At 44.5% G+C, this 42449-nt stretch carries 40 protein-coding genes; 24 read left to right on the top strand and 16 right to left on the bottom strand.

The window, feature by feature from the left end; genetic code table 11:
* Nucleotides 1-205 (top strand): IS3 family transposase (locus AC1DSE_RS05555; RefSeq protein ID WP_477527478.1); only part of this gene is annotated, 205 nt, incomplete at its 5' end.
* A gap of 79 nt (nucleotides 206-284) precedes the next feature.
* Here AC1DSE_RS05555 and hflX read toward each other — a convergent pair.
* The 3 genes from hflX to AC1DSE_RS05540 all read right to left on the bottom strand — a co-directional run bounded on the left by hflX (nucleotide 285) and on the right by AC1DSE_RS05540 (nucleotide 6147).
* Nucleotides 285-1550 carry a GTPase HflX gene (hflX, locus tag AC1DSE_RS05550; RefSeq protein ID WP_441881125.1) on the bottom strand — a complete coding sequence of 422 codons (1266 nt, stop codon included), beginning with the start codon at nucleotides 1548-1550 and terminating at the stop codon, nucleotides 285-287.
* A gap of 431 nt (nucleotides 1551-1981) precedes the next feature.
* Nucleotides 1982-4939, bottom strand: a complete 2958-nt coding sequence (locus AC1DSE_RS05545) for a DEAD/DEAH box helicase (protein ID WP_477510713.1) — start codon at nucleotides 4937-4939, stop codon at nucleotides 1982-1984.
* Complete coding sequence (locus AC1DSE_RS05540) at nucleotides 4936-6147, bottom strand: SWIM zinc finger family protein (protein WP_477510714.1); 1212 nt, start codon at nucleotides 6145-6147, stop codon at nucleotides 4936-4938. The genes AC1DSE_RS05545 and AC1DSE_RS05540 overlap by 4 nt, the downstream gene beginning before the upstream one ends.
* A 193-nt stretch (nucleotides 6148-6340) precedes the next feature.
* On the opposite strand from AC1DSE_RS05540, the gene AC1DSE_RS05535 reads away from it, so the two are divergent.
* The 9 genes from AC1DSE_RS05535 (at nucleotide 6341) to AC1DSE_RS05495 (ending at nucleotide 12571) form a co-directional block, all read left to right on the top strand.
* Nucleotides 6341-6658, top strand: a complete 318-nt coding sequence (locus tag AC1DSE_RS05535; protein WP_083682069.1) for a thioredoxin family protein — start codon at nucleotides 6341-6343, stop codon at nucleotides 6656-6658.
* Between the two features lie 145 nt (nucleotides 6659-6803).
* Nucleotides 6804-7034, top strand: coding sequence for a hypothetical protein (locus AC1DSE_RS05530; protein ID WP_053373130.1), 231 nt, complete (start codon nucleotides 6804-6806; stop codon nucleotides 7032-7034).
* 250 nt (nucleotides 7035-7284) lie between these two features.
* On the top strand, nucleotides 7285-7464 hold the full coding sequence (locus AC1DSE_RS05525; RefSeq protein WP_076268579.1) for a hypothetical protein: 180 nt from the start codon (nucleotides 7285-7287) through the stop codon (nucleotides 7462-7464).
* 200 nt (nucleotides 7465-7664) lie between these two features.
* Nucleotides 7665-8318 carry a polysaccharide deacetylase family protein gene (locus tag AC1DSE_RS05520; protein ID WP_477510715.1) on the top strand — a complete coding sequence of 218 codons (654 nt, stop codon included), beginning with the start codon at nucleotides 7665-7667 and terminating at the stop codon, nucleotides 8316-8318.
* Nucleotides 8319-8511: 193 nt separating this feature from the next.
* Nucleotides 8512-8901 (top strand): hypothetical protein, encoded by a 390-nt coding sequence (locus AC1DSE_RS05515; protein WP_441881121.1) that lies wholly within the window; start codon nucleotides 8512-8514, stop codon nucleotides 8899-8901.
* A 136-nt stretch (nucleotides 8902-9037) separates the two neighbouring features.
* A complete protein-coding gene (locus AC1DSE_RS05510; protein WP_477510716.1) occupies nucleotides 9038-10078 on the top strand; it encodes a serine hydrolase domain-containing protein in 1041 nt (346 codons plus the stop codon).
* A gap of 54 nt (nucleotides 10079-10132) precedes the next feature.
* Nucleotides 10133-10861 (top strand): metal-dependent hydrolase, encoded by a 729-nt coding sequence (locus AC1DSE_RS05505; protein WP_477527477.1) that lies wholly within the window; start codon nucleotides 10133-10135, stop codon nucleotides 10859-10861.
* Complete coding sequence (locus AC1DSE_RS05500; RefSeq protein WP_477510718.1) at nucleotides 10845-11405, top strand: nucleotidyltransferase family protein; 561 nt, start codon at nucleotides 10845-10847, stop codon at nucleotides 11403-11405. The genes AC1DSE_RS05505 and AC1DSE_RS05500 overlap by 17 nt, the downstream gene beginning before the upstream one ends.
* A 179-nt stretch (nucleotides 11406-11584) precedes the next feature.
* The gene (locus tag AC1DSE_RS05495) at nucleotides 11585-12571 is read left to right on the top strand and encodes a cation diffusion facilitator family transporter (protein ID WP_477510719.1); all 987 of its coding nucleotides are present in this window, start codon (nucleotides 11585-11587) and stop codon (nucleotides 12569-12571) included.
* A 135-nt stretch (nucleotides 12572-12706) separates the two neighbouring features.
* Here the strand turns inward: AC1DSE_RS05495 and AC1DSE_RS05490 are convergent, their stop codons facing one another.
* The 6 genes from AC1DSE_RS05490 to AC1DSE_RS05465 all read right to left on the bottom strand — a co-directional run bounded on the left by AC1DSE_RS05490 (nucleotide 12707) and on the right by AC1DSE_RS05465 (nucleotide 19040).
* Nucleotides 12707-13540 carry a PIG-L deacetylase family protein gene (locus AC1DSE_RS05490; protein WP_477510720.1) on the bottom strand — a complete coding sequence of 278 codons (834 nt, stop codon included), beginning with the start codon at nucleotides 13538-13540 and terminating at the stop codon, nucleotides 12707-12709.
* Nucleotides 13541-13576: 36 nt separating this feature from the next.
* Nucleotides 13577-14422, bottom strand: a complete 846-nt coding sequence (locus tag AC1DSE_RS05485; RefSeq protein ID WP_477527476.1) for a carbohydrate ABC transporter permease — start codon at nucleotides 14420-14422, stop codon at nucleotides 13577-13579.
* A gap of 42 nt (nucleotides 14423-14464) precedes the next feature.
* Nucleotides 14465-15334, bottom strand: coding sequence for a carbohydrate ABC transporter permease (locus AC1DSE_RS05480; protein WP_256710918.1), 870 nt, complete (start codon nucleotides 15332-15334; stop codon nucleotides 14465-14467).
* A 96-nt stretch (nucleotides 15335-15430) separates the two neighbouring features.
* Nucleotides 15431-16705 (bottom strand): ABC transporter substrate-binding protein, encoded by a 1275-nt coding sequence (locus AC1DSE_RS05475; RefSeq protein ID WP_441881113.1) that lies wholly within the window; start codon nucleotides 16703-16705, stop codon nucleotides 15431-15433.
* Nucleotides 16706-16834: 129 nt separating this feature from the next.
* Nucleotides 16835-18061 carry an ROK family protein gene (locus AC1DSE_RS05470; protein ID WP_441881112.1) on the bottom strand — a complete coding sequence of 409 codons (1227 nt, stop codon included), beginning with the start codon at nucleotides 18059-18061 and terminating at the stop codon, nucleotides 16835-16837.
* 85 nt (nucleotides 18062-18146) lie between these two features.
* On the bottom strand, nucleotides 18147-19040 hold the full coding sequence (locus tag AC1DSE_RS05465; protein WP_441881111.1) for a hypothetical protein: 894 nt from the start codon (nucleotides 19038-19040) through the stop codon (nucleotides 18147-18149).
* 536 nt (nucleotides 19041-19576) lie between these two features.
* Here AC1DSE_RS05465 and AC1DSE_RS05460 point away from each other — a divergent pair.
* The 3 genes from AC1DSE_RS05460 (at nucleotide 19577) to AC1DSE_RS05450 (ending at nucleotide 22547) form a co-directional block, all read left to right on the top strand.
* Nucleotides 19577-20521 carry an acetamidase/formamidase family protein gene (locus tag AC1DSE_RS05460; protein ID WP_477527475.1) on the top strand — a complete coding sequence of 315 codons (945 nt, stop codon included), beginning with the start codon at nucleotides 19577-19579 and terminating at the stop codon, nucleotides 20519-20521.
* 177 nt (nucleotides 20522-20698) lie between these two features.
* Nucleotides 20699-21124, top strand: coding sequence for a MerR family transcriptional regulator (locus tag AC1DSE_RS05455; RefSeq protein ID WP_339206240.1), 426 nt, complete (start codon nucleotides 20699-20701; stop codon nucleotides 21122-21124).
* A gap of 10 nt (nucleotides 21125-21134) precedes the next feature.
* Nucleotides 21135-22547, top strand: a complete 1413-nt coding sequence (locus tag AC1DSE_RS05450) for an MDR family MFS transporter (protein WP_477510723.1) — start codon at nucleotides 21135-21137, stop codon at nucleotides 22545-22547.
* Nucleotides 22548-22589: 42 nt separating this feature from the next.
* On the opposite strand, the gene AC1DSE_RS05445 is transcribed toward AC1DSE_RS05450, so the two are convergent.
* From AC1DSE_RS05445 to pyk, 3 genes are all read right to left on the bottom strand, one after another.
* Nucleotides 22590-22964: a hypothetical protein gene (locus AC1DSE_RS05445; RefSeq protein ID WP_477510724.1), complete on the bottom strand. Its 375-nt coding sequence runs from the start codon at nucleotides 22962-22964 to the stop codon at nucleotides 22590-22592.
* 242 nt (nucleotides 22965-23206) lie between these two features.
* On the bottom strand, nucleotides 23207-23503 hold the full coding sequence (locus AC1DSE_RS05440; RefSeq protein ID WP_477527474.1) for a hypothetical protein: 297 nt from the start codon (nucleotides 23501-23503) through the stop codon (nucleotides 23207-23209).
* A 205-nt stretch (nucleotides 23504-23708) separates the two neighbouring features.
* Nucleotides 23709-25124 carry a pyruvate kinase gene (gene pyk / locus AC1DSE_RS05435; RefSeq protein WP_477510725.1) on the bottom strand — a complete coding sequence of 472 codons (1416 nt, stop codon included), beginning with the start codon at nucleotides 25122-25124 and terminating at the stop codon, nucleotides 23709-23711.
* A gap of 105 nt (nucleotides 25125-25229) precedes the next feature.
* Between pyk and AC1DSE_RS05430 the strand changes: the two genes are divergently transcribed.
* Together AC1DSE_RS05430 and AC1DSE_RS05425 are read left to right on the top strand one after the other, a co-directional pair.
* Nucleotides 25230-26012 (top strand): AraC family transcriptional regulator, encoded by a 783-nt coding sequence (locus tag AC1DSE_RS05430; RefSeq protein ID WP_477527473.1) that lies wholly within the window; start codon nucleotides 25230-25232, stop codon nucleotides 26010-26012.
* 98 nt (nucleotides 26013-26110) lie between these two features.
* Nucleotides 26111-26743 (top strand): type 1 glutamine amidotransferase family protein, encoded by a 633-nt coding sequence (locus AC1DSE_RS05425; RefSeq protein WP_477510727.1) that lies wholly within the window; start codon nucleotides 26111-26113, stop codon nucleotides 26741-26743.
* Here the strand turns inward: AC1DSE_RS05425 and AC1DSE_RS05420 are convergent.
* Nucleotides 26720-28105 (bottom strand): MFS transporter, encoded by a 1386-nt coding sequence (locus AC1DSE_RS05420; RefSeq protein ID WP_477510728.1) that lies wholly within the window; start codon nucleotides 28103-28105, stop codon nucleotides 26720-26722. The two genes, AC1DSE_RS05425 and AC1DSE_RS05420, sit on opposite strands and share 24 nt — an antisense overlap.
* Nucleotides 28106-28218: 113 nt before the next feature.
* Here AC1DSE_RS05420 and AC1DSE_RS05415 point away from each other — a divergent pair, with 113 nt between their 5' ends.
* On the top strand, nucleotides 28219-29106 hold the full coding sequence (locus AC1DSE_RS05415) for a LysR family transcriptional regulator (protein WP_441881105.1): 888 nt from the start codon (nucleotides 28219-28221) through the stop codon (nucleotides 29104-29106).
* Between the two features lie 78 nt (nucleotides 29107-29184).
* Here the strand turns inward: AC1DSE_RS05415 and AC1DSE_RS05410 are convergent, their stop codons facing one another.
* On the bottom strand, nucleotides 29185-29589 hold the full coding sequence (locus tag AC1DSE_RS05410) for a CBS domain-containing protein (RefSeq protein ID WP_441881104.1): 405 nt from the start codon (nucleotides 29587-29589) through the stop codon (nucleotides 29185-29187).
* A 504-nt stretch (nucleotides 29590-30093) separates the two neighbouring features.
* Here AC1DSE_RS05410 and thrS point away from each other — a divergent pair.
* The 5 genes from thrS to AC1DSE_RS05385 all read left to right on the top strand — a co-directional run bounded on the left by thrS (nucleotide 30094) and on the right by AC1DSE_RS05385 (nucleotide 36105).
* On the top strand, nucleotides 30094-32007 hold the full coding sequence (thrS, locus tag AC1DSE_RS05405; protein ID WP_477510786.1) for a threonine--tRNA ligase: 1914 nt from the start codon (nucleotides 30094-30096) through the stop codon (nucleotides 32005-32007).
* 293 nt (nucleotides 32008-32300) lie between these two features.
* Entirely contained in the window at nucleotides 32301-33125 is an 825-nt protein-coding gene (locus AC1DSE_RS05400; protein WP_477510729.1) for a MetQ/NlpA family ABC transporter substrate-binding protein, read from the top strand.
* A gap of 73 nt (nucleotides 33126-33198) precedes the next feature.
* The gene (locus AC1DSE_RS05395) at nucleotides 33199-34227 is read left to right on the top strand and encodes a methionine ABC transporter ATP-binding protein (protein WP_477510730.1); all 1029 of its coding nucleotides are present in this window, start codon (nucleotides 33199-33201) and stop codon (nucleotides 34225-34227) included.
* Nucleotides 34217-34891, top strand: coding sequence for a methionine ABC transporter permease (locus AC1DSE_RS05390; RefSeq protein ID WP_477510731.1), 675 nt, complete (start codon nucleotides 34217-34219; stop codon nucleotides 34889-34891). The genes AC1DSE_RS05395 and AC1DSE_RS05390 overlap by 11 nt, the downstream gene beginning before the upstream one ends.
* A gap of 224 nt (nucleotides 34892-35115) precedes the next feature.
* Nucleotides 35116-36105: a cache domain-containing protein gene (locus tag AC1DSE_RS05385; protein ID WP_477510732.1), complete on the top strand. Its 990-nt coding sequence runs from the start codon at nucleotides 35116-35118 to the stop codon at nucleotides 36103-36105.
* On the opposite strand, the gene AC1DSE_RS05380 is transcribed toward AC1DSE_RS05385, so the two are convergent.
* Nucleotides 36093-37880 (bottom strand): sensor histidine kinase, encoded by a 1788-nt coding sequence (locus AC1DSE_RS05380; RefSeq protein WP_477510733.1) that lies wholly within the window; start codon nucleotides 37878-37880, stop codon nucleotides 36093-36095. The two genes, AC1DSE_RS05385 and AC1DSE_RS05380, sit on opposite strands and share 13 nt — an antisense overlap.
* Nucleotides 37861-39117, bottom strand: coding sequence for a response regulator transcription factor (locus AC1DSE_RS05375; protein WP_477510734.1), 1257 nt, complete (start codon nucleotides 39115-39117; stop codon nucleotides 37861-37863). Before AC1DSE_RS05375 ends, AC1DSE_RS05380 begins: the two co-directional genes overlap by 20 nt.
* A gap of 317 nt (nucleotides 39118-39434) precedes the next feature.
* Between AC1DSE_RS05375 and AC1DSE_RS05370 the strand changes: the two genes are divergently transcribed.
* From AC1DSE_RS05370 to AC1DSE_RS05360, 3 genes are all read left to right on the top strand, one after another.
* Complete coding sequence (locus AC1DSE_RS05370; protein ID WP_477510735.1) at nucleotides 39435-40364, top strand: carbohydrate ABC transporter permease; 930 nt, start codon at nucleotides 39435-39437, stop codon at nucleotides 40362-40364.
* A gap of 11 nt (nucleotides 40365-40375) precedes the next feature.
* Nucleotides 40376-41260 (top strand): carbohydrate ABC transporter permease, encoded by an 885-nt coding sequence (locus tag AC1DSE_RS05365; RefSeq protein ID WP_477510736.1) that lies wholly within the window; start codon nucleotides 40376-40378, stop codon nucleotides 41258-41260.
* Nucleotides 41261-41409: 149 nt separating this feature from the next.
* Nucleotides 41410-42449: ABC transporter substrate-binding protein (locus AC1DSE_RS05360; RefSeq protein WP_477527472.1), on the top strand; the 1040-nt coding region annotated here is incomplete at its 3' end.

Raw genomic sequence — 42449 nt, 5'->3', positions numbered from 1 at the left:
TCGCGTAGGGAGATGCATTGATAACAGTCCCATAGAATCCTTCTGGGGAACCCTGAAGTGCGAAAAATATTATTTGCATACATACCGAACTTTTGATGAGCTTGAACGGGACATTGAAGCCTACATTCACTTTTACAATTACGAACGATTACAGGCGAAACTAAACGGCCTCAGTCCAATGGAGTTTAGGACTAAGGCCGTTTAACAGGTTTTATTATTTGTAATGTCWACTTGACGGGGTGCAGTTCAAAGGTTATTATCCTTTTGGACAGCCTCCTTTTTTCTTAAAGCACTGTTACTTCATTACGGTACCTTTCAAAATCGGATACCCGGCATTCCAGCTTCATCCGAGTGCCTTCTGCTTCGTAGTCCGTTGCATGCACATGCGCATGCTCGTTAAAGTAAGCAACCAAGCGCCCTTGGTTGAACGGAATCAACAGCTCGCATTCCATATAGTCGTCGAAGACATGATCGCGAATAAGCTGAATTAGCTCATTTAGTCCAATATTCTTTTTGGCGGATAGGTAGACGTTGTTATCACGTACTTCCGGATATGGATGCTCCGTCAGATCACATTTATTGTATGCATAAATCGTTGGGAGATTGTAAGCCCCCAGCTCCTTTAACGTCTCATTCGTAACCGCAACAAGCTGCTCATAATCGTCATGGGCGTAGTCGACGACATGTACGAGCAAATCAGCTTCAGTTACTTCCTCTAAAGTTGAGCGGAAGGCCTTCACCAGGTGATGGGGAAGCTGGCTTACGAAGCCGACCGTATCTGTGAGCAAGAATGATTTGTTGTCAGGCAAATCAATACTGCGAACTGAGGTCTCCAGCGTTGCAAAAAGCATATCCTTGGCAAATACCTGTTTGGTTGTCTCTGGATTGTATTTCTCAAGCAAAGCATTCATCAAGCTGGATTTCCCCGTATTCGTATAACCGACGAGACAGACGACAGGCACTTCGTTCTTCTGCCGCTGCTTCCGCTGAATTTGACGGCGGGCTACCAGCTTCTCAAGCTCGGCTTGCAAAGCAGTGATCCGCTCTTCGATACGTCTGCGATCCAGCTCCAGCTTCGTTTCACCGGCGCCTCTGTTCTTGAGACCAGCTCCGCCGCCTTGCCGCCCCAAGGATGCGCGAAGTCCGACAAGCCTAGGAAGCATATATTGAAGCCGAGCGACTTCGACTTGCAGCTGGGCTTCTCTTGTTTTGGCGCGCTCCGCAAAAATATCCAGAATGAGAATCGTTCGGTCAATGACCGTCCGCTCCAAAGCGGCTTCCAAATTACGAATTTGAGAGTGGGAGAGCTCATCATTAAAAATAACGACATGCGCGTCATGCGCTTCGAGCAGGGCAAGCAGCTCTTGGATCTTTCCAGTCCCAATGTAGTGAGACGGGTTAATGCGTGCTGCCTTTTGGCTTAGCTCATCAACGACCTCGATATAACAAGCGGAAGCTAGATTGCGAAGCTCCTCCATGGAGTATTCAAAGTCGGTTTGATTTTGAAGCTGAACTCCGACGATAATCGCCTTTTGTTTTGGTTGTTCCATTATTCATCATCCTTTTAACGGTTATTTAAAAAATAAAAAACACAGGCAGCTCTGCCTGTGTTCACCGTTATAGGTAAGCGGGTATCAGTAAAAATATCCATAAGGAATCCAATATTCCTTATCAATATGGATTGATGGCCTTCCATATACGCTGAAATAAACGTATGGAAATTCCGCTCTAAAGGCGAATACGCGAGTCGGGATGCTCCCTATAATAGTCGACGTATTCTGTTTATATGGGTTACCTTCAAAATGGACAGACCTATCCTGAGTCCCCTGCACACAGGCAGAGCTTTGGCGCTATTCAATTAGCAGCTGCGCAAAGACCTAACTCGGATATAGTCTATCACACGTAACCCTCCGTTCATTTAAATTAGCATCAGTGTAGCACAAAGGGCTATTTCACGGCAAGTCAAAAGGAAAAGAGTCCCTTATGAATCGCTCCAATCCTGACGCAAAGTGAAGAGCTCCTTCAGCTCATCAGTTGATAGCTCCGTGATCCAGCCCTCTGAACTGGAGATGACATTTTCACTGAGCTGCTGCTTATTTTCGAGCATCTCATCGATGCGTTCCTCCAGCGTGCCAAGCGAGATGAATTTATGAACCTGAACGTCGCGAGTTTGGCCCATGCGGTACGCGCGGTCGGTTGCTTGGTTCTCCACAGCAGGATTCCACCAACGGTCGAAATGGAATACATGGTTAGCAGCGGTCAGGTTTAGCCCAACTCCGCCAGCCTTAATCGACAGAATGAACACATTAGGCTGCTCTTCCGGCGGCAATTGTTGCGACTGGAACCGCTCAATCATGCGGTCACGCGCCAGCTTGGAGGTGCTGCCATTCAAATATAATATCGGCTCCTGCAGCTCCTGCTGCAGCACGCTTTGAAGCATTTCCCCCATACCGAGGTATTGCGTGAAAATAAGGCAGCGTTCGCCTTCGTCTCGCAGTTCTCTCACCATGGCGAGCAGCCGCTCAAGCTTAGCCGATCGGCTTATGATCCGCTCTGTATCCATTTGCTCGCCAGCGGGCGCAGAGCTGTCCACCAAAGGTTCTTTCGTTAGCAGCATCGGATGGTCGCATAGCTGCTTCAGCTGCATAATGGACGATAAAATGGTGCCTTTACGTTCGATGCCTTCAAGCTTTTGCATGCGATCCATAAGCTGATTAACGGTTTGATTATAAAGCGCGCCTTGCTCGGCTGTGAGATGAATATACGTTTTCATTTCATTTTTGTCCGGCAAATCAAGCTGGATCGCGGGGTCCTTCTTCTTGCGCCGCAGCATGAATGGCTTAACGAGCTTTTGCAAATCTGCGGTGCGCTGAACATTGCGTTCCTTTTCAATAGGATTGCTGAAGCGCTGCTGAAAACCGTGTGCGCTCCCCAGAAACCCCGGATTCATGAAATCATAGATGGACCACAGCTCCGATAAACGATTCTCGATCGGCGTGCCCGTCAAAGCGATACGATGCTTCGCAGTAAAGCTGCGAACGGCTGCGGATTGTTTCGTTTGAGCGTTCTTTATATTTTGTGCCTCATCCAAGCAAATCGCTGCAAAAGTAATATCCTTCAGCATGTCCTGATCAAGAGTAGCGGTTGCGAATGAAGTTAGTATGACATCGGCGTTTCGCATTTCCTCAAGGAAATGTTCTCCTACGAGGCGTTTGCTTCCGTAATGAAGCATAACGCGCAGCGAGGGTGCAAAGCGGCTAATCTCCTTCTGCCAGTTGCCCAGAACAGAGGTTGGGCAGATGATGAGCGATGGCATTTGTTGCTCCGACTCTGCTGTGCTCTCTTTGAGATTGAGCAAATAGGCGATAAGCTGAACCGTTTTGCCAAGACCCATGTCATCGGCCAAGCATGCGCCAAGTCCGAATCGACGTAAGAAGGACAACCAAGCGTAGCCTTCCTGCTGATAAGGTCGAAGCTCGGCACGCAGCCCGGCAGGAACAGCAAGCATAGGCCACTCGGTTCGTTGGTTTAGCTGGCTGACCAGCGTCAGCAAATGCTCGTTCAGCTCAACTTCCAGCTGAATACGATGCTCTTGCTCTGCTTCGTTTTCCTGCTCAGGCTGATCATCCCCTTGCTCGTTGCCGCTTCCCAGAAGATGCAGCTGAAGAACATCTTGAAACGATAAACCTTCGGCGCGGTCAATGCCCGACATCGCTTTGCGAATTTGCGCGAGCAAGGCGGGATCAAGCGATACCCACTGTCCTCGGAAGCGAACAAGCCGCTCATTCCGGGCAACAAGCTCATTAAACTCGGATTCAGTCAGGTCGGTGTCTCCAATGGCAATGCGCCAATCGAATTCGATTAGTGTATCCAGTCCAAATAAAGATTCACCAGAGCCCTCTTCTCGTTTGCTTGTGCTGACCTTAGCGCGAAGGCGTGGTTTCTTACGGCTGGCGGTTTCCCACCAAGCGGGAAGCAGTACCTGCCAGCCCGCGTCTAATAAACGGGGGCTATCTACGGCAAGGAACCGCCAAGCGGCATCATTTTTCAAGGGGACGTTTAAAATATCGTCGTGCTTGCCCGCAAGCAGGTTTGTTGGCAGGCAAGCACGCAGACGCTCCAGCCAGCCTGAGGAACGCTCACGAATAGAAGGAGACCAAGAAGCAGGCCACGAGCCGTAAGCTTCGCCTGTATCAGACAATTTAACGGGTACAATAACCGCCTGATCGAGCTTGTCCTGCAAAATAAGCTTGAGCTGCCACGGGTCATACACATCAACGGGCTCGATAAGCTGAAGCATTGGCCGAAATGGAGCTTGATCGGCTTTCCAGCCAATGGCGATCAGCCATGCCTGTGCATCCAGTCCGGCGGTTATGCCATCCTTGGCAAAGAGGAGCGGGTATTCCCTGCGCAAATCAGCAGCAGTCGTTTCTGTGCCATAATAAGCGTCAAATACAGCAGCAGAAAAAGCTGCAAGCAATCCCGTCTTAAAGCTATCGTCTGTTTGAGTTTTTCTGATCATGCTCTGAATTTGTTCGTTTATTGCAGCATTATCCCAGCTCCATTGGAGCTTTCCTGAACGGAAGGCCGAGAAGCTTGGTATAAAACGATGTGCAGTTATTTCAGCTGCTAACAAGGGGGCGAGCGTAACAAGCATTCCGGCTTTCTCTTCCCATATCCATTCCACATGCTCAAGCACCGTGTTTTCCGCAAAAAAAGGAATAACCTGCTCGGCTGGAAGCAAAACAAGCTCTAGTCCTTCAACCTGCTGTACTTCGAGTTCTGTGCCATAAAAGGAAGGCGTATGCCAGGCGAACAAGCTATGCTTCAAGCTGACGCCGGGCAGGAAGTCGCTCATGCCGCTCATTCCGTATAGGAGAGCATCACCATGTGTCGTTAAACTAGCGTATACCGTAATTGTTTTTGTAAACTTGCTCATGGTATAAGTTTTCCTTTCCGAAGCTCTTCCTGAAGCGCACGAAGGCGGCTATGGCTAGAAGCGAACGCTGCAATAAACGTTTCCCAGCGCTCCTCGTCTTTCCTTTTCTTGTACAGCTTAGCCAGCCGTTTGAGCAGCTTCACAGCAGTTTTGTAGCCAGGCCTATTTTTGAGCAGCACATATCTTTCCACAGCCTGATGATAAAAGGGCAGCAGCAGCTCCGGCGCATGTTTCTCAATAGGGGCGAACACTCCAACGCGATAGTCAAGCGGCTCGGTTCCCGTGCTGAGCTGATAATCGATCCATTGCTGCCATTTGGCATGATGGAGCAGTTTTCCTTCGTAAATAGAACTAGCGTAGGGAAGCGATTGAATGAGAGGCGCCCACATCAGCTGCTCCGCATCTGGAATATGTTCAATTACCCCGTCCCAGTAGCTATAAAAGATTTCTAAGGCGTTAATTCGACTTTTCTCTACATACGGCTTCGTTTCCACTAACCAATTCGATAACCGCTGCCATTGCTCTTTTTCAGACATCATGGTTAAGACATGGAATAAGTCACTTGGACGAAGCTCGTTACCGCTGCTTATTTCATTTAGTTTGCTCCACGACTCTTCGTCGCGTTGTAAGAAGAAGTACATCCACACCTCGGCAAGCAGCAAAGGGTAGCGGGAGAGCGCTGAGCCGGGCTTTGAAGGTGCGGCATTCAATTGCTGCAGCTCTTCTAGATACAGGCTCATATCGTTCTGGTTAGGGATAATCCAGTATTGCAATAACCAAAAATAAGGATCGGAGAAATACGTCTTTGATCCTGATTCCGCCAGCATGAGCCTGCGTAAAAAGGATAATGTTTCTTCTAGGCACTGCCAATAGTCGGGTCCTTCGGCAGGATCGGATTTTTTTTGCATGAGCTCAGCAATAGCAAGCTGTACATCTGAAATAGCAGCATGTGTATGGAAGCCGATAAAGGAGCCGGAATGTCCCTTTTGATCGGGAATAAGATTAAGCAGCAGCATCAGAATATGAAGATGAGCATGCAGCTCGAATAGATTATTTTGTGCAGAAGAAAGCTTGGGCTTTATCTGATTAATAGCTGTAATTGCACTGTGTACATATGCGGCATTTCGAGTAAGGTCAGACAGAGACTCGGTACGAGATTTAAACAGTGCGTGCCACTCTGCGACGTTCATTTGTTCAATTGGTTTCATGACGAAGTGGTCTCCCTAACGAATAAAATCATTTTACGAATCAGCTAATTATACCATTTATTTCGCTTATGGCTTGGAGTATAAAGTGCATGCACGCTTCAGTTGGTCTTTCCTAAAGCACCAAAACATTTTACAATATAAATACGGCAACAAATGAACGACTGTCTTTATCGGCAGAAAGGAAAGATGACAGATGGCAATTCAAGAAATTCAAGAAGAAGACTGGCTAAAGCTTAATCGGATAGGGAATGGTAAGGATGCGCTGCTTTTTTCATCACCGTTTTGCGGAACCTGTAAGGTCGCCGAGCGAATGCTGGAAATTGTGGAAGCGGCTGAGGTTCCAACGACCTTGTATAAAATAAATATAAATTACGCCCCCCAGCTGCGAAATGCTTGGAAAATTACGAGTGTGCCTTGCCTTGTTTTATTGAAGAACGGAGAGCCTTATCAGTTTGAATATGCGATGCGTTCAGTTGATTATTTGTATAAACTTATGAAGAACATGGATTAACGGGGATGATTTCTCCGTAGAACGGCCGAAATATATTTTTATTTACTATAAAATTTTTATCAGGCGAAGATTATAGTGCTGTTCGTGTTATAATTGAGAGGTGCAGTCAATAAAGACCATTGACTATGATAAAGGAGTCGGAAATATGCAGGTAGTATTTGAAGACTGGGATCAAAAAGTAAAAAAAACATTTAACGCAACGAGCAAGCAGGTTGTATTAACCGTTACCGAGGCCGGTGACCTGTTAGGCCTGACTAAGGACCAGATGAAGGTTTATGTGCTTAAGCATAACCTCACTAAGGTTGCGATTAATCGCAGCGTACACAGATATCTATTACTGAAAAGCGAAATAGATGAGATCCTAGGTAAAGCCTAATAATTGCGATAAACCACAGCCAAATATGGGCTGTGGTTTTTTGTTGTGTTTACATCCCATCTGAGGAGGTGTGGACGTTATATGGAGGATATGGCAGGATGTTTTCGAATGACTGCTGCTCGTTTCCGCTCAGTCCGCCTTAGTCAGCATTATTAGAAATAACGCCACTGGTTGCTGTTTTTCAATAGGAGTCGTATTCGTTATACTTAAAACGACCGATTGGAAAACATTATCTGGAGGGTGATTTTACTTGACTTATATGGACATGTTAGGACGTCGGAGCATCATTTTGAAGCGGAATATCGGCAATTTAATTATTAAAGACAACAAGCAGGGACTCAGCACGCAGGAAAGTCATTTTTACCAAAGCATGCTCAAGGAATGGCATCAAAATGCCAATGAATTGAATTCAGCTAGAAAACATTCGTAGTTGATAGGTAATTATTGAAATTACATTACTCACAAAAAGAGCCGGGTGTCATTCTGACATTCGGTTTGCTGTGTGTAATTTTTGTATATAGCTACAAATGAAGTTCTTTTAGGAATGAAGAGTAAAGGAAAAGGAATGCTTATGGTATACTACATAGATGATAAAGGTTGGCAGCAATAATTAAACGGGGGTTTCTTGCTATGTTGGCGGTTGAAAAAGCAGTGTACCTCACGATAGATGAAGGTCCTGCTGAAGATTTTATGCAAAAGGTCAATTTTCTGAACGCAAAAGAGATTCGGGCGATTTGGTTTTGTATGGGCGAAGCATTGGAAAGCTGTTCTGAGGAAGCGATAGCTGCGATTAAAGCAGGCCATATCATTGGGAATCGCGGTTATGATCATGCAGATTTCTCTGTTATCGGCTTACAAGACGTAAGAGGGCAGATCGAGCGAACCGACCGTATTATAGATGAGCTGTACAATAAAGCAGAAACGATCAGGCCTTCCAAGCTGTTTCGTTTTCCATTTATGCAGCATTTGTTAGACGAAATGAAGGATGATCATTTCGAAGGTATTCAGCGTGTACTGGATGAGCTGGGCTATCAGCAGCCGTCCTTCGAGAATGGCAGCCCAAAAAACGGACTGCATGTGGATTGTACTTGGGATACGTTCGATTTTGAGCCGGCAGACGTTATGGACCAACATCATGATTTACAAGCAACAAGCGGACAAATTATTATGATACACGACTGGATCTCGGTTGCTCCTTTTCAAGCATTAATGGATAAGCTGCTTGCAAAAAATGTAGTTTTTCAGCTTCCTAAGGAAACGACTCTTCAAACCGCAGCCATTTAGCAAGCAAATCGCATGATCAAAAAGGAGTACAGCTCGTCTCTATGAATTCATAGCAGCGGCGAACGGTACTCCTTTTTTGCTGCGAGCAGTTATTGCTGAATTCATGCTGGGCAAACCAGAATGAACGAAACAAAGTAAGCGCTTCATGCGTTTAAGTAAAAAAGAACATTTATTCAAGAGGGGGCAATGGTTGATGCACTGGATTCCCGCTGACAGAAGCGGCAGGTGGTGGCTACTAGCTGGAGCATCCACCTTGCTTGTTAGCCTGTTATTATGGTTGATTCGTTTTGTTATATTAGGCCAGCCTTTCACAGGCATGCACGCTTTCCGATTTATGCTGCTCGCAGCCATATTATCTTTTTTATTCGGTTTTATCGGCTGGCTTGGAGCGAGAAAGCTATGGCTGTTCTCCAATCTTGGGATGCTAATTGGTCTTATACTGATGGCTATGTATTCCAAAGGTTTGACTGGATGGGAGGACCTAATTAGTTTCCTCGTATTTTTAGAAGCAGTAGCAGGAGGTTTTATGGCAGGGCTGATTGTTGAGGGTGTTTATTTCTTTAGACGGATATCGAAGAAATAATAGGCTGCCATAAAAATGTTGCAACTGGCTGTTGCTTTTTCCCGTCATACAGAGTGAAATGGAATAATGAGGTAAAAATTATTCTAATTTGTTTGGTGACGGAGCTGATCTTATGTGCCAAGAGGCAATGATAAGTTTGGAAATAGAAGAAAAAATGAAGTTGAATGGTATACCGGGATTAGGAATTGCCGTTCTTCAGCATGGACAAATGGTGTGGCAAGGAAGCTATGGCGTACTTGAAGCGAGCATGCAGCAGAAGGTGACAGAGGAAACTTTGTTTCCTGCCTGCTCCATTAGCAAGATGGTAACAGCTATTGGTGTACTTCGTTTAGTCCAAGAGGGCGTGCTTAGCTTGGAGGAGGATGTTAATCGTTACTTAGTTTCCTGGCAGGTGCCTGAAAACCAGTTCACTCAGCAGAGGAAAGTAACGCTGCGCAGTTTGCTGGCACATCAATCGGGAATTGTGGATGCACGGGGGAGCTATGAACCTTATCAGAAGCAAGACCCTTCCCCTACGCCAAAAGAGCTTCTCTTAGGAGCAACGAAATATCATTCCAAACCAGTCGAGGTTGCTCACCTGCCAGAGAGTCGATTCTCTTACTCGGATGCAGGTTATTCTGTGTTGGAGCAAATCCTTGAGGATGTGTCAGGAGAAGCCTTTTCTGCTGCTATGGTGCGGCTTGTTATGAAGCCGCTTGGCTTAAAACGTACTATTTTCTGGGATGGTATTGCAAACGATCCACTGAACACATCCATGGGTCATGATAAATGGGGACAGGTAGTTGAAGGGAAGAGAGCGTACTATCCCAATTTATCGGGAGCAGGCTTATGGACAACGCCTTCTGAATTGATAGTAATGGCAAGCGAGGTCGTGAAGGCTTGGAATGGCGATCCTAATGGTATTTTGCGGCCAGCGATGGCTAGAATAATGCTTACGGGTTATGCGAGCGACAAAGGTGCAGGCTTAGGCGTATTTCTTCCTGATGCTGGAGAGCAGCTCTGCTTCGTTTCTCAAGGCTGGGGAGTTGGTTCTCAAAGCAAGCTGGTTGGATACCCGCGCCAAGAAAGCGGTATTGCAGTAATGATGAATGCAGAGCCAGGTAAACCTCAAAACGAGTCGTTGGTCGGTGAGGTCATTCGGGAGTTGTGCAAGCATTATGAACTGCCGATAGTGTAGGCTGCTTCTTCGAGAATCATATATCAAATTTTATAATTTGATTGAAAGGTGAATATGGAGAATATTTCAGGTCATATCATACACGTCTTTTTACATTTTGTTGTAGGCGCCAGCTTGGCCTATTTATTTTGCGGGAAAGCGGCTGCATCCACTGCGAATCGCAAGGTTCTCTTGATTTTCGGCGGTGCAGCTGCTATTTCTCCTGATATTTCGAAGCTTTACGGAGACCTGCTTGGCCACTCCATTTGGCTCGTACCTGTGATTGGTTTGTTTTTTGCTGCATGTTATCATGCATTCCAGAAGAAAATTTCGTTTAAGAAGGCTTGGCTGATATTATCTATCTGTGTTTTTAGCCATTTATTTATAKATTTCATCGGCAATGGCGTAGCTCCCTTTTATCCCTTTATTAAAACGGAGTCTGATTTCTTTATTGTAAATAGAAACGACGCTGTTCTTTTAATTACGCTGACCACTGCTCTCATTATCGGGGCATCTACTCGGAGAAGAAGGCGTATTTTTTTATCAGGACTAATCCTTGTTGCTTTGTACCTTGGAGGGTTGTCGTTCTCGAAGCTGCAGTTGCAGCATGCATTAGAAAAAAAGTATAAGAACGAAAACGTCTATGTCATGCTCACCTTTCCGAGAGAGGGCTTTAAGTGGTCATTCATGGTGAGGACGGATGAAACAAGTGTCGACGGCTATTCGCCTATAGCAGGCTTGGACATACATATTGAACAAGAAATGAACAAATCAGGAGAGTGGATCAATGTTGATAAACAGTGAAGAGGATATTATACAGCTTGTATATAGAGATGAGTGGATGATGAACATCTTACGAGAGGTTAGCACGCTCCAGCTTCCAGATTGGTGGGTATGTGCAGGTTTCGTTCGCAGCAAAATTTGGGATACCCTTCACGGATTTACGGAACGAACGCCGCTGGCCGATGTTGATGTCGTTTATTTCGATCCTTCCAACATAGATGAGCAGATAGAGAAACAACTGGAAAACACATTAAATCAGATGAACCCTCATGTACCTTGGTCCGTTAAGAACCAAGCCCGAATGCATGTAATCAATAACAATCCTCCGTATTCCAGCTCCACAGATGCCATTTCCAAATTTCCAGAGACCGTAACCGCTCTAGGTTTGAAAATAGATCAGCATGACAAACTCGTGTTAACTTCTCCTTGTGGGATAGAAGATGTTCTAGAAATGATTGTTAGACCATCACCTTTTCACTTGGAATACGAGGATCGAATCGCCATTTATGAGAAGCGGCTTGAGCAAAAAAGATTTCAAGAGCGCTGGCCTAAAGTACGCCAATGAAAGCACGGTATTATTTTAAGGACATCGATAACGCAAGAAGAAAGTTGTCTCTGACATAATAAAAAGCTTTTTTCCGTTTATCCTATTGCCTGTGTGGGTAAGCATAAAATAGCAGTGCTGGGATTGAAAGCAGGCAATAGTGGAATGGTAATGGTAAATAAAATGTTGCGGGGGAGAAAATGGAGCCTAAAGCAGAACGTCAGAGTTTTATGCAGCTTATAAAGAAAGGGAATAAATCTTCCGCTGTAGCGATGATCGGCAATGCGTTTATCGCCGCCATAAAAGGGTTCGCAGCGGCCTTCAGCGGCAGCGGCGCGATGTTTGCTTCCGCCATGCATTCATTGGCAGATGCGATAAACCAAGGGTTTGTTTTCGCCGGAAGCATTCTTGCCGAGAAAAAGCCGACGCCAAGATTTCCAACTGGCTTTGGGCGTGTCATCAATATTTTTTGTATGATTGCCGTTATCGTCGTTACCATTATGGCTTATGAAACGATTCGTGAAGGCTGGCATCTCATTTTGCATCCAGTTGCAAGTGAAGGTTTTTGGTTAAACATTGGGGTTCTGGTTGTTAATTTAGTTATTGACGGGCTTATATTAGTCAAAGCCATGAAGGAAATCTTACACGAAGCGGGAGCAGAAGGGAAAGGACTCGGTATTTTCTCAGCTGCCTTCAAAAATGTAGGGCGTTCTGCTCCTGCTACACGATTAGTTTTCTATGAGGATCTTGTTGCCGTTTCGGGAGCTGCCTTGGCGATGATCGCGGTCATCATTGCTGCATTTACCTCGTTTAAAACGGTTGATGGCGTTGCAACCTTGTTGATTGGTCTGTTAATGGTTGGTGTTGCTTATCGTGTCGGCTACGACAATATGATCGGACTCATTGGTGTTTCTGCCCCTAAGGAAGTAGCAGACAAGGTGTCCCGTATTATTTTTTCCGAACAGAGCGTAACTGATATTTATCAAATGCGCATTCTACAAGAAGGCCGCTATTACCACGTTGAGGCGTACTTGGAGCTGCAGCCTGGTTTAACGCTTGCGGTTGCTGATGATATTAAGTTCCTCGTTCGCGCCAAGCTGCTTGAAGACAAGGATATTGCAGATGTGACGTTAGGGATTTTAGAGGATGACGGCAAAAGAAGCTGGAATCCAATTGAATCCAAATAGAAAAAATGCACCTCCAATGTTAGATGGTGTCTAACATTGGAGGTGCAGTTCATAGGATCTGGCTTTTGCTAATACGTGCATTGCAGCTGCCCTGCAACAACGATCCGTTCACGGAGTATATCAAGGTATTTCCTCTTATTGACTCAGCATGGGAAACAACTGCTTCAGCTCCGTATCACTCGGTCTTCTGCCATAATCTGCAATCTCGAATGGCTCTGCATACTTTGTTTTTTCTGACTTCCCATCTTCGTATAGTCGATCCAGCGTCGGAAGCATCTCCGATGAAACCTCAATAAAGCTGCTCCAATATTGCAAAATATAATCCTTCCTTGCATCCCACGTCTGTGGAACCTGATCTAGCAGATTACGCTGCCATGGCGCAAACTCATAGAATTGGGAAGCGTGCGCATCACAGCCAAGCAGCTTCTTCTCAATAACAGAACCAATATCGACGACCAGATCGGGTGAGTAAGCACCCCTCTTTCCGTAGTCCGGCATAAGCAAGAAAAGAGGGGATTGCTCTAAATATGGGGCATCTGGCACAGAATTAGGTACCTTCGCTATAAAATCCGCAGCATCTCTCACAATTCTTCCTGCATTGCGATTATCTACATGACCTGCACCTTCAGGATGGAAGGTAATGACGACATCGGCCTTCCAATTGCGAATTTGGCGAATAACTTCTTCTCTCACTTCAAAGCTATTCGTCAGATGGCCATCAGATATATTCAATATGCTATAGTCAAGAACACCCAATCGTCTAGCAGCCTCATAGGCCTCCTGCGTTCTTCTATCCACGAGCTCTTGTCCGCTAATTGAGTAGTGTCCGCAATCTCCATTGGTTAAGGAAACGAATTTAACTCGGTGTCCCATTTCTGCGAATAAAGCAGAGGTTCCTCCCGCATAAATTTCCGGTTCATCCGGATGTGCAGCAATGACAATTATATTTTTTTGTTGTTGTGTAGACATCTTTTTTCTCTCCTCCTGTATGGTAACCCAAAACCATTATCCCTTTACTGCACCTGCTGTCAGCCCTTTAATAACCGTTTCTTGTGAGAACATGTACAAAACAAGTAGTGGTACAATTGAAATCGTGATGGCTGCCATCATAGCGCCATAATCTGTACCATACGCATTCGATACGAGCGACAAGAGGACAGATATAGGCTGCATCTCTCTTATTGGCAGGTAGACGAGTGGTAACAAAAGCTCGTTGTATGACCAAAGAAAGACCATAATAGACACCGTTGCAAAAATAGGGAAGCAAAGCGGCAGCGTTATTTTATAATATATTTTCCAAATGGTTGCCCCATCCATGACCGCCGCTTCCTCTAGTTCTCCAGGCAAAGAAGCCATGAAGCCTGTTATCATTAGAATAGCAAAGCTCAAATTGCCAGCTACTTGTGGGAGAATAACGGATAAATAGGTTCCATTCAAACCCAGCTTCTCGATGATAACGAAATTCGGAATAATAACAGCGAACTGCGGCAGCAGCATACAAATAACAAATATAGACGTGAAATACCCTTTAAATGAAAATTGAAATCTCGCTAGTACAAAAGAAGCCAACCCGCCAAAAAGGGAAACACCTAATACAACGGATCCCGAAATGATCATACTGTTCATAAAGCCTTTAACGACGTTAATGTTGCCATATTCGTTCAACTTAAAAAAGTTAAATAAAGAGTAGCTTTGTGGGAGAGCGAATGATTGCGTTAAAATTTCTTCGGACGTTTTGAAGCTATTGAGCAGCACCCATAATAGCGGGATGATCGTTGTGCATGCCCATAAAATCAGGAGCGCATATACGCCGAACTTGACCGCACCAGGCTTTACTAGTCTATTAACCATCTAAAATATCACCTTCTCAATTGGGCTGTTTGTTGTCTATCATCAGTAGCTGACAGCCTCTTTTTTAACTAATTTATTTAACACAACGGTTATGACAATACCGAGTATCATCATCGCAATGACGATTGTGCTGGCATAACCTGCGTTTTGCCCATTGAATGCCTTCGTGTACATGTAAGTACTGAGCAGCTCACTGGAATTCAATGGACCACCCTTGGTCACGATATATACGACATCAAATACCTTCAATGCTCCAGCCGTGGCGAGCGTAAGACAAGAAGCAATGACATCTCGTAATAATGGAAGTGTAATATAGATGGATTTTCTTATTCCTGTAATACCGTCCAGCATAGCTGATTCATAAATATCCTCTGGAATCTTCGACATTCCGGTCAGGAATATAACAAAATAAAATCCAACATACTGCCATAGAATCGGTATGAGTACCAAATAGATCGCGCTTTTCTCCGTTAGCCATATTTGCTCAGACAGACCGAGCCCTCTCATAATGGCATTTAAGAGTCCATAGTCGTAGTTGTAAATGAGCGAGAACATGAGGCCAATCGCCGTACCTGAGATAACAATCGGAAAGAAAAAGACCGTTCTAAAAAATTTAAATCCTCGTTTGATGCTGTCGGTTAGCAGCGCAAGGACCAAACCTCCTCCAGCCTGCAGGAATACGGCACCGATCACCAATATAAACGTGTTTTTTAGCGCTATCCAAACAACGGGGTCATGAATGAGCTGGTTGTAATTGCCGAATCCTATGAACTTCTTCGTATTTGAGAAGTTATACCATTCGGTGAAGCTATAATAAACGGATTGTACGAGTGGATATAAAAGAAAGGTGAATAATAATAGCATCGTTGGCGCCAGGAAAAGCACAATGTATCTCTTGTCCCTGAATATCACAACTGAACGCCTCCTCTTCATAAGCAATAGCTTGGATTACATACTGCCATTTGCCCGGGAGCCGGCAATCCGATATCCCGGGGCTTGTTGAAACAACTACTTGTTTCTGTTGTTTAGTTTTGTGGCTTCATCTAGAATTTCCTCGGCTGTTTTTCTTCCTGCTGACACATAAGCAATACCTTTTAAGAACTCGGTATACGATTCCCTAGAAACGTAAGAATCGATTGGCATAACGAAATCCTTTGCCTCACTCACCATCTTGTTGCCGTCAATCAGAAGCTGTGCGGTGCTGCTGGATTGTTGTGTATCGACTGCATAAGTTCCGCCTATTGCTGCAAATTTGCCAGCCGTTTCAGGAGATGTCATGAATTTCACAAAAGCTAGAGCTGCATCATATTTAGCTTGATCGGTATTTTTCTTCATATACCAACCAGAACCAAATCCAGATACAATCATATTCTCGCCTTTACCACCCGGTACGAGTGGGAATGGTGTAATTTGAAAAGCAGGATTTGTACTCAGACCAGCAGCTGTCCATGAACCGTTGAACATCATTCCCGCTTTCCCGCCTGCAAATAAAGATTGCGCTTTTTCATCATCCAGCGTGAGTGCATCTTTAGGAAATGCTTTCTTATCATTCAACTCTTTGAAGATCGTAAGAGCTGGTGCCCATGATGGATCATAAGCCTTTTGTTGTCCCTCTGGCCCAACCTGTGAAAGAACCAAAGCCTCTTGCAGATATGGAGTTGTGAGCGATGTAGCGAATGGTACAATATTATTAGCTGCAAACGTATCTATCGCTTTTATAAAAGCATCATAGGTTGTTGGAGCTTCGAGTTGATACTGGTCGAATAACTCTTTATTCCAGAACAAGCCTTCATAGAAGCCGATATAGGGAAGAGAATAGAGTTTGCCTTCATACTTGACCTTCTCGATGATCCCGCTATTGAATTGCTTCGCCCAATCTGGATCTTTAGCAAATTCATCTTCCCAGGAAACAATTTCTTTCGATTCGGTTAGAATAGCTGTCTCGCTGCCATTGAAATAAAACATGACATCGGCTAGATTGCCAGTTGCTGCATCCGCTTTCACTTTCGTACGCAATGCTTCTTGATTGACCGGCGTTGACTCATCCGTAATTTTGATGCCCTTGTTTTCCTCTTGGAACTGTTTAATAGCTTCCGTCCAAGCTGGAACCCATGGATCAGATCCAGCGAATGATGTCGCTACCCGAAGCGTTATCTCTTTTGTTTTACTCTCGGATGCTCCATTCTCTTCTTGTTTGGATCCCCCGCATGCTGCCATCAATGCTGCAAATACTACGAAGATAAGTACTAGTGCTGTTGTCTTGCTTGCCACCTGTTTCCTCATTACTCAACTCTCCTTTTAAAATGAAATCATATATTGAAACTTGAACGCGTTCATTTAAAACGCCCAAGGAACAATCTAATTTATTATTGATTAATAAACTTAATTAACTAATTGAAGGGATAGGAGGCTTTAAGCCTCCTGCTCCTCCAGCAGTTCACTGAACATAGTCTCCAATCCAATGGCAATCCCGCCAATCAAAACAGCTTTCGTCTTGAGCGCCGTATCCACGATAGCCGTATTTCCTAGCCCTAAACGCCTAACTTCATCCCGTATTGTATCGGTGTAAGCCGAACCGAGGGTGACGAACCCACCACCCAATATAACGGTATCCAAATCAAGTAAAAATAGCATGTTTGCTACGAAGGCAGCCATAATCTTTGCACAGCGCTTCACATGTTTAACGCTAAGGGCATCTCCTTCTAATGTCGCCATTATAATGTGATTAAAATCGATCTTAGCAATGTCGCCATTCACAGCTTTAAGCAGTCTGCTTTCGCCCCCAGCCTCCAGCTCTGCTCTAACCGATCTGACCAAAGCTTCTATTGTAACCAGATCGCGCAACCGAGAGCTCTCAAATAACCCATCCTGTCGTTCCGTATTCTCTGCCTCTACGTTCACGATGTAATTTTCTATTTCACCTGCAAGATGAAATTTCCCCGGATACAACGATCCTCCAAGCACAATACCAAGACCCACACCCACGTCAACGCTTACAAACACAGCATTTGCGTGACCCTGTGCAGCTCCAAATTTTATTTCACCTAGAACAGCAGAATTGATATCCTTTTGTACCAGTACTCTAACACCGAATTTATTTAGAAGCGGTTCTCTGAAATTCACAGTGCCGAGTCGCTCCAGATACGATCCGCACTTTACGATACCTAAATCATTATCCACTTGACCTGGTATAGAGATAGATATAGCAAGCAATTGATTTACTAATACACTGCTCTTAACAAGAAGTTCATCAATCTTGCTTATTATTAGCTCCATTAACTGGTTGATGTCATATTGTTCAATATCGAATTTCACTTCTTGAATAATAATTGGATTTAGATTTGAAATGCCCACCGTAATACAAGGATTGCTTAGATCAACGGAGATGATATAGCCAAAGTTATCATTCAACCGCAAACGGCTTGCTTTTCTTCCCACACCTGTGAAGCCATCCTCTGTTTCCCTTAGAATGCCTAACTTAACCAATTGATCTGCGTTCGTGCAAACGCTAGGTACACTCAGCTTCAACAGCTTTGACAGCTCACTTCTTGTAGCGCTTTCATCTCTTCTAATCGCATCTATGATTAAATTTTGATTCATGATTCTTACATGTTTCTGCTTTGCTGATACTTTGGACAAACGACAACCTCTCTTCTAAAATTGATTAATAAATAAACTTAATTAAATAATAAGATTTGCCATTATGATTGTCAATAACTATTATTTACATATTCACAAACACGATGGCGAGCAAGCCAATGCCTATTCCGATGATGCCGCCACGAGACATTTTCTCTTTAAATAAAACAGCGGAGAGGATCGTTAGAAGCACAATCATACTTCCATTGACGAGCGGAAACAAATGAAGACCTGACATTCGTCCTGACAAATACGTTATTATCGCATTTCCAGTACCGGTTGATCCTGCTATGGCTACAATGTACAGTGTCAAAATACGAAGCTGTCGTACAGTAGGAATTGGCTTGCTTTGTCTTTGGAATCCCCCAGTGAAAAGAATACCGCAAAGTGAAAATAAGAACGCCGATCCAAATCCTACACACATAAAGGGAATCAGCTCATGCCCCTCAAGTAACGTCTGCTGCCATTTCATGATGATTGGCAAGGTACCATTTAAAATAAAGGCAAGAAGACAATAAACTAACCATTTCATTCCTGCTGCTTCGTGCCCTTTGCTTCCAAACACATTGATGAAATAGAAGGATAGGATAAAAAGAGCAATACCCATAAATTTCATGCCGGTCATCGGTTCATTCCAAAGTACAACACTTGCAACAACAGGCAGAAGAAGGCTTGCTGAGAAATAAAAAGCAGAGTAAGATAACGGTCCCGTATTCATAGCGCAGGAATAGAACAAAACAGTAAGTACAAAAACAAGCCCATAAAACACTCCAAGCACAAGCGTAGCGGTATGGATGCCATTCAAATCTGACATGAGCCATGATACAAAAAAGCCAATAGCAATTATCGCCGTATAAGCCGAACTCCGTTTGAAAAAGGAGGATAATCCCTCATTGTTATTYGTGCTTCTCATTTGTTTCAAAGCTAACGTCTGAATAATGAACATCAGAACAGCGCAAAAGGCCAACAATATATTCAATAGATTCCATCCTTTTTATTYATCTACCATAAACAATATCCAGTCTATGGCGGCCTTCTTCACTATCAACTAGTCACAGCCCACGAATGGGCATTTCATCATATTTATTAATAAAAATCTCAATAATCTAAGGAATGTATGAGGAACCGCCTCCAATAACCGCTATTTTTAAACTTTTTTTCTGCTCCGTCATGCTTTGGACTTCCTAAATGGTTGTAACACTAAAACATACACATCATTAATCTATATCTGTATTTTGGTTCACACTCCTATTCAAATCAAAAAGATATTGGCAAGCGCATGATCTTCATCCCGCTTAGCCTTACTTCTATTGTAAAATAAAAAAAATCGTTCTTCTTATGATAAAGAACGATTTTATAATACTATCTTACTGTATGTAGTCCATGGGGGAGGTTCCAACCGTTAGGACAAACAATGAGCTAAATTGAGATGGACTCACTTCATATAACTATTAATTTTCCAATTATGGTAATATAAATTTGAAAGGCAATTTAGCTTTTTTGGAGGGATCATTCATGACCGTTCACGAAATTGAATTGGCGCAAGGCTCCCTAATTGGCTCGTTTACAACAGAAGTGACTCCGCTGCTTACGATCGAATCAGGTGATTCCATTCGTTTTCAAACGCTGGATGCAGGTTGGGGTACGGGTACAAGCAATCAAGATAGATATAAACCTTTTTCAAGAAGACAGGATATCGATAGTGGGCATGCTTTAATTGGTCCCTTCTTTATCAAAGAAGCAAAAAAAGGAATGACCCTTGAGATTAGATTTAATGATATCATTCCAGGATCATACGGCTTTACAGCAGCAGGCCAATATCCAAATTGGCAAAATCAAAAGCTAAAGCTAACCGAATATAAAGAGATTTCCCTCGATTGGAAACTAGACAAGGAATGGATGAGGGGAACCTGTCTCATTAATGACAAATCGTTTACGGTAGAGCTACAACCCTTTATGGGCGTGATTGGGATGCCCCCGGATAGTCCAGGTATTCATTCCACTTTTCCTCCTCGCGCCTGCGGCGGCAATATCGATTGCAAGGAGCTTGTCAAAGGAAGCACATTATATTTGCCGATCTCTGTAGACGGAGGTTATTTATCCATAGGAGATGGCCACGCTCGTCAAGGCGATGGGGAGATTAGCTGTCAGGCGATTGAGTCTCCAATGGATATAGTTGACGTAACGATAACGGTGAAGGAAGACATCGATTTGACGAATCCTAGAGCGAATACGCCTTCAGGGTGGATTACGTTTGGTTTTCATGAAGACTTAAATGAAGCCACCGTCGAGGCGCTGGATGGGATGCTTGATCTTATGGGTGAATTATATGGTTTAAACCGAGTGGAAGCGATCGCACTTGGAAGCTCGGTTGTTGACTTAAAGATTACTCAAATTGTGAATGGCATTAAAGGCGTTCACGCTTGCTTGCCGCATGGCGTTTTCAAGTCATCGATATAACTGAGATCAAAAAACAGTCTGGAACATGTAGTTATGTTTCAGATTGTTTTTTTGCTTATGAACGGCAAGTTATTTGCAAAGCTTCTGCTCCATCACTATTGCTCTCTCAAAAGTTAACGTTGACGTTAACTGTCACTAGGAGTATGCTTATTGTAGAAAATTCGGAGGTGCTCGACATTGGATTTGCTAAAAATTGAAGAAGTAGCCAAGCGTACTGGATTAACGAAACGCGCCATTCGGTATTATGAGGATTTTGGCTTAATCTCTGCACCGGAGCGGACGCAAGGCGGTATTCGGTTATATTCAGAGGAAAATATAGAGAAAATCAACAAAATACTGCTCGTAAAAGAGGTGCTCGGCTTCTCGCTTGCAGAGCTTCAGCAGTATATGGAGTTTCAATCGCTCATTGAGCAGCAGAAAAGTGAATATCGTACGAGTGAGGATCGCGAAGCGCGAAAATTGAAGCTTTTCGAAATATCACAGGTGCTCCATAAGGAAAAAACGATGATCGACATGAAAATTAAACGTATGGAGCAGTTTAAAGAAGAACTTACCGAAACAGAGAAGCGGGTACAGAAAGCTTTAGATCAATTACAGGAATAGGAGCATGAATGTGGATACCTCGCAAAAAGCAGCTTCGTCATTTTGGACCATTATGATTGCCGTTTTTTTCGGCAACTTCATGGCCTCTTTGAGTACAACTACGATAAATGTGGCGTTGCCTATCTTTATGGATGATTTTCATGCCAGTTTAAACACGGTGCAATGGATGTTATCCGGTTTTATGATGGCAACAGGTATTATTGCTCCGATTATCGGTTTTATGGGTGATAAATGGAGCTACAAAAAATTATATGTGATCGCACTAGCCGGTTTTACTATAACGTCTGCGCTTTGTACCTTCGCCTGGAGTATTGAATCTCTTATTGCGTTTCGGATTTTGCAAGGATTCTTCAGCGGAATTATTATGCCCACAACGATGACAATCATTTACCAGACCATTGAGAAATCAAAACAGGCTGTTGCCGTCAGCTTCTGGAGCGTATCAGCGATGCTTGCTCCTGCGCTTGGGCCGACGATAGGCGGATGGCTTGCTGAAATTTACGGCTGGAAATCATTATTTCTAATGAACATTCCGATTGGCATTATTGCTGTGCTTATTGCCGCGAAGTACATTCCTAATTATCGATTAAGCACCGGGATTAAGCTGGATTGGATCGGGTTTGGCGCAGTTCTCATCGGAACAAGCGCATTGCTGGTCGCATTTAGCGAGGCGCATAATTGGGGCTGGGCGGGCTGGCAAACACTCGGAATGATCGCTGCTGGTTTAGTCGTGCTTGCTTATTTTGTGGTAAGGACTCTGCGAGTAAGCAATCCTTTATTAAATCTGCGAGTACTGAAGATACCGAGGTTTACTTACGGAGTCATTCTAAACTGCTGTATAACGATTTCCTTATATGCAGGCACGTTACTCGTTCCGATCTTCATGCAAAATATTAAAGGGGAGTCGAGCTTTACTACCGGGATGGTTATGCTTCCAGGTACACTTGCGATGGTATTAATCTCGCTTGCAGTAGGCAGGCTTTATGGCAAAATAGGACCATCGAGGCTAATCTTCATCGGTTTGCTGCTAATGGGATTAGCCACATGGGAGCTTAGCCATGCGAATGTGGCGACAAGCGCGGCATTTATTACGGTATGGGTGGCTATTCGTTATATGGGGATTGGCTTCAGCAACATGCCCGTGACGAACGCTGCGATGTCTGCCGTACCAAGCGTCAATTCAGGTCATGCCTCTGCGGTGATGAACTGGATCAGGCAGGGGACATCAGCGTTATCGATTAGTTTGTTCAGCACGATCCTCTCTGCGCAGACGATTGCTCATTTGGAGGACGGAGTATCGTCCAAAACCATTGCGCTGTCGCTTAGCGTTCAGGATGTTTTCCATCTGGGGACGATTATTATTATCTGCTCTATCCCACTTACGCTATTGCTGCGGAAACGAAAGGCAGCTGCAGTACAATAAGAAAGAGCGCCGATTGCGGCGCTCTTTCTTATTTCATGGAAGTTAAAATACATGTGCGCCTTCCAAGGCGACCTTAATTTTGCCGTTAGTCTCCAGCACCTTCACCTTTACTTTACGGCCAGGCTGATACTGAGGAATATTAACCATATAAATGGCGGTTTTAATGATGGCGCGATAAGGATCTGCATGCTCTCTTGGAATCGTTAATCCGATAAAAACCTCAGGATGACCGTTAATCTCCGTATTGGTTTTTTGTATGGAGCTCACAGTCGCGTCAAAGGATTCGCCATATTTCAAAATAAATTTAGTTTCCCGAGTATCCTTAAACGATTGCCGAATGACGATGAAGGCAAGCAGGAAAAGCGGCACGGAAATGAGGGTAATGACAACTAAGGTGATACTTTCATTTGTACTCACGAATCACCAACTTTCATGGATCATGAACGGTATAGCTTCATGCTGACTCTAAGCTTTTATAATCCTAGAAGAAGCATAACACAACCAATTCAACATGAAAATATTTCCAAAGCCTTATTAAGGAATAGGTACTTTAGCAGCTGTCAAAGTCGTAAACAGTTTATTTTGTACGATAAAAAAAGGCTGTTTCATGAGGTCATTTGACCCGAAACAGCCTTTCTGCTCCTATTCTAGTAATATTTCTATAGGAATGGCGTCTTTTTTACAAAGCTTTGTGCGAGATGGTCAGCATGTAGATCTTTGTCGTTTTTCTTATAGTTTTCAAGAACGTCGATCAAATAATCGTCTGCTGGGTTGTTGGAGCGGAAAATWAACTGCTCTTCATTCTCGATATGTACATCATGTCCGCATTGTTTCAGGACTTCTTGATAATCTTGAACAGTTGGTTTTGTGTTTTCTTCTAGGTACATGAGTCCGGTTAGCGTCTTGGTTGCCGAGCCATGCATAATTTTGAAATGAACGGTATGTTCTTTTTTCATACCCATTCCCTCCTAAGTGTAGAAACGATGTGTTGTTATTATTATAATATGCTCCAAAAGGCATAGGAAAGCATGTCATTTGTGAAAGCTTCATGAAAGATCATTATGTTGAGTCATTCGGGCTGCATTTATATGAGTAAAAAGCTGCATCGTCCTCGGACGGCGCAGCTTTTTGATATCATGCCATTTTTGGCGAAATACTTACTTATACTTGTGCTACTTTGATAAGATTGGTCGCCCCGGCTTGGCCGATTGGCACGCCAGCGGAAAGCACGATAATATCGCCTGTATCAATAAGTCCAGTCAGCTTGGCATTGCGGATAGCGGACTCGAACATTTCGTCTGTTGTTGTTACTGCATCGCCTTTAACCGGAATAACGCCGGAGAGCAAGCAAATTTTTGGAAGCACATGATCATGCTGCGTAATTGCGATAATTGGTGACATCGGACGGTACTTGGATACCATGCGAGCAGTAAAGCCGCTTTCCGTTGAAGTAAGGATTGCTTTGGCGCTCAGCTCAAGCGAGGAGCTAACGACACCTTGGCTAATTACCTCCGTAATGTTCGTGCTTTGCTGCGATCTCTTTTTATCGAATTGCTCTTTATAATCGATCATGGATTCCGCTTTTCTTGCGATGGAAGCCATTGTCCGTACGGATGGGATAGGGTATTTTCCAGCAGCTGTCTCGCCGGAGAGCATCACGACGTCAGCGCCTTGAATAACCGCATTGGCTACGTCGCTTACTTCAGCCCGAGTTGGACGCGGGTTAACCTGCATCGATTCGAGCATATGTGTAGCAACAATAACCGGCTTGCCTACAAGATTACATTTGTTGATCATCTCACGCTGCATCATCGGCACGTCTTCGATCGGTACCTCAACGCCTAGATCACCACGCGCGACCATAATGCCATCGGATGCTTCGATAATTGCATCAAGGTTTTGCATGCCCTCAGCGTTCTCAATTTTGGAAATGATTTGTACATGGCTTGCATTTGCTTCTTCAAGAATGTTGCGGATTTCCAAGATGTCCTCTGCTTTTCTTACAAAGGAAGCAGCAATGATCTCAACATTATGTTTGATGCCAAAATGAATATGCACGACATCGCGCTCCGTTACGCCTGGCAGCGTCGTTTTGATGCCTGGCAGGTTAACGCCTTTGCGAGGTTTCAATATGCCGCCGCTCACGATTTTGCAACGAATATCGTTACCTTCAACCGACAATACCGTCAGATCAACAAGTCCATCATCAATGAGAATCCGGTCGCCTGTTTTTACGACAAGCGGAAGCTCGGAATAGTTTACAGGAAGACGAGTTGCATCGCCGAGTACATCCTCCGTCGTGAGAATCAAATCTTCACCGATAACCAGCTCGCAGGACGCTTCCTTCAGCTTGCCGATCCGCACCTCAGGACCTTTAATATCCATCATAATGGGAACAAAAGTGTTCAGCTCGCGTGCAGCCTGCCGTATATTGTTCATTCGCATAACGTGATCTTCTAATTCGCCGTGAGCCATATTCAGTCTACCAACAGTCATCCCTGCTTGGATCATTTCTTTAATCGTCGAAACGGAGTCGCAAGCGGGCCCCATTGTACAAATAATTTTTGTTTTTAGCATGTTGTAGGCCTCCTTATTTTTTTCATTGTAACGTGAAAAGTCGAAAGGAGATAAGAACTATAGTACAATGAATGTACAATAGTACGGTTCTAAGGAGCGTTCATTATGCTGGCAATTATGGATGTGCATCAGGACAACGGGGCGGATTGGTACGAGGAAGGTGAGGGGCGCATGTTATCCTTTCATCTCTCGTTAGTGACTTATGGGAAATGTGTATATTGGGTGAACGAGGAGAAGGTGATTTTGGAAAAAGGAGATTTGCTCCTTATACCGGGGCATATTCCATACTATGGGAAAAGCATTCCAACGGTCGTCCACACGAAGTATGTGGTCAATTTTTGCAAAATCGTTTCCGAGTGCAGCCTCCCTCTGCTTCAGCTGGAGGAGCCGTTAAAGCAACGGCTCGGGCGCTTTGAAGTGATACAAGAGAGGCTGCGGGGAGTTTGGACACAATACAAGGAGAAACCGCCTTATTATGAACTCATGGCAGAKGCGCTGCTTACGGAAGCGCTGGTCTATCTCAATCAAGAGAAGGATCGCGGAATGATTTCCTCGGACAAGCATCGGCGTGTTGACAGCATGAAGCAATATATTTCGACGCATTATCGCGAGAGGGTGACGAAGGAGGAGCTGGGGGATGTCATTAATACGACACCGAATTATGCGGCTACTTTATTTAAGGCGGTTACGAACCAGACGATCAGCGAATATGTACACAATCAGCGAATGAAGACGGCGATCTACATGCTGACCGAATCGCAGCTGATGATTAGTGAAATCGCCGACTATTTAGGATATAACGATGTTTCGTATTTTTACCGTATATTCAAGCGCATTGTTGGCAGCTCTCCATCTGATTTCCTGCATGAGCGCTCTTCAACCGTTTAATTGATTTCTATCAAATTTAAAAAACTTCACTGACGGAGGATGTCAGTGAAGTTTTTTTATAATAGGGGTATTCAGATATTACAAAAGGAGTGTTTATTATGCAGACAAAAAAAGTATATCTTTATGTTTTTGATACGATGGCAGATTGGGAAGTAGGTTATTTAACTGCTGAGCTTAACTCAGGGAGATATTTTAAAAAGGAGTTAGCGTCTTTAGAGGTCATTGCAGTAGGTGCTGATAAAAATCCTATTACTACAATGGGAGGATTGAAAATACTGCCTGCTATTTCTATTGAAGAGTGTAGTTTGGAAAGTATGGATGTACTCGTTCTTCCAGGCGGAGATACTTGGATGGAACCCATTCACGAGCCTATATTGAAAAAAGCTTCAAAAGCATTAGAAGAAGGAACAGTAGTTGCAGCGATTTGTGGCGCTACAATGGGACTTGCAAAGATGGGAGCGCTCGACTCAAGAAGACATACAAGCAACGATCTCGAATATTTGAAAATGGTTTGTCCTAATTATACGGGAGAAAAATATTATGAAACGGAGCCTGCAGTAACAGATGGAAACTTAGTTACTGCATCAGGTATAGCCCCGCTGGAATTTACGATGCATGTACTGCAGTTGTTGGATGTTTTTGCGCCAAATACATTACAGGCTTGGTTTAAGCTTTATCAGACTCATGAATCAAAATATTTCTTCGAATTAATGGATTCCGTATCGAATTGAGTCCCGGCGCCGCCGGTTCAGGAATACCAAAGACAACGCAATGACCGTGAGGATAATTCCAAGCACATGAAATCCCTCGAAGCTGAACGTATCGCCCATAACGATACCTATCAACAATGAGGAGAGGATGGTTCCAAAGTATCTGGATGTATTAAATAATCCGGATGCTACACCGATTATTTCTTTTGGAGAGCTTTGGAACAAGGATGCTTGCATCCCTACATTGTTCAGCCCGTTGCTAATACCGAATGCAGCCAAAGCTAGACATACGCTAATAACCGGTGAATTTTGATTCAATGTGACGAGCCACACTGACCCAAGTGTCATGAGTATGGCAGATACCAGCAATGCTGGTCTTGGTCCTGATTTATCGATCCATCGTCCTGCGATTGGAGAAGTAACTAGCGAGCATAAGCCTAAGCTTAGCATGAGAATCCCGGTTTGGAACTCACTGACATGGCGTACCATTTGCAAGTAGGATGGTAGCCCGAAAAAGAGCGAGTAATATAATACGTTAACGAGCATGAATTCTACATTAACCCAAGTCATCGCAGGATATTTGGCGAATGTGCGCAGTGGAATAAAAGGTGACGCCGCTTTTAACTCATGTCGAACGAATGCCCCAAGTGCAGCAAGTCCGACCAGCAAGGCAACGACATTTCTGAATGAGACATGTCCAGATGATTTGGCTGAGAGCAATGAAGCGAGCAGGGCAACCAGACCTACTGTAAAGAGCAGGATTCCTGACGCATCTATCAAATCAAACCACATACGAAAAGACATGTCCTTTGCAGCGTGCATTTGCGGTTCATCGATAGGAATAGTTCTCCATGCTAATAGAAAGCTAGCTATCGCAAATGGAATATTGACGAAAAAGATAGCCGTCCAATCCCACGAATGAATCAAGATCCCGCCAATAAAGGGTCCTATGGCTGCCGCTCCCGATAGAAAGATGGACAAAACAGACAGCGCAGTCGCTTGTTTCTCTGTAATATGAATGCGTACAATAGCCATTCCAACGGCAACCATCATGCTTGTTCCAATGGCTTGCACAATGCGGAACACTATGAGCCATCCGAAGTTTGGTGACAGCGGAGCTAGTAATGACGCAACGAAGGCTACAACAAGGCCGGCAAGAAAGATCTTCCTGCGCCCGAATAAATCGCTGGCCTTTCCCATAATAGGCTGAGCGATGCTGCTTGCAATGTAAAAGGAAAAAATAATCCAAGAAACACTTGTAAAATCAAGTTGGAATACATGCTGCAGACGTGGAATAGCAACTGAAACCATCGAAGAATTTAATGGGTTCAATAGTATTCCTAGACCAACGGAGATCATTAACCACCTGCTGCGAACACTCATTTTTGAATCGCCCCCAAATCGTATTAATGTCATCGTACTTGAAATCATTTATTCATTCCAACGCATTTGATGCTATAATCTCATTGACTTGAGGGAATGAATGGGGGCGCAAAATGGAACTTCTTCAACTGCAATATTTTCTTACGGTAGCTCGTTTGGAGCATATGACCGAAGCTGCACGCAATCTGCACGTTACTCAGTCTTCACTAAGCAAAACGATTGGGCGCTTGGAGGAGGATTTAGGGGTTCCCTTATTCGATCGAATAGGGAGGAATTTGCGATTGAATGAGTATGGCAGCCTATTCCTCCGCCGTGCAGAAAGGGCATTGTTTGAATTGGAGCAGGGGAAGCAGGAGCTTAGCGATTTATCCAGCCCGGAACATAGCACGCTCAAATTAGCAGTGACCACTGCAAGCAAATTGCCCAATATCCTTCGTGAGTTTCGGAAAAAACGTCCTGATATTCAATTTCATGTGCAAATGCTCACCACACAGGAAATGGTTACGCTTCTGGATAGAGGAGAAGTGGATTTTTGCTTGTCCTCGCCTCCTATAGAAGGGGATGATATCGAATGTCAAATCGTGTTTATCGACCCGATCCTTGTAGCTGTTCCAAAGGGGCATCGGCTGGCAGATCGAAGCAGCGTATCTTTGGCAGAGCTAAGGGATGAATGGTTTGTCGGAGTGAAAAAAGGTTACGGTACGCGCGATTTAGTGGACTCTTTATGCGAATCGATTGGATTTGTACCAAAATATGTGTATGAGGGGGATGAACCTGCAAGGCTTAGCATGCTTGTAGAGGCCGAAATAGGTATAGCCTTCATACCCAGCACGGCAAGGAATTCGCGGGAACAAATCCATTATCTCCAAATAGAGAATCACGAATTAGTACGGGAGATAGCGCTATTATGGCATAGGAATCGGTATATTTCGCGAGCTGCTCTGGAATTTCGTGAGGTCGTTGCAGCGTATTTTGAAGCGTTATCCAAACAAAGCATTTAAGCGTGTTCACCACTAATTCATCATAAAAGGCTGCCGGCGACGGCAGCCTTCTTGATTTGCATGATCTGGCTTTTCCAATTAATCAGAAATATTTCGGGTATAGTATTCGATGATATCTTTGCGGCGAATAATACCAAGAAAGACACGATCGATGTCTACGACGGGAACGAAGTTCTGATCGGCCGCCAGCGCCAGCATATCGTCCAAATCGGCGTTGATCGCGACACATTCGACTTTCATCCGTTTTTTGATGGAGACGACAGGAATTTCGTGCATTGTATCGAAGGTGAGGCCGGGTGTGGCTTTCAACTTCCATAACAAATCCCCTTCGGAAAGTGTTCCGAAATATAAGCCATTGTCGTCCAAGATCGGAATGGCTGTATAGTGGCTAGCCTCTAATTTATCTATGGCTTCTTTCATATTAGAGGATGTCATGAGGTATGAGACCTCGTTTTTTGGAAATAGAAACGATTTGATGTCCATTGAATCACGCTCCTTTGGTATATTAAAGCATATTTTGTCCGATGGTGCATGTGGAAGTGACTGGGCACGTCTAAAATGATCGAATAAAAATGCTAAAAATTATGCTTATTTCCATGAATACTTGGCTGCAGTTGACTTATTGGAACATTCGAATTACAATTTACCCATAAATAGGCTTTGACCAAAGACATGATTACCTTATACGAGCTGTCCAGAGAGAGAGGCTAAGGCTGAGAGCTTCTCCAGCAACCGATTGTGTAATTACCCCTTTGTAGCCGTGTTATTGAACCCGCTGTTTGCACAAAGCGATTGTAAATAACACCGATTCATCCTCGTTACCGGGTGCTCAATAAGGATCTTGCTGTAACTTTAAGTCTGGCGGATAGCCAGTCATATAAAGCAGCAGATCGAATGAGGGTGGAACCACGAGCTGAACGCACTCGTCCCTTGGTGGGAGAGATGTGTTTTTTTTGCGTTCAACTACATTCGATCGGAGGCTGCATGATGAGTATTGCAATTACATTACCGGATGGAACAGTTAAGGAGTATCCACGGGGGACAACCGCCGCGCAATTGGCGGAATCAATCAGTACTGGCCTTGGCAAAAATGCAGTCGCGGGAAAAGTCGATGGCAGGCTCGTCGATCTGAACGAGCCCATCCTAGCAAGCAGCAGCGTTGAAATTATAACGCTTGATGGTGCTGATGGTTTAGCGATTTACCGTCACAGTACAGCGCATGTGATGGCACAAGCCATAAAGCGTATCTATGGGGAAAAGACTGTGAAGCTTGGGATTGGTCCTGTTATTGAGGATGGCTTCTACTATGACATTGATATCGAGAAGCCGTTGTCTACAGATGATCTTGCTGCGATAGAAGCGGAGATGAGCAAGGTTATTCAAGAAAACCTGCCTATTACGCGTCGTGAAGTGAGTCGCGAGGAAGCGACAGCTTTATTCGCACAGGAGGAAGAGCCGCTCAAGCTGGAGTTAATTCGTGATTTGCCGGACGATTCCATTATTTCGCTGTATGAGCAAGGCGAGTTTGTTGACCTTTGCCGCGGTCCTCATTTACCTTCCACAGGACGCATCAAGGCGTTCAAGCTGCTAAGTGTAGCAGGCGCTTACTGGCGTGGCAATTCGGACAACAAAATGCTGCAGCGCATATATGGCACGTCGTTCCCGAAAAAGGCGCAGCTTGATGAGCATTTGCACCTGCTGGAGGAAGCGAAGAAGCGTGATCACCGCAAGCTGGGCAAGGAATTGGAGCTGTTCATGTTCTCAGAAGAGGCGCCGGGCATGCCGTTCTACCTGCCGAACGGCATGACAATTCGTACGGAGCTGGAGAGCCTGATTCGCGAGAAGCAGTGGCAGCGGGATTATGAGGAAGTACGCACGCCATTTATGATGAACCAGCGGATGTGGGAGCAATCGGGTCACTGGGATCATTATAAGGACAATATGTATTTTACAAATGTGGATGACACGGCTTATGCGCTAAAACCGATGAACTGCCCGGGGCATATGCTGATTTTCAAAAACAGTCTGCATTCGTATAGAGAGCTTCCGATTCGGATGTCGGAATTTGGCCAGGTTCATCGCCATGAGTACTCGGGTGCTCTGAACGGCATGATGCGGGTGCGTACGTTTTGCCAGGATGATGCTCATATATTCGTGCGGCCTGATCAGATTGAAGCAGAGATCAGCCATGCGATCGCATTGATCGACCATATCTACGGCGTATTCGGTTTTGATTTCAAAATTGAGCTGTCGACTAGACCAGAGGACTCAATGGGTTCCGAGGAGCTATGGGATCAAGCGGAGCAATCACTGCGCAGCGTACTGGACAGCCGCAATATTCAATATCGCGTAAATGAGGGCGACGGTGCATTTTATGGGCCAAAAATCGACTTTCATATCCTCGATGCTTTGAAGCGGAGCTGGCAATGCGGCACGATTCAGCTTGATTTCCAAATGCCTGAGAAATTTGATTTGTCCTATATTGGCGAAGACAACCAGAAGCATCGCCCTGTCGTTATTCATCGTGCGGTATATGGATCGATTGATCGTTTTATCGGTATATTGACAGAGCATTATTCAGGAGCATTCCCATTATGGCTCGCACCTGTTCAGGTTAAGCTGCTGCCTGTCTCGGAGAAATATATCGATTATGCCTTGCAGGTGAAGGAAGCACTCGCTGAAGCGGGCATTCGCACTAAAGTGGATACACGGAATGAGAAGCTGGGTTATAAAATTCGCGAGGCTGGCCTTGAAAAGGTGCCTTACACATTGGTACTCGGTGAAAGTGAGAAAAACGCGGGCAGCGTTGCCATCAGGAAAAGAGGCGAAGGTGATCTCGGATCACTAGCGATTGCTGAGGTTGTACAGCGGATTAAGGATGAGGTGCTGGCTAAATCGTAAGATGGCTAGCGCGGCTGCAGCGTGGGGCAATAACCGAGCGGCAGCCGTTCTTCGTTGGAATTGGTCATCCATGGAAGATCTAGCGCTTGAATGACAAATAAAATCGTTGACAGAAGCAATAAATATAATCTATAGTAAGCTCATCGGAATTATAAGAAATCGAGCTGATTAGACGACTAAAAGCTCTTATTTCACGGAACGGCGCAAACAGCCGGCATCGTGGAATAAGAGCTTTTCTGTTTTTCTAGACATGTAATCAGCTTGAAAAACAAATAGGAAGCAGGGGAGATCATATGAAACAAAAGATCGTATTGATTATGCTGACACTGGTATTAACCGCTGTGCTTGCCGCGTGCGGCAACAAATCAGAATTGAGCGGTGCAGAGGGAGAAGGAGAGAACGCGAAGCTTAAGGTAGGTATTTCGGCAGGCGTTGAGGAAGAGATTTGGAAACAGGTGCAGGAAGTTGCGGCAAAGGATAACCTCGATATTGAGCTTGTTGTATTCAATGACTATGTACAGCCGAATAAAGTGCTGGCGGAAGGCGAGCTTGATGCCAATGCATTCCAGCATGAGCCGTATCTCGATCAATTCAAGAAGGATAACAACCTTGATTTGGTGAAGATCGCGAACACGCTTAATTTTCCAATCGGCTTCTACTCCAAAAAAATCAAAGACGTTTCTGAAATAAAGGAAGGCGATGTTATCGGCCTGCCTAATGATCCGACGAATGGCGCACGCGCGTTGATTCTATTTGAAAACGCTGGACTGATTAAGCTTAAAGAAGGCGTTGGCATTAAAGCGACTGTTCGCGACATCGCAGAAAACAAGCTCAAATTGAAATTTGAGGAGCTGGATGCAGCATTCATTCCGAAAGCGCTTGGCGATCTGACGGCGGCAGTAATCAACACCAACTATGCGGTAGAAGCGGGTTTTGTGCCAACGAAGGATGCCATTTTTATTGAGCCAAAGGATTCTCCTTGGGTAAATATTATTGCAGTAAGAACCGAGGACAAGGATAAGCCGGTATTCCAAAGATTGATTAAGGCTTATCATTCCGACCAAGTCAAGAAATTCGTAGAAGAAAAATACGGCACGTACATTGTCGCATCTTGGTAACTCGAAAATAGACCTTGGTCTCTTCTTAGATGAAGAGACCTTTTTAACATTTTAGCAGAGGCGGGGTTGTACAGTGATCTGGATCGAAAATGTCAGCAAAACGTATCAACAGGGCAAACAGAACATCCATGCAATTAAGGACGCGAATCTGCATATTCGTAAAGGGGAAATTTTCGGCATTATCGGCTACAGCGGAGCAGGCAAAAGCACGCTTCTGCGCTGCATCAACTATTTGGAGCGGCCGACTGCTGGCAGTATACGTATAAATGACACGGATCTGGCATCGCTTAACGAGCAGGAGCTGCGCATTATGCGGCGGAAAATCGGGATGATTTTTCAAAATTTCAACTTGCTTATGTCGAGTACCGTCTATGAGAATATAGCTTCTCCGCTCGTGCTTGCAGGTGTCCCCAAAAAACAAATTGAAGCAAGGGTAAGTGAGCTTCTGAAGCTTGTGGATCTTGAGGATAAACGTGACAGCTACCCCGCTCAATTGTCTGGAGGACAGAAGCAGCGTGTGGCGATTGCAAGGGCGCTTGCCAACGAGCCGGAAATCTTGTTATGCGATGAAGCGACATCGGCACTTGATCCGCAGACGACCGATTCGATCTTGCATTTGCTGCTCGACATTCATCGTTCCTATGGAATTACGATTGTATTGATTACCCATGAGATGTATGTGTTGAAAAAGATATGTGATCGAGCAGCCGTTATGGAGAACGGCATCATTGTAGAGCAGGGCTCTATTTTGGAGCTGTTTACGAAACCGCAAACGGATACGACCAAAAAATTTACGAAAAGCGTGTTTGATGCGGATTTGCCGCAGGAGCTGCTTTACAAAGCCAACCACCCTGCAGAGCCAAAACATCTGCTTCGCATTTCCTTCATTGGAGATACGGTAAGCGAGCCTATACTCGCAGATTTGACGCTGCGCTATCAGCTTCGGCCAAGCATTTTGTACGGGAATATAACGAAAATTAAAGATACCGTTTTTGGTTTTCTCTTAATTAGTTTGCCGGGCGAATCGACTGCCATAGAAGAAGGAATTGCATACATGGTACAAAACGGAATGCAGGTGGAGGTGCTTAAGCATGCTGGATAGCTTCTTCAGAAGCCTAGCCGAGAACCATGATCTATACACAGAAGCGCTAGGGGAAACAGCGGCGATGGTTGTCTATTCCTTGTTTTTCTCCACTATTATTGGCTTGTTTCTGGGCATTTGCCTAGTCGTGCTTCGCCCAAATCATATTTATGAGAACAAGGTGCTTTATCATCTGTTAAACGCAGTCATCAATGTGCTGCGGTCTGTCCCGTTTATCATTATTTTAATAGCGATCATTCCCATTACGAAATGGATTGTGCATACAACAATCGGGGTGAAAGGGGCAATCGTGCCGCTTGTCTTTTATACCGCGCCTTATATTGCGAGGCTTATCGAATCGGCTTTGCTGGAGGTGAATACCGGTGTTATTGAAGCATTTCAAGCGATGGGAGCCTCGCGCCGGCAAATCATTTGGCGGGTTATTTTGAAGGAAGCAAGACCGGGGATTGTGCTTGGTTTAACCATCGCAACGATTGGATTAATCGGCGCAACAGCGATGGCGGGTGTACTTGGCGCAGGCGGTTTAGGCGATGTGGCGATTAGGTACGGCTACCAGCGCTGGGAGCCCGACGTGATGTACGTTTGTGTCATTATTCTTATTTTACTCGTACAGCTGATGCAGTCAGCGGGCAATCGCATATCGAAGAAGCTGCGCAAGCACTAGTTGAAACGTTATAGCGGTCTGCTCACAATCTGCGAATGAACTCCTGAGATAGTCGGGAGTTTTTTTCGTTTATCCTTCGATCCTGCGATTGCAAACCATTTCGCAGCTTTAACGGCTTTTTTATAAGCAGCTTGTATGGTACTATCGATGGGCAATAAAAGAAAGCGCTTCATTATAGCTTGCGTTAAAATAGAAATAAGGACAACTGGGAACGAGGGGATACGGTGTTCAGATCGCTTGATAAGAAAATGAAAATTATTTTGCTATCGGTCATTGTTTTATATGTAATCTTGTCCAGCATGCTCGTATTTCGGACCATGGAGAACAAAAGCTCGGAAATGCAGCGTCAGCTTTCCCTTCAATATACAGGCCAACAGCACAAAAACGCCCAGCTGTTTATGAAATGGATGGAGGAAATGGCTAGTTTGGTGACAAACAATACAGCCGTTCATGCTTCCCTCACAAGCAGCGAATATGACAATACCATTACGCCGATATTGGACGGCATGATTTCATCCAACCTCTATATTTTAGATATGGTGATGTACGGGAATAGCGGCAGCGTGTACGCATCAAGCAACGTATCGGCGATACGCTCGTTCCAGGAGACCCAGAAGCTTCCCGAATATACGAAGTTTTTAAGCTCAGATTTAACGTCCGAATGGATTGTTCAAGCTTCGAGCTCGCTCGTGTACAAGAACACAGATCCACGCAGAAAGCTGGTTTATGTGGCCAAAATCATCGATACAAACGAGAAGATCACAGGCCTGCTTCTCATGAATGTGGATTTGAAAAAGATGAGCAGCTTCTATCATGCCGACGATCCTGAATTGTATGGCCGTCATCCTACCTATATTATTACGCATGATCATGCGATTTTGAATGCAAATGGCTTGCAGGAAGAGCCTAACGATGTGATTTGGGAAACGCTGCAGGAGGATACACAAGAAGAAGCGAATGAGGAAATGACGATCAATCAGACGGAAGAAGGCATTGTTTTGTTATATCGCTTGTATCATTCTGATGATCGAATCGCGATTCTGATCTCAGGTGAGCCGATCAAAAGCGAACTCCGACTGCTAAGAAATACGCTAATCGGAGTTGGCGCTTTTATTTTGGCACTATTTTTTATACTGATTAAGCGGCTGTCTCGCAGCATTCTAGATCCATTAAAGGATTTGTACAAAAAAATGCGCAGACATCATGAGATTTGATCTAGGCTGAGGCGAATCCGAATAAGGGCAGTCGTTCCTTTTCCGGGTTCGCTCGTTATCGTGAGCCCCGATTCCTTGCCATATTCGAGTTTAATCCTCTCGTCAACGTTTCTGAGGCCGTAACCGCTTTGAAACAACACATTTTTGTCGGTGCTTTGAATGTTGGATTTGCTTTTGAACCCTACCCCGTCATCCTTAATTTCAAAATACAGATAGGTTTCGTCTCGCCAGCTTTTAACCTCGACTAATCCTTTTCCTTGTTTCTCACTCATGCCATGTTTAATGGCGTTCTCCACTAATGGCTGAAGAATAAGCTTCAAGATGCGAATTTTCCGAAGCGGCTCTGGGATATCGTAGGTGACATCATATTTGTCTGGAAAACGCATCAGCTCAACGGTTACAAAGCTTTTTACCAGCCGAATCTCTTCCTCAACGGGAATATGCTTGTCCCCTTTATGCAGGCTGATTCGGAAGAAGGTCGCTAACGCAGAAATCATTCTCTCGATTTCAGGTTGTTTTTTCAGCCTGGCCGTCCAAGTGATCGCATCGAGCGTATTGTACAAAAAATGCGGATTGATTTGCGATTGCAAAGCGGTTAGCTCCATCACTCGCTGCTTTTCCTTTTCCTCATTGTTTTCGTGAATGAGGTTGTTGATTCGGTCGATCATCGTGTAATAGCTGTTTTCAAGCTCACTGATTTCGTCGCTCGGTTTATTTCGATCATTCATGAGCTGCAGCCCGGACTTTCCTATCGCACCCAGCTTCTTTGTCAGATTGAAGACAGGCTCCGTAATTTTGGATGCCAAATAAAAAGATAGAGCTAAGAGACCAACAAAAACGAGCAAAGCGAAATATAGCGCGTTGCGGTTTCCTTCCGTAATCGCTGCAAACAATTGTGGCCGCGATACAACGGAAACAAGCTTCCAGCTGACGCCGAATCGGTTCAGGCGGTCGCTCAGCGGATACGTGCTCAAAATATAGTTTTCATGCCCCGATGATACGTTTCGATAACCTGCCGTTTCTCCGGGATGGAACGAATCCGATTCCAGAAGAGTATTGCCGACCACCCGTTTATCCGGATGTGAAATCACTTCATTAGTGACCGAGGCAATATAGGAATAGCCTAGCCCCTCAAACGCTGGCTTATAAAGATTAAACAGCGAAGATTCCTTCACATAGACGAGAATCGTACCAATGTTTTGGCCAGTATTGAAATTGCGATATTTTTGTCCGAAAACGATATAGGCGTCACCTTTAGCGTTATGCTTCACCTTACCGATAACAGGTAAAATAGACTCCTCGATTTTGGATAGCAGCAGGTCATCCGGATCTTCAAAAATTTCTGTATCGGCGACATATCGGTAACGGGTGCCTTCATTTGTAATGATCACCACGTCGCCGATCAGCTCGTTTTTGGCGACGATGCCTTCCATCAGCGAACGAATACGCGTTTTTTTCTCATCCTCTGCAATGGACAAGTCGCCGATTAGGCGGTAAATGTCTGTATTGACGAGGAAACGGAGCGAAAGCATTTGGATATCATCGACGATCAGCTCTAAGCTGAGTCCGATCTCTTTTTGAATATTGCCAATGTGATTGTACAAATTGTTTTTGAGATACGTGTGAGCGTAAATATTGAACACACCCAGCATCAAAGTGAGATGCAGCGTCAATCCGGCGATGATGACAAAGACGATTCGGGTTCTAATGTTCATTTTACGCAAAATAGAGGACGACTTGTCGCTGCGATCCTGCTTATTGTTGATATTTGGCATATTCGCTAGGAGACATCCCGGTCATTTTGCGGAAAATTTGGCTGAAATATTTGGAATCGCCGAAGCCAACATGCAGACCGACCTCATAAACGCGATAGGAGGAGTAGCGCAGCAGACGCTTAGCCTCATCGATGCGATATTCCGTCAGGCACTCATAAAACGTTTTGTTCAGATCCTTCCTAAACAAATGCATCAGATGAGTTGGGCTGACATGAACCTTCTCGGCAACCATGTCGGCTGTAATGTTATCTGCATAATGAAGTCTAATATAGGCGAGCGCGTCCCGAACCTCGCGTCTTGAGCCTGAACGTTCATTTTCTGATTCAAATAAAACGCCGCCTAATCCAGAGATGGATTTGCGTGCCGCCTCACGCGCTTTCACAAACGCAGTGTGTATGCCCGCATAGCGGTTAGCTGCTTCAGTGAAGCCTACCGTCAATTGGAAGCCGGCGGAGTCTTTTATTTCTTTAATGACAGCGTAACCAAAAGTGTACATGGTGGAAGCAAAATCGGTGATTGGCAGGCTCGAAGCCGCGATGACTGTCCATTCTGTCGGTGCACTTTGCAAAACAGCTATAGTGCTCACTGAATGGTTGTTTAAGATCTGGCGAATTTGCTGTTCAATTGCCGACCATTTGGATTGATCAACAAAATCTATCGCTGTAACGGTGTCTGGAATGATAGAGATGACAGCAGCAATCAGATTATTCTCAGGCGCAATCGCGATACTCAGCCAATCATATTTCTCCTGAATCAAATTGGTGTCAGAGAGTCGCCCGTAAAATAAATCAAGCCAAAATTGCGAGGAGATGGCGTTCTCTTCTTTTTTATATTTTTGAAATTGCATGCGGTTTGCTCGTTTTTCAATCGTTTGCCGCCCAATTTGCTGGACCGTTTCTGCCAGCTCATCGATATTTACCGGCTTAAGCAGATAACTGGCTGCGCCATGGCGAAGCGCCTCCTGGGCATATTGAAATTCATCGTATCCACTGAGCACAATAACGCCGCAATGCAGATTATGCTCTTTTATTTTCTCCAAAAACTCCAGCCCGTTCATATAAGGCATACGCACATCAGTCACAATGACATCGGGCTGATGAAGCAGTGCGAGCTCCAGCCCTTCCACGCCATTGCTTGCATCTCCAATAATCTCTACCCCATATTCGGCCCAATCGATGGTCTCGCGGAATCCTGTGCGAACTAAATATTCGTCGTCGACGATAAGCGCTTTCAACATGGTGTCCGACTCCCCCATAACCCATTGTTGTCGATCCATTTTATTATAATATATCGTCCTTATTTCGTCAGTGCCATGGAAGGTTCCGACAGAATAATCCACCCTTTCGCAGGATAACAACCTACTGGCAAATCTTTTTACTGTGCTACCATGAGCTAAAGCAGCGATTGCCATGAAGAAGGGAGAACAACGTTAGAAGCAATCGGCGCTTATATTTCACATCATGTCAAACCATTTCGCRGGGTTGAAGGATGTTGCTCTTTGCAAGGAAGCGTTATCATTTTAATTAAATACATCATTTAGGAAAGGAAGCCAACATGAGCGTAAACGCCGGTACACCCACGTATACTCCTAAGCAGAAAAAATCGACTTTTTTTATGTATTGGATGAAGGAATGGTCCTCGTGGCTTTTAATTATTCCCACGCTGCTTTTTTTCTTTTTCTTTTCATGGCAGCCGTTATTGTCAGGCATTTGGTTATCCTTTTTTAAGACAAAGGGATTTAAAGCAGAGTCATTTATCGGGCTGCAAAATTATATCGATGTCATTACCAATTCGGTATTCCAGCAAACCTTGATCAATACGTTTATGTACGTTTTTTGGTCTCTTGTTATTGGATTCGTGATTCCGATCGTCGTTGCTGTCATGATTAATGAAATGCGGCATTGGAGCTCTTTTTTTCGGTTTTCGGCTTTTTTCCCAAGCATGATTCCGGGAATTGCAGCATCGATGCTGTGGATGTTCCTCTTTGAGCCGAGCGAGAACGGTTTGGTCAATAAAATAATAGGCATGGTCGGCATTCATCCGCAGGGGTGGCTGCAGGACCCAAGCTTGACGATTATTACAATTGTGCTCACGATCACTTGGAGAAGCTTCGGGGCAACAACGCTTCTATTTCTAGCCAGTTTACAGGGTGTGAATAGTGAGCTGTATGAGGCGGCTTCAATTGATGGAGCAGGCATATGGCGAAAATTTTGGAACATTACGCTTCCGCAGATTTCACCTTTAATCGGCTTAACGCTGATCTTACAAATTAGCGGCGTTTTCCAAATTTTTAATGAGCCTCTCGTTTTGACAGAGGGCGGCCCTAATAATGCGTCTATGACTCTGCAGCTGCAAAGCTACTTCTATGCCTTCCGATATTTCGAGGCGGGTCATTCGGTGGCACTCGGCGTCATTACCTTTATGATTTTGATGGTTATGACCGTCTACTATTTCAAATTGCAGAAAAAATGGGACAAGGAGTAAGGAGTGAGTAAATGAAAACGGCTAAATCATCAGGAATTATTGGGGATCTGGAATACAAAATACCTAAGGTTAAAATTATGTATTGGCTATTTTTTGCGATCATGACGATCATTTCACTCGTATGCCTTCTGCCTCCTGTCTGGGTTATTTTGTCCAGCTTCAAGGATGTGAAGGAGTTTTACGAAATTCCGCCTACCATTATTCCGCGGTCGTTTCACATCGAGAAGCTTTGGGACACATGGAATGAGTTCAAGTTTATGCGTTATTATTTGAATACGTCTTATGTGACGATCGGAACGCTTGTATTTACGGTGTTGTTTAATGGATTGGCAGGTTACTTTTTCTCCAAGCTGAAGCCAAAAGGAAGCGCCTTTTTCTTTTTGCTCATTCTTTGGACAGTGCTGCTGCCGAGTACAGTCGGAATTGTTCCTTTGTTCGGCAATATTGTCGATTTTCCACTGTTTCATATTAACTTTACGAATACGTATTGGCCTTTATGGTTTTTGGCGGCGGTCAATCCCGTTGTCATTCTTATTTTCAAAAACTTTTTCGACACGATTCCAGCTTCCTTGGTCGAATCAGCCCATATTGACGGAGCTTCCAAGCTAAGCATTTTTTTGCGGATTATTTTGCCTTTGAGTGGACCTGTGCTCATCACGATCTCGATCTTAACGATCAACGGCGTATGGAATGACTTTTTCTGGCCGTATATGATTCTGAAAGACCAGTCGCAGTGGACGGTCATCGTTGCTATTTTTAACTTGAAAGCTACGCTGCCTGCAGATATCCAGTTCCTTGGATTAACGTTTGCCATCGTTCCGCCGGTTCTACTATTTCTAGTCTTCCAGCGATATATTATGCAAGGCTATTCGATTGCCGGAAGCATCAAAGGTTAAGGAAGCGCGCAGAATATTAAACTGTTTCGCAGATTTGTGCCCTACTGAATGCGATAATGAGTATGATAGCATTTAGTTGCCGGCAAATAAGAAAGCGCTTCAAAAGCTCGTAAAGTCATCATTCCAAATAGAAGGCTGGGGGATTACAAATGAATTTGAAAAAAAGAAACACTTGGCAGCTTACGTTTATTATGTTGTGCGTGTTTGTTCTCGTTATTGCAGGCTGCGGCAAAAATAGCGGCAATAATGCTGTGGAGCCGACGGCAAGCAGCAATAGCGGCGAAAATAATCCAGCGACGGAAGCGCCTTCCGAAGCGAAGCCTACAACGATCAAGGTCAGCAACTGGCCGAAGCCGAATGAGGAAGCTCAGGTCAAAATTTACACCGATTATGTTGCCAAGATGAAAGAGAAATATCCGCTTATTACAGTGGATAAGGATGAATGGGGCTATGATGTAAGCTCGTTCCTTCCGAAAGCGGCAAGCGGTGAGCTTCCTACCGTGTATGAAACCTTTTTTACTGAAGCAGACAAAATTATCAAGGCAAATTATGCCGCTGATATTACGGATATTATGACTAAAAATGAGTTCGACAAAGCGCTTAACCCAGATTTGCTCAAGCTGGTGCAAAAAGACGGCAAATATTACGGCATTCCAAAAGACGGATACGTGATGGGCCTTATGTACAACGTAAACCTGTTCAAGCAAGCAGGCCTTGTAGATGACAAAGGGGTGCCAAATTTCCCGAAAACCTATGAGGAGCTTGCGCAAACCGCTAAAACGATCAAAGAGAAAACAGGAAAGTCCGGCTTTTTCTTCCCAACCAAAAACAATCAAGGCGGCTGGATGTTCATGAATATCGCCTGGGCATATGGCGCTGATTTTGAACAGCAGGTAGATGGCAAATGGAAAGCTGTATTTAATTCCCCAGAGGCTGCTGAAGCGCTTCAATACGTAAAGGATTTGAAATGGAAATATGACGTGCTTCCTGCAAACAATCTAGTTGATGTCGGTACTGATTTATTCCAAATGTTCGGAACAGAGCAAGTGGCGATGAGCTTTGGCATATCCGATTGGGGTAATGCGATCGTTCAAAATATGAAAATGCCAAAAGATAACCTGGCTATGTCGGCACTGCCGACAGGACCAAAAGGAAATGCGACGCTTCTAGGCGGCGGACTATACATGTT

This window comes from Paenibacillus sp. 01L418, from assembly GCF_056400045.1.
The sequence above is the reverse complement of the archived record's forward strand: the minus strand, read 5'-3'. Positions and strand labels throughout refer to the sequence as shown.

Coding starts and splice junctions, on each gene's coding strand:
- AC1DSE_RS05535 (WP_083682069.1), top strand. CDS start 6,341: ATGGCAATTCAAGAAATTCAAGAAGAAGACTGGCTAAAGCTTAATCGG.
- AC1DSE_RS05380 (WP_477510733.1), bottom strand. CDS start 37,880: ATGCCAAATATCAACAATAAGCAGGATCGCAGCGACAAGTCGTCCTCT.
- AC1DSE_RS05415 (WP_441881105.1), top strand. CDS start 28,219: ATGGAACTTCTTCAACTGCAATATTTTCTTACGGTAGCTCGTTTGGAG.
- AC1DSE_RS05520 (WP_477510715.1), top strand. CDS start 7,665: ATGTTGGCGGTTGAAAAAGCAGTGTACCTCACGATAGATGAAGGTCCT.
- AC1DSE_RS05475 (WP_441881113.1), bottom strand. CDS start 16,705: ATGAGGAAACAGGTGGCAAGCAAGACAACAGCACTAGTACTTATCTTC.
- AC1DSE_RS05515 (WP_441881121.1), top strand. CDS start 8,512: ATGCACTGGATTCCCGCTGACAGAAGCGGCAGGTGGTGGCTACTAGCT.
- AC1DSE_RS05425 (WP_477510727.1), top strand. CDS start 26,111: ATGCAGACAAAAAAAGTATATCTTTATGTTTTTGATACGATGGCAGAT.
- AC1DSE_RS05400 (WP_477510729.1), top strand. CDS start 32,301: ATGAAACAAAAGATCGTATTGATTATGCTGACACTGGTATTAACCGCT.
- AC1DSE_RS05410 (WP_441881104.1), bottom strand. CDS start 29,589: ATGGACATCAAATCGTTTCTATTTCCAAAAAACGAGGTCTCATACCTC.
- AC1DSE_RS05490 (WP_477510720.1), bottom strand. CDS start 13,540: ATGTCTACACAACAACAAAAAAATATAATTGTCATTGCTGCACATCCG.
- AC1DSE_RS05540 (WP_477510714.1), bottom strand. CDS start 6,147: ATGAAACCAATTGAACAAATGAACGTCGCAGAGTGGCACGCACTGTTT.
- AC1DSE_RS05530 (WP_053373130.1), top strand. CDS start 6,804: ATGCAGGTAGTATTTGAAGACTGGGATCAAAAAGTAAAAAAAACATTT.
- AC1DSE_RS05460 (WP_477527475.1), top strand. CDS start 19,577: ATGACCGTTCACGAAATTGAATTGGCGCAAGGCTCCCTAATTGGCTCG.
- AC1DSE_RS05370 (WP_477510735.1), top strand. CDS start 39,435: ATGAGCGTAAACGCCGGTACACCCACGTATACTCCTAAGCAGAAAAAA.
- AC1DSE_RS05375 (WP_477510734.1), bottom strand. CDS start 39,117: ATGTTGAAAGCGCTTATCGTCGACGACGAATATTTAGTTCGCACAGGA.
- AC1DSE_RS05495 (WP_477510719.1), top strand. CDS start 11,585: ATGGAGCCTAAAGCAGAACGTCAGAGTTTTATGCAGCTTATAAAGAAA.
- AC1DSE_RS05420 (WP_477510728.1), bottom strand. CDS start 28,105: ATGAGTGTTCGCAGCAGGTGGTTAATGATCTCCGTTGGTCTAGGAATA.
- pyk (WP_477510725.1), bottom strand. CDS start 25,124: ATGCTAAAAACAAAAATTATTTGTACAATGGGGCCCGCTTGCGACTCC.
- hflX (WP_441881125.1), bottom strand. CDS start 1,550: ATGGAACAACCAAAACAAAAGGCGATTATCGTCGGAGTTCAGCTTCAA.
- AC1DSE_RS05390 (WP_477510731.1), top strand. CDS start 34,217: ATGCTGGATAGCTTCTTCAGAAGCCTAGCCGAGAACCATGATCTATAC.
- AC1DSE_RS05500 (WP_477510718.1), top strand. CDS start 10,845: ATGTTGATAAACAGTGAAGAGGATATTATACAGCTTGTATATAGAGAT.
- AC1DSE_RS05545 (WP_477510713.1), bottom strand. CDS start 4,939: ATGAGCAAGTTTACAAAAACAATTACGGTATACGCTAGTTTAACGACA.
- AC1DSE_RS05365 (WP_477510736.1), top strand. CDS start 40,376: ATGAAAACGGCTAAATCATCAGGAATTATTGGGGATCTGGAATACAAA.
- thrS (WP_477510786.1), top strand. CDS start 30,094: ATGAGTATTGCAATTACATTACCGGATGGAACAGTTAAGGAGTATCCA.
- AC1DSE_RS05485 (WP_477527476.1), bottom strand. CDS start 14,422: ATGGTTAATAGACTAGTAAAGCCTGGTGCGGTCAAGTTCGGCGTATAT.